37 protein-coding genes and 3 pseudogenes (1 of these 40 only partly in view) are annotated in these 44,858 nt (G+C 40.9%); 9 read left to right on the forward strand and 31 right to left on the reverse strand.

The annotated features are described in order from the left end of the window. A protein-coding gene (locus L5M49_RS17350; protein ID WP_263185311.1) for a hypothetical protein crosses the window boundary here: on the forward strand, positions 1 to 117 show its end. It extends 129 nt beyond the left edge of the window; only the last 117 of its 246 coding nucleotides appear in the window; the start codon falls outside the window, past its left edge; its stop codon occupies positions 115 to 117. A gap of 342 nt (positions 118 to 459) precedes the next feature. Here the strand turns inward: L5M49_RS17350 and tenpIN are convergent, their stop codons facing one another. From tenpIN to mobI, 19 genes are all read right to left on the reverse strand, one after another. Further along, the gene (tenpIN, locus tag L5M49_RS17355) at positions 460 to 942 is read right to left on the reverse strand and encodes a type III toxin-antitoxin system TenpIN family toxin (RefSeq protein ID WP_263185312.1); all 483 of its coding nucleotides are present in this window, start codon (positions 940 to 942) and stop codon (positions 460 to 462) included. 2,343 nt (positions 943 to 3,285) lie between these two features. Continuing rightward, positions 3,286 to 4,371 carry a replication initiation protein gene (locus L5M49_RS17360; protein ID WP_263185313.1) on the reverse strand — a complete coding sequence of 362 codons (1,086 nt, stop codon included), beginning with the start codon at positions 4,369 to 4,371 and terminating at the stop codon, positions 3,286 to 3,288. Positions 4,372 to 5,467: 1,096 nt separating this feature from the next. Next, positions 5,468 to 8,065, reverse strand: a complete 2,598-nt coding sequence (locus L5M49_RS17365; protein ID WP_263185314.1) for a TraC family protein — start codon at positions 8,063 to 8,065, stop codon at positions 5,468 to 5,470. Then, positions 8,065 to 8,835: a TraV family lipoprotein gene (locus L5M49_RS17370; RefSeq protein ID WP_263185315.1), complete on the reverse strand. Its 771-nt coding sequence runs from the start codon at positions 8,833 to 8,835 to the stop codon at positions 8,065 to 8,067. Before L5M49_RS17370 ends, L5M49_RS17365 begins: the two co-directional genes overlap by 1 nt. Then, the gene (locus tag L5M49_RS17375; RefSeq protein ID WP_263185316.1) at positions 8,832 to 9,698 is read right to left on the reverse strand and encodes a hypothetical protein; all 867 of its coding nucleotides are present in this window, start codon (positions 9,696 to 9,698) and stop codon (positions 8,832 to 8,834) included. The genes L5M49_RS17370 and L5M49_RS17375 overlap by 4 nt, the downstream gene beginning before the upstream one ends. Then, positions 9,695 to 10,417 carry a thioredoxin fold domain-containing protein gene (locus tag L5M49_RS17380; RefSeq protein WP_263266535.1) on the reverse strand — a complete coding sequence of 241 codons (723 nt, stop codon included), beginning with the start codon at positions 10,415 to 10,417 and terminating at the stop codon, positions 9,695 to 9,697. The genes L5M49_RS17375 and L5M49_RS17380 overlap by 4 nt, the downstream gene beginning before the upstream one ends. 489 nt (positions 10,418 to 10,906) lie before the next feature. Continuing rightward, positions 10,907 to 11,407: a hypothetical protein gene (locus L5M49_RS17385; RefSeq protein WP_263185318.1), complete on the reverse strand. Its 501-nt coding sequence runs from the start codon at positions 11,405 to 11,407 to the stop codon at positions 10,907 to 10,909. Between the two features lies 1 nt (position 11,408). Further along, positions 11,409 to 12,737, reverse strand: coding sequence for a TrbI/VirB10 family protein (locus L5M49_RS17390; RefSeq protein WP_263185319.1), 1,329 nt, complete (start codon positions 12,735 to 12,737; stop codon positions 11,409 to 11,411). Further along, entirely contained in the window at positions 12,737 to 13,837 is a 1,101-nt protein-coding gene (locus L5M49_RS17395; RefSeq protein ID WP_263185320.1) for a type-F conjugative transfer system secretin TraK, read from the reverse strand. The genes L5M49_RS17390 and L5M49_RS17395 overlap by 1 nt, the downstream gene beginning before the upstream one ends. Then, positions 13,821 to 14,516, reverse strand: a complete 696-nt coding sequence (locus L5M49_RS17400) for a type IV conjugative transfer system protein TraE (RefSeq protein WP_263185321.1) — start codon at positions 14,514 to 14,516, stop codon at positions 13,821 to 13,823. Before L5M49_RS17400 ends, L5M49_RS17395 begins: the two co-directional genes overlap by 17 nt. Continuing rightward, positions 14,513 to 14,812, reverse strand: coding sequence for a type IV conjugative transfer system protein TraL (gene traL, locus L5M49_RS25350; RefSeq protein ID WP_069455537.1), 300 nt, complete (start codon positions 14,810 to 14,812; stop codon positions 14,513 to 14,515). Before traL ends, L5M49_RS17400 begins: the two co-directional genes overlap by 4 nt. Before the next feature lie 153 nt (positions 14,813 to 14,965). Further along, positions 14,966 to 15,304: a hypothetical protein gene (locus L5M49_RS17405; RefSeq protein WP_263185322.1), complete on the reverse strand. Its 339-nt coding sequence runs from the start codon at positions 15,302 to 15,304 to the stop codon at positions 14,966 to 14,968. Between the two features lie 141 nt (positions 15,305 to 15,445). Continuing rightward, positions 15,446 to 16,435, reverse strand: a complete 990-nt coding sequence (locus tag L5M49_RS17410) for a S49 family peptidase (RefSeq protein WP_263185323.1) — start codon at positions 16,433 to 16,435, stop codon at positions 15,446 to 15,448. A 13-nt stretch (positions 16,436 to 16,448) separates the two neighbouring features. After that, entirely contained in the window at positions 16,449 to 17,105 is a 657-nt protein-coding gene (locus L5M49_RS17415; protein ID WP_263266536.1) for a DUF4400 domain-containing protein, read from the reverse strand. Positions 17,106 to 17,126: 21 nt separating this feature from the next. Next, complete coding sequence (locus tag L5M49_RS17420; protein ID WP_263185325.1) at positions 17,127 to 17,672, reverse strand: hypothetical protein; 546 nt, start codon at positions 17,670 to 17,672, stop codon at positions 17,127 to 17,129. Between the two features lie 2 nt (positions 17,673 to 17,674). Beyond that, a complete protein-coding gene (gene traD / locus L5M49_RS17425) occupies positions 17,675 to 19,576 on the reverse strand; it encodes a conjugative transfer system coupling protein TraD (protein WP_263185326.1) in 1,902 nt (633 codons plus the stop codon). Continuing rightward, entirely contained in the window at positions 19,569 to 22,034 is a 2,466-nt protein-coding gene (mobH, locus tag L5M49_RS17430) for a MobH family relaxase (RefSeq protein ID WP_263266537.1), read from the reverse strand. Before mobH ends, traD begins: the two co-directional genes overlap by 8 nt. After that, the gene (locus tag L5M49_RS17435) at positions 22,034 to 22,759 is read right to left on the reverse strand and encodes a hypothetical protein (RefSeq protein ID WP_263185328.1); all 726 of its coding nucleotides are present in this window, start codon (positions 22,757 to 22,759) and stop codon (positions 22,034 to 22,036) included. The genes mobH and L5M49_RS17435 overlap by 1 nt, the downstream gene beginning before the upstream one ends. Positions 22,760 to 22,769: 10 nt before the next feature. Continuing rightward, positions 22,770 to 23,240, reverse strand: a complete 471-nt coding sequence (gene mobI / locus L5M49_RS17440) for a conjugative transfer protein MobI(A/C) (protein ID WP_263185329.1) — start codon at positions 23,238 to 23,240, stop codon at positions 22,770 to 22,772. A gap of 1,148 nt (positions 23,241 to 24,388) precedes the next feature. Between mobI and L5M49_RS17445 the strand changes: the two genes are divergently transcribed. The 5 genes from L5M49_RS17445 to L5M49_RS17465 all read left to right on the forward strand — a co-directional run bounded on the left by L5M49_RS17445 (position 24,389) and on the right by L5M49_RS17465 (position 32,558). Continuing rightward, entirely contained in the window at positions 24,389 to 24,946 is a 558-nt protein-coding gene (locus tag L5M49_RS17445) for a hypothetical protein (RefSeq protein ID WP_263202703.1), read from the forward strand. A gap of 23 nt (positions 24,947 to 24,969) precedes the next feature. After that, positions 24,970 to 25,677, forward strand: coding sequence for a hypothetical protein (locus L5M49_RS17450; protein ID WP_263185331.1), 708 nt, complete (start codon positions 24,970 to 24,972; stop codon positions 25,675 to 25,677). Positions 25,678 to 25,937: 260 nt separating this feature from the next. Continuing rightward, on the forward strand, positions 25,938 to 26,927 hold the full coding sequence (traF, locus tag L5M49_RS17455; RefSeq protein WP_263185332.1) for a conjugal transfer protein TraF: 990 nt from the start codon (positions 25,938 to 25,940) through the stop codon (positions 26,925 to 26,927). After that, a complete protein-coding gene (locus L5M49_RS17460) occupies positions 26,927 to 28,330 on the forward strand; it encodes a conjugal transfer protein TraH (protein WP_263266538.1) in 1,404 nt (467 codons plus the stop codon). Before traF ends, L5M49_RS17460 begins: the two co-directional genes overlap by 1 nt. A 16-nt stretch (positions 28,331 to 28,346) precedes the next feature. After that, a complete protein-coding gene (locus L5M49_RS17465) occupies positions 28,347 to 32,558 on the forward strand; it encodes a conjugal transfer protein TraG N-terminal domain-containing protein (RefSeq protein WP_263266539.1) in 4,212 nt (1,403 codons plus the stop codon). Between the two features lie 42 nt (positions 32,559 to 32,600). Here the strand turns inward: L5M49_RS17465 and L5M49_RS17470 are convergent, their stop codons facing one another. From L5M49_RS17470 to L5M49_RS17480, 3 genes are all read right to left on the reverse strand, one after another. Further along, positions 32,601 to 33,188 carry a hypothetical protein gene (locus L5M49_RS17470; protein WP_263185335.1) on the reverse strand — a complete coding sequence of 196 codons (588 nt, stop codon included), beginning with the start codon at positions 33,186 to 33,188 and terminating at the stop codon, positions 32,601 to 32,603. Positions 33,189 to 33,638: 450 nt separating this feature from the next. Further along, complete coding sequence (locus tag L5M49_RS17475) at positions 33,639 to 34,001, reverse strand: hypothetical protein (RefSeq protein WP_263185336.1); 363 nt, start codon at positions 33,999 to 34,001, stop codon at positions 33,639 to 33,641. After that, entirely contained in the window at positions 33,998 to 34,936 is a 939-nt protein-coding gene (locus L5M49_RS17480; RefSeq protein WP_263266540.1) for a DNA replication terminus site-binding protein, read from the reverse strand. Before L5M49_RS17480 ends, L5M49_RS17475 begins: the two co-directional genes overlap by 4 nt. A 228-nt stretch (positions 34,937 to 35,164) precedes the next feature. On the opposite strand from L5M49_RS17480, the gene L5M49_RS17485 reads away from it, so the two are divergent. Beyond that, on the forward strand, positions 35,165 to 35,386 hold the full coding sequence (locus tag L5M49_RS17485; RefSeq protein WP_263185338.1) for a TIGR02922 family protein: 222 nt from the start codon (positions 35,165 to 35,167) through the stop codon (positions 35,384 to 35,386). Positions 35,387 to 35,398: 12 nt separating this feature from the next. Then, positions 35,399 to 35,971 carry a hypothetical protein gene (locus tag L5M49_RS17490; protein ID WP_263266541.1) on the forward strand — a complete coding sequence of 191 codons (573 nt, stop codon included), beginning with the start codon at positions 35,399 to 35,401 and terminating at the stop codon, positions 35,969 to 35,971. Positions 35,972 to 36,215: 244 nt separating this feature from the next. Here the strand turns inward: L5M49_RS17490 and chrA are convergent, their stop codons facing one another. The 8 genes and pseudogenes from chrA to L5M49_RS17530 all read right to left on the reverse strand — a co-directional run bounded on the left by chrA (position 36,216) and on the right by L5M49_RS17530 (position 43,735). Continuing rightward, complete coding sequence (gene chrA / locus L5M49_RS17495) at positions 36,216 to 37,610, reverse strand: chromate efflux transporter (RefSeq protein WP_263266542.1); 1,395 nt, start codon at positions 37,608 to 37,610, stop codon at positions 36,216 to 36,218. Further along, entirely contained in the window at positions 37,607 to 38,539 is a 933-nt protein-coding gene (locus L5M49_RS17500) for a chromate resistance protein ChrB domain-containing protein (RefSeq protein WP_263266543.1), read from the reverse strand. The genes chrA and L5M49_RS17500 overlap by 4 nt, the downstream gene beginning before the upstream one ends. 220 nt (positions 38,540 to 38,759) lie before the next feature. Then, the gene (locus L5M49_RS17505) at positions 38,760 to 39,092 is read right to left on the reverse strand and encodes a DUF6488 family protein (protein ID WP_263266544.1); all 333 of its coding nucleotides are present in this window, start codon (positions 39,090 to 39,092) and stop codon (positions 38,760 to 38,762) included. A 22-nt stretch (positions 39,093 to 39,114) separates the two neighbouring features. Beyond that, the gene (locus tag L5M49_RS17510; protein ID WP_263266545.1) at positions 39,115 to 39,648 is read right to left on the reverse strand and encodes a hypothetical protein; all 534 of its coding nucleotides are present in this window, start codon (positions 39,646 to 39,648) and stop codon (positions 39,115 to 39,117) included. A gap of 20 nt (positions 39,649 to 39,668) precedes the next feature. Further along, positions 39,669 to 40,364, reverse strand: coding sequence for a HupE/UreJ family protein (locus tag L5M49_RS17515; protein ID WP_263266547.1), 696 nt, complete (start codon positions 40,362 to 40,364; stop codon positions 39,669 to 39,671). After that, a pseudogene (locus L5M49_RS17520) lies at positions 40,354 to 40,629 on the reverse strand (efflux RND transporter permease subunit); the annotation flags it as partial. The gene L5M49_RS17515 and the pseudogene L5M49_RS17520, both read right to left, overlap by 11 nt. Further along, complete coding sequence (locus tag L5M49_RS17525; protein ID WP_411569113.1) at positions 40,619 to 40,906, reverse strand: ISAs1 family transposase; 288 nt, start codon at positions 40,904 to 40,906, stop codon at positions 40,619 to 40,621. The pseudogene L5M49_RS17520 and the gene L5M49_RS17525, both read right to left, overlap by 11 nt. A gap of 675 nt (positions 40,907 to 41,581) precedes the next feature. Next, the gene (locus tag L5M49_RS17530) at positions 41,582 to 43,735 is read right to left on the reverse strand and encodes a TonB-dependent receptor (protein WP_263266548.1); all 2,154 of its coding nucleotides are present in this window, start codon (positions 43,733 to 43,735) and stop codon (positions 41,582 to 41,584) included. 310 nt (positions 43,736 to 44,045) lie between these two features. Here L5M49_RS17530 and L5M49_RS17535 point away from each other — a divergent pair. Further along, positions 44,046 to 44,356 (forward strand): annotated as a pseudogene (locus tag L5M49_RS17535) (M48 family peptidase); the annotation flags it as partial. Between the two features lie 268 nt (positions 44,357 to 44,624). Here L5M49_RS17535 and L5M49_RS17540 read toward each other — a convergent pair. Further along, positions 44,625 to 44,858, reverse strand: a pseudogene (locus tag L5M49_RS17540) (IS4 family transposase); the annotation flags it as partial.

The raw sequence follows: 44,858 nt of genomic DNA on the forward strand, positions 1-44,858 counted from the left end.
CCAGCACCTACGAAATTAACGCGAAGAAATAACCAATTTTATGGCGAAAAAAGTCTTTTCCATGAAGATAAATTTGACCCACTTCATCATTTTGATCCAGACAGTGGTATTTTCTAGGAAGATTGTTATGTACAAAATAAAATCATTTGGTAAAGATTCTATTGCAATTTCCGCGCGTGAAGTCATTGACACTTTGAACGCTCGCTATCAGGGTTAGTCAGTAGCAATACATATTAAAAATCCTTCTGCTATGACCCATGTTTTTTTTGTCGACGTAGCTCCTGACGGGACTGTCACCGATTCTTACACTAAGTTGCCGATTACTGTTGAATTCCTTCTATCAAATGAAGCGTTGAATAATAAAGATTCATACTAGCCACTTAAAATGTGTCAGGATAAGGAAGTATCACAGCATTAAAGTATCCTAGCCGGAAAAGGATAAGTATTAATTACAGTGGGTCACAAGCCCAATTCAATATGATAATTGACCAGCGTGGTAAATCGGTATTCTGCACTATTCAGAATATTTATATCGGACGCTTTCACGGCTGCGATGTACTTCTCAACATAGGCCAGATACATTGAAGTGATATGATTCTCTTTACCAACCAGCTTTTTACCTGACGCTTTCGTTCTCAAAACGAACACATCAGCACTGACATGCTGAGCACTCTTAATCAGCATTGCCTTGGAATAGTCCAGCCCCATCCCTTTAACACCCTTAACCTTTGAGACTTCTAGAATGAAACTCGCCTTGTGCAGAATGTTTGAGCGTACAGGGATAGCGAAGGTTAACCCCTCACTGATCTTGATCTGAACAATGCCGTGACCTCTAATTTTATCACCCGTAAACCACATTTGGGCTTTCATATCGAAATCGAGAGCTTGTGTAAGTACCGGATTATCGGTGTAAAAAGATGTAGCTAGCTTTTTGAGTTCCATTTCTTTCGCCTAAAACAAAAAAACCTCGACAGTAGTCGAGGTTTTTAGGGTAGTTAATACAAGGAATTTAGGTTTTTTACGTGGGGATGTTCCTACCGCCACAAAAATAACAGGAATTTAGGTTTTTTACGTGGGGATGTTCCTACCGCCACTAACTACATGCTTAGTATCAATCAAAGACTTGCAGATGTCAAATACGAGTTAGGTCTTTAGAAGTACCGTTAAGAACAAAATACAGCAGAGGTTATAATTCATTTCGGGGTAAAAACGAGTAAAAACAGGTGGTAACGAAGGACATTACCGCCATTTTAGTATGATTCTTTATACTCAAAACCCTATAACCCGGTCTTTAATGCAGGTGCAGAACCGAGAACACTCGCAACGCTTTACCACATTTCTGCAACAGGCGGTAAAGAAGCCACTTATGTTTACCAGTTTGTTGCAAAAAAAGCGGAAATCCTGCAAAAACTTACCAGCAAGATCCCCGCATGTTTACCATTCTGCCGCAATGCTTTACCCCTGAATTACTGGGCGAGTATGAATCTTTATTACTCAGTATCAAACTTAATACTGAGTATGAGACTGATTCCTCCCCCACAACATCGGAATCGACAAAGAATCAATACTTACGAGTATGCTCATATCATACTGTAATTTCTATTTACCCTCATTTATTCATTTTCGTCTTCGTTGCTCGATTTAAGCCCCATGTTTTACTGGATTTGCTTACGAAATCATTGGGGTTTTGTTAATCTTTGAGTAAATACAATGGATAGATTTCTAGTGCCATATTTCCTAGACACCACGACGGTACATGACATCGAAAAACACATTCGATATGAGATTCGAGTGTCATTGCTTGCAAAGTCAATTCTCAGAAAAATGAAAATGACTTTCAGTAGGCAGACATTGGCTGAACTAGATAAGGCTTTTTTGGTCCGGGGATATAGCCGTGAATTGCAAATCAATGAGATTAGTTCTGTAGTGGTTTACGAACTATTTAATCGAGAATTCGACGTGGTGTTGGATGAGGGTATCGTTTACGACGCCTGGCACCATGCGTATCTTCTTGGTATGTGTCCAATTGAAAATACTGTTGCGCATTAGAAATGCCAGAAAGCACAATGGATTTCATGGTTATCCTTTCTACATTGGATTATTTGGTGATGATTGTGGTGTTGAGAAACCTCGTCGCTCAATCCTCGAACCACTACCTATACGTTGCTTTTAGGTCAATTGGCATTGTTCTTCATGAATCAGCTCGCTTGTTAACAGCAATGCGATTCAGACATTAAATTGTTGATTTTCAGCCTTTCAAACCAAATCAGATGGATCACACGCTAGGCTATGTCATTCACGCGGCCTTTATGGTTTTCACCAATCACCAATTCAGTAATTGGAATTGGAATTGCACCATTGTTTGCAGGAATAGGGGGTTCTATCTTGTGACTTCCCATCTAAGGCCCGATGTAGCGATTTATTTTTAGAAAAATCACTCTAAACGGCGATATAAGCCTCGTTCTTATAAATCTGATGGCAATATGCGAAGTTATCCTTATCTCTCCGTACAATGGTTATTTGACCGCTTTATGGTTATTTTAAGATATTCTATTGGCACATTGCGTGCCAAGTAAGGCCGATTTCTCTCAATTGATTATTGGATTGGTAATGTTAGTGTTCGGAATGGCTGCTATCGTTAGGTTATACTCTGAAGTGTTGAAAGTTACTCAATTACGGTTGTTAGTCGTAAACAATATATTTGGACTCGTGACACTCGCTTTAATCGTAATCCTTACCATTACAAAGATCGCTGAATTTTTCTGCAAGCTTTTTTCGATGTCGTATTCTTCTTTCAATAATAAAATGCCCCTTCTATAAGATCTATATAATTATAAAAAGATATTAAATATATAAAGATATAGGAAGCGTTACAACTGCTATTTAACCCTTAAAAATCAAGTGGTTGCGATGACAAAAAAATGTAAAGATGACAATTATTTGTCTTTGTCGATCAAATAGCTGTCATTGAGGATCGTTTTATTGTTATTCAAGATCGTTTTCTTGGTATTGAGGATCGTTTTATTGTTATTCATGATCTTTTTTTTGTTGTCACTTATCCACAAGCACAAATAATAAGCATTTTTTGAGGGGTAGTCGAAAAAATATACGCTTTCTTATGTTGTATTGCATATTCTTGTCATTAAAGATCGTTTTATTGTCTTCAAAATTACAAAAACTTGTCAACTTCTTAATTATCAGGCAAAAAATACCTATCTCTGCAATTGAATGGATCATTTACTTGGCGACTAAAGATCATTTTCTTGGCGTGACAAAAACTCCAAACTAATACGTTACATCAGCATTTGATGCTTTTAGCTGTTTAATTTTGTCTAAAAAGGCTTTCTTTTCGTTCTCAGCTTGCTCTTCCGGATCTTCGGCCTTGGCAATCTCTTTTTCTTCAATTACCTTGTAGATTTCACTTGCTGACTCGATATCTTCTAACACCATGTATGCTTCAGCTAAGAACTTTAAATCTTCGATTGACAGATATTCTTTCTTGATTAGTCGTCTGGTTTCCATGTCTTTGATGACGTCCTTAGCTGTAACCTCATCCATACTAACTTTGTTGTCTATCCACTTATAATGGAACTTAATCCCTGTTGTAGTTCGTCCTTTCTTAATAAGGCTATAACCGAGATCTCCTTTATCTCCCGGGAACAGCAATAACTCGTGTTTGCAAATTTTTGAAATTTCTTCAAACGAATCGGCGATACACCTTTTTATGAAAACACCTGTACTTTCAAGGCTTTTATAGGTGTTACTAATATTCCCCTTTTCATCGAATAAACCGAAATAGCCTTTTAATTCCATAATCGTAATTGGTCGCTGCTTGTACCCACTACTTTTAAAACGGCTGAGCACTTCATACAGGCGCTTACTGTATGTTTTTCTCAGCTTATACAGAGGTTTACGATTGATTAATGCATATCCATTAATCGAATAATCAATATACTGTTCTTTAAGCTCGTGATTGGGGGTGATTAAAAGTTTTGCGTCCTTGTACCTGATCCGCGACAAAATTGGAATGTAATCCCATTCACCAGTGTCCTTGTTTGCAAACCCTACTGTTCGCGCCGCTAGCCTGTCAGCGACAGGAGCAAGCGTTGTACTTAAATGGTTTGACTCTATATCAAACCATTCCGAAAGCGTTTGTGCTGGAAATTCATAAGTAGGACCTGGCTTTGAAGTATCCCAATGGTCTGCTTTCATGTGAGCAATCATTAAGTTAAAAATGTTTTGTTCATGAGATGTGAGACTCTGACGAGAGAAAATTAATTCATGAGACTTCTTGAACACATCTGGCATTGTTTCTTGCAGTCCCAATTCCACATGCTTAGAGTTGTTTTTTTTGTCAGCGCTTGTAGTCATGCTTAACCTTTGGTGTAAATAAGTTCTTGGACGACAATTAACGATGAATATTACATAATGTTGTCTTCATTGCAAACGTAAACTTGTCTGTTATAAATACATAAACTTGTCTTTTGCTTTACATAAACCTGTCAATCTGGATGAAGCCAACTCCGTAGGACTGCCATTCCAATACATCCGCTTTAGTCACCTATGTCACTGAAAAACATTTAGTTTATGTAAATGCAATCAATGGAGTTTCCAATAGATCACATTCTTGTCATTGAATCGATCATATTCTTGTCATTCATCACAAAATTATGCCAGAAATGTACCTTGGATTAATGGCTATGCCATTAATTTGCAAGGGTATTTTTTAGTTGTGCTTACTAGTTATTGATTATTATGGTAACGCTCACTGTTTCAAACTAAATTACATAAACTTGTCTTTCAATTGATCATATTCTTGTCATTTATCACAGGATTACGTCTGTAAAAAAAAAGCGTTTTACGTGTATATCTATGATTATTAACTATAAATTATTTTTCAAACTATTTTGCATAAACTTGTCATTCAATTGATCATATTCTTGTCATTCATCAAGGTGTTTCGCTGGAAAACTTGAATGCTTACTTGTGTATGTATATGATATTTATGAAAAATATTTTATATGATTTACTGGATTACATAAACTTGTCATATCAGCACGCCAAATTCATGTAATATTCAAATTTTCCAGCGTATAATATTGTTTAATAAGGTTATTTTATTTTTACTATGTTTTAGGTTAACACTCTAACTAAAGGCCGCTTAAGATTGTTCACTCTGATTTAGTTATTATTTATCAGTCTCTTATGATTTTATTGGGAGGTTTTAACTACCAGGATATGCACACTAAAATTAAAGATCATTTTCTTGTCATCGCGAAATTTTGAACTTTTTTATAAATATGTATATAAATCAATTTGGTATAAGTAATTTTAGTTCGAGATGTCATTATTTAAGACAAGAAAATGTAATTAAGCCATGACTAAAGACAATTTAATGTCATTTAGTCTTGGCCATTGACAAGAAAATGATCTTTAACTCCAAATGACAAAAACATGTATTGTTTAGTTACACAGACCTCATTTTTTCAAACACTGACAACCTCGCCGCTTCTTTTACCCCGTTCCCCAAGCTGCGATACTTCTTCATTAACTCGCGGTCATCGGCGTCCGTAGAGAAAATCATTAAGGTTTCAGGTTCGAGTTCTAAGCGGCAAATCTCACTCATCTGTTTGTGAAAGATCATGATTTCTGAATAAGCGCCTTTCTTGGTATGGACTGATTTCATTTGGTTGAACTGTGCGTCCGTCGCTGTGAATGACTTCGTATTCTTGATTTTGTCTACGGATGATGGATCTTGACCCAGGAACAATTTCCAATCCGTGTTCGCCAAAATTGCTTGTCCAACAGCATTATTTGTTGCGTCCAAAAGGTTCTGTGTAATGACCCCACCAGATGCCCTTACTTTACGGAACTTACGGAATGCAGCCTGTAAGAATTCCCCAACGAATTCAATAAGAGCGCCTTTGTCACCGTCCTTATCGCCGGCCATCCATTGCCAAGCTTCCTCAAGCAAGAAGAGACTCTTGCGAGCAGTACCGCCTTGGAATATTTTGTGTTGGATTTGATTAATGATCCCCAAGATTACAACGAGCTGCAGATGCAAATCGTTCTGTAATTCTTCTAGCTCAACAACCACCAGCCGACCGTCAAAGTTAATAGCGGGGCGCTGGTCTGAAAACAGATGTCCATACACGCCACCTTCAGCGAAAATCTTTAACTGTTTACCTATTTGGCGCATGTAATCCTCTGGATGCTGCAAACAGCGCTCAACAAAAATAGTTACTGTGGATTTTTGACCCAACTCTTTCCACATATCCGTGAGCATTGTCATCATCTCGGCACGTTGTACTTCAGACACACCATGCTTCGGTGCAGCCATAGCCTTAAACATGGTTAAGATCATTGGGCCTTGCCCGTCATCACCTGTCCATTCGTGTATTGAGGGAAACGGATTAAGGGAGAATTTGAAATTGCTATCAAACGATATAAATTGGCTATCAACGAACATTTCTGCGAGGTTCTGATATGAGCGTCCACTATCAAGAATGAACACCTGAGCACCGTCATCAAATTCCTCTATCTCATATCCCTTTTGATGCGGTAACCGGCGCAATGACCCGCCTGTTTTGACTCCTGAATTGAGATAGCAGTTTACGATGTAGTTCACCAACACTGATTTACCTGATCCCGTTGCCGCACTCAGTAAGAAATTGTACCCACCGTCGGTTTTAAATAAATCCCAAAAGAATATCTGTCCGTTTCGGGTGGCTAACGGAACAATAGGGAGGTTTGTGTTGCCCTTCCAATTACTCATGTGGGGAGTTAGGAATACCAATGCTTCCGATGAATAAATTGAATGCCGTCTAAAGTTGGCGTATCCCTTGTCCATCATGCAAGGTATGTTTTGCAGAAACAGTGGCCCTGTCAGTACCGATTCTTTCGTAAACGTTATTCGTTTCCCATCAAAGTAGCGCTTCATTTTTGCAACGGAGCGTTCGCTTCTCTCTTCAGAGCACGAAAATACGATGACATGAGTACCTGAGTTAACAACCTTAGCCGCGCGTTGATCAATTTCCGTCCAAAGCTGGTCGTAATCTCGTTTCTGATCCGCAAGGCCATGGAACCATTCAAGGATTTTGCCTTTGGCTTGCCCTAGTAACCATTTTCGCCCCGCTCCTATATCACTCTTGGCTTTGCCTTGTTCTGGATAATGAATGAGAGTAGATATCATAAATGGATCACCGTGAGAAACGGAGCCAGTCTGCCAGTCACCCACCAAGTCAAACATTTGCCCGTAGTAAATTTCATCTGGCAAAGAGGTTAAAGACATAATTTTTATGTGAGTTTGGTTATCTTCTTCAAAGATTATTTTCCCCTCACTATTCACATCCTTTGGCTTACCGGTCACGATCCCATTAGGCGTGAAGTGAATGATGTTGCCGTTTTCAATAATCTGCTCAGACATTGACAGGCTTGCATTAGGCTTTGCATTGATATTTCGCCAAAGAGCATCTTTGGATGAATTGAATAGTGCTTGTAGGCGCCATAACAAGTCTGACGGCTGTAACTTTCTAGGTCCAAAACCAACACCCTTTAAGCTTTCTTCTAAGTCAAGGATCAATGCTCTAAAGCGTTTTTCTTCACGATCGTTTGCGAGTAATTCCGATGTAGGCACTCTAATCGTCACCCAAAACTCAAAATCTCTAAGGCGCCCACCGTTGTGCATGTCTTTGAATACTTTGCTTTCCAAATCTTGAGCCAATGACTCTGCCATCGATGTGGTCAGTTCATTGTCATTACCCATCATTCGATTGCCGCGTGTTAGTTCGTATTGGCTAATGAAATACCCTATGTCCGGCAAAGCAACCAATTGAGTTTGAATAGTGGTGTCTGCAGGGAAGTCCTTTTTATATATGGCATCCCAAGTGTTTTTTAGCTCTTCATTGCAACCCGGAGTAGGCTGGCAGCAAAAGACCACGGCCATTCCGCCGCCTTCCATTATGAAATAATCGGTTTCATAACCTATAAAACCAAACATTTCGTCAATTTTGTCGTAATTTGAAAGTTGGCGGATTTTATTGAAGTAACTAGAAAAAACACTCATCATTTAATTCCTTGTTTCTCTGTTACGCCTAAACTACTTGAGCCCTGTTTTGTGTGGGCCTGACGTCGTTCTTCTTCTTGGGTAAGCTGCTGGATTTGTAGTGGGACTATTCGGCCTGGGCGGTCATTAGCTTGCTCACCTACCAACCATTTCTTTGGCGCAACTTCGACATAAACAAAGCCCGGCATGTGAAGATCACCGTCTGAGTCTGTCCATGCTGCAACTAATATCCGCATTGTTTTAGGTTGTTGGATAACGGCTAATGGCTCTGGTGCTAATGCCATCGGGGATTGTCTGTGTACCATGAGTTGTCCATGTTCATCTTGGACGCCAGTAACCGCGCCGAACGTTCTATTAAGAGGCTCAGGGACTAATTCGGCTTCTGGCATTGTGTCATGGCGAAGATGCGATAAAGGCTCATAGACTTCGTTTGTTGCATGACCTTTATCTATTGAAACAGTTTGATTGGTTTCAGCATTTATATTTGGTTTAACAGGATTATCAGATAGGAAGGAATCATCTCCATCTGTCATAGCTGCGTTTGTTTCAACTTCTTTTTCTTCTACTGGTTTTTGAATTTTACCCATAGAGACATTGAGCCCCTCAAGGTTTGACCTGTCATTGGTTAAGTCATGTATTTGTCGAGCTGATGAACAAGCCGCGCCTTTTGAGTCGTTAGGACATGAAAATTCATCTTCTCCAACCTGTAGTGAACAACCAGAGCTTAGAATGCTTAACGCGAATGGAACTATGATGGCTAAATTTCTCATTGAAAGATTTCCTCAGCATTGGGTGTAGGCTGTGTTGTTGTAGAATCGCTGGTAACTGGGGGTGATTGTTTTTCAGTAACAGCAGGTTCTTTGGGTTTGTTTTCTAGCCATTCCTGTTGTTTTTCTGGAATACCTGCGTAACGACGCCCATCTGTACGGACGAAATAGGGTACTTTATTGATGTCCAAGTACATGGCCATGAGCATTGGAGTCATGACTTTTTTCAAATCTTCTTCTGAACATTCTCGTTGTCCAATACCCTCAACACTCCCAGTAGTGAGCACTTGAATACTGTCCGTTGTAGAGTATCCACACCAAGCTTTCATCGCTGAATTGATAGAAGCTTTGTCGTGCGGCATGATTATTAAATCAAGATTGACTTTAAACGGGTCAAGGTTGCTTAAAAATTCTTGAGATTCTTTTGATGTCGGACTAACGAATACTCTGGCTTGCTTTGCTATGTTTGGGTTACCAAATGGGATGACCGCCATTTGATTCATTAGTGTGCCGTTAGCAAATGAATCTAAGTTAAGTAGCCACGTATCATCTGCTTGTTTAGCCGTTTTTACGGGAGTCATGTTCCATAAGTCTTTAATTTCCCCATCAATAAGGAATCGACCATTGGAAGATATAAACATAGGGGGCTTACCTTTGAGCTGTATAAGCATTACGTTTTTAATTGGCATCATTCGCACAATTTCAACATCGCCCAATTCGCTCATCATTTTTTTTACTTCGTCAGAAAAACTTGTCTCTACCGAGGTTTGAGAGTCTTTCATCTTGGCAGCTTCTTCGAGATCTAATGCCATTGTCATCGGGCTATTGATTGTCAAAGCTAAAGCTATTCCAGTGATCCATCTCATCCTGCATTCTCCAATGTTTGAAGTAATTGTTGGGGAGGTTGGTATCCGGGCAGCATTTCACCATTGGGTAAAATGATGGAAGGGGTGCCACTGATGCCTAAAGACTCCCCTAAGTGATACATCTTATCTACAGGGTCAGTGCAGGCTTTGGCCACAACCGGGATGTCATTTTTTGATTTCGTCAATGCTTCTGCTTGGTTCTCTGAGCACCAGACATTTCTTAGGAGAGTGGCCATTTCTGATTTGACACCACCGCGAGGGAACGCCGCATAAGCGATGGTGATGCCCAGTTCATTGTATTGCTGTATTTCTGAATGGAACTTGCGACAATAGCCGCATGTTGGATCGGTAAAGACTGTCACACGATATTTTTCACTTTTAGCAGGGAATAAGATTAGATCACCTTGGAGTACCGCCATTTGCTCGTTAGCAAGTTCTCGCTGCCTAATCGCCGTGACATTCATTAATCCATCTGAAAATTTGTGAAGTGAGCCCGAGAAAATGTATTTGCCATCGTTAGAAGCATAGAAAATCCCTTTTTCTGACTCAATTTGGTAAAAATCAGCAAGAGGGGAGTCTGTTACTATGCTGACTTTAAATGGCAGCAGGTTTTCGAATTTTGCTTTTACCTCATCTTTGGCTACATTGGCCGCAAATGATGGTGCGGTTATGGCCATGCTTATCACGGTTGCCAGTATCTTAACGTTTGATATTTTCATTTCTGCCCCTCGCTAATTAAGTTGGGGCATTATCACTCATGAAAACTTCACAGTTTTCTGATTCAGGAACGATTTTCGTCGCTGAACCAAATTTATGGGGCTTTAGTGTGTGAGAAAATCTCCTTCCATCGTAATGACCCGATGATTTTTCAGATAGAGAGGTGGTAATGAATAAAGGCGTGGAAATGGATGTTGCAGTGGTAGAAGATCCGGATCTAATATCGTCCAATTCGTACCTAAAAGTGTTGCAGATTTACTTTGTTAATTTATCCGCTTTCAGACGTTTTGTTGGGGCTACGCGGACACAAAAAGAGCTTAAACATAAAATAAAGGCATACTTATCTAGATGTAATAATCTCTACTTACTAAATCGTTCTCCTATCCAGTTGCAAGTCGACAAGTTGGTTTTGCTCCAGTTGGCACTTACATTAAACGATGACTTAGCTGCGTAATAAGAAGGCCGGTGTTCATCTCGGCCTTATCTTCTGATTATTGTCCCGTTAAGCGTTCCAAAAGTTCGCGCTGTTGTTGTTCGCGCTGCTTGTACTGTTCTTCGTTAACAATTCTAGGGTTTTGAATATTCAATTGCTGAAGATGCGCCCTGAGATCGGCTATATCATTAATTTTCATATTATTACTTTGGCTTTTAAATAGAAGAGCATCTTCGTTGACCGCCACGATATTACTTTTCTCAAGTAAAATTTTGAGAATATCCATATACTCTAGCTGCGTCACAGTGTCGTATCCTGACATCGAAAAATGCCCCGCAAGATCTCTTGTGTTGATGACCTTTATCGTGGGCTTTTGCGCTATTTCACTTCTTAACTGAGCGATTTCATCATGCAGTGGTTTGATTTTGTAATCGACGATATTCAAAACAATGAAAATTCCGCCTATCAACATGATGAAAAGTGCAACACTGTAAAAGTCTGATTGTTTTTCTGTTACTTTACGGCGTTCAGTGGTCGTTTCTGGATCTGTGTTATTCATGCTATTTCCCTATTTTAAGTGCAATACCACGTTGAACGATAAAATCCACCTCACGACCACCCAACACTTCAACAACGGGCCATGAAGCATCAACCAGTTCTAAATAATATTTTGCTATCATATCAAATGAAGTGCTGGCACCATTTAGTGCCGCTGATTGGCCCATGCTTGTCCAGTCGGTTTTTTGGAAGATAGATTCATCCCCAGGATTGGTATTCAGCACATTGATCGATTGCGGCGCCGCGGCTTTAGATAACCCTGATAAGAATCCTGCTGCCATTGCATTACCCATTAACCCGCCAGATTTGGTCACTAACTTGCCATCTATTCCGTTCTTACCGTCTCTACCTACAGCATAAGCGGTCAAGGGTACCTCAATAGCTTTGCTGTCCTCAGTGATACAAGACAATGTTTCTGCGCGAATGAAAGCTCTAGCCGTCGCAAGATCGCCAACCGCGGTCCCAATGACGAAACATTCTCGAATATCAAGCGTGTAGTTGTTGGGCATGAGAGCGTCGTGCTTAACTCTGATTAAGATTGGCATAGGCATTTTGCTTTGTTGACCTCCCGATGTCGGGGCATCAACACCATTAAGCAACGTACCTGTGAGTATTGAACCTGCAGACAACCAAGAAGAAATATCTTCCGCTTCTTTTTTACTACCCTTATCTACCACTGCTGCACTTTGGGCATTGTTGTTAACTGTCTGCGAGTTTTCTGTGACTGTGACTAACTTGACCTCTTGCTCTTCGATATGACCAGTTTCCTTTACAGAGCGCACTTTTCCTTGGGTGACGGTACGTAAAATATTACCTTTGATAATTGGCTGTCTCGTTATTATTTGTGTTTGAGGCCGCTCAACTATTTGGGCTACATTCCCATTTTGATCATGACGGATTATGGTCCCATCTCCACCAGCTTGTGTACCAGCAGATTGCACATTCTTGTTGCTGGCCAATTCGCTTTTAAGTTGTTCAATTAATGTTTTTTGCTGGTTAATTTCATTTCGGAACTTGAACATCTCCATTTCTATCTTTTTTTCACGTTCTTTAAGTCTATTTTCCTGCGCGAATGCCGCCAATTCACGGTTTTGTGAGTCGGCAGCTAATTGATCAAACATCTCCTTTGTTTTTTTCTCTTCCATTTGAGAAACTTCTGCAACAGAGAATAGCTCGGTGCCGTTGTCTTTTTCATTGTTCACCACAGGCTTTTTGGTTTGGGTGAAAAACAATGGCACTAAAAAATACAGAGCGCAAAGAACCACTGCCCATATCACTATTTGTCGCTTTTTGGGGTCTTGCCAAAACTCTTTAACAATTATCTTGGACATTATTCACCTCCCGTTAAACCAAGTTCTTCTGCGCTTATCTGTCTACGACGGTTATTTTTCTCATGTTTTTCTATGTAAAGCTTGTCTCTTACGATATACACCTCAGTTGACTCTCCAGGCTGTAATATCGATTGGTCAATAAACGCCACGGCTAACGTATCTCGTGTTAGACATTGTTCTTCTTTGATTTGATAGGCGTATGAAGTATGGTTATACATAACAACGACATCGATATACTCTCTTGAGCCGGCATAACGCTGTGCTGTCTTTTGCCTTATGGCCACAGAACATGGTTTTACTAATGTTGAAGGTACTTCTGTTGATTCGGTGAACCCTGGTGGAATGCCGTTTTGAGCGATAGGCAACAACATCGACTTTAATCTTGTGATGTGAGAAGCTGTGTTTAGATGTTCTTCCGTAACACTGGATAATTCATCAATCTTCTTTAGACGCTCTCTTTCACGCTCTCTTTCTGCGATTTTATATTGCTGATCTGCGGTTAAATCAACATCCACATTGACCATGGCTGGCGGGTTATTGTCTGGCTGTAGCACCAACGATATAGCGGTTTCTGGCAAACCTTCTTCATACACCATAATCCCCACAGGAACCATTGAATTGGTTGTAATATAAATATAACCATTCGATGCCTCAATGATGGATTCTTCATCGGAAGTGCGAATTGCTACCATGGAGAAATTGGTCTTAATGCGGTTCATTAGTCCAGCTGCAACCGCCACAGCAATATTTTCTCCGGGTTTCAGATGGTAGTTTTGAACGGGCTTGTATTGTGCTTGCAATTGGTTAGCAAAACCGCCTTCTGTGCCAGATTGTATCGGGCGCCCATACAAGTCTGTTTTGGCCGCTGCCTGCGACGATGGACTGTCTTCTGGTACTGCCGATTTAAGAGAGTCAAAAATGAATGATACAGGGCTAGAACTCTTATTTTCGATGCGTTCTGGCGGTAAGCGTTCATTCGATGTGTTGACGGGAAGTACAAACTCATTTACGGGGTCACTTTCAGGCACAGCTAAAACCGTGTGGCTCATCATTGCACAGAACAGTAAAGACAAATTTAAGCACTTATTTATTTGTTTCATTTGGAACTTCCTTAACTTGTGAACCTGATTCTATAAGCCCTTCACGCATATCTGAGGTCAGCTCTGGTATCGTGTCTTCAGATGGTACGGTGCGTTGACGGGTGTTCGGTTTGCCCGGATATTGTTTGAAGTAAGATATTTTTGGCATACCACTTGCGACCCCAATTCTGAATTCATACGTCCATGTTTGAGTCATCGGGGCTTGCCCTGGCAGTGTGATTTCTCTTGAACCCCAAATCCAAACAACATCTTGATGTTCGTCGAAATAGATGTCTTCTATAACAAATCGTTGCTTCAGTTTTCTGGCATTAATAATCGAGACTTGACGATCTATCTCATCTTGGAATTGTTCGCGTAAATAAGGTGTCGAACTGGCAAGGAACCGCTCTTTGACAAAATTGATGTTTGTCTTACTGATATTTCCGATTAATTCCGCAAATGCCGTCGCGTGTCCTTTTTTGAATGATGCGTTGGCCCAATCCCCTTTAACTTCTATAACTTCGGTGATCGGTACATTAGGTAATACCACAGCCCCAGGCTCAAAGGTGGCGAACCGAATAGCAATAATTAGCAACGCTATGCTCAAAATCAGGTTACTAAGCAAGCTAACATTTCTTGTCGAAATTGCGTCGCCAATAGACTTTCGGATTTCTTCTGCATTACCCATCATTGATTTCATTTTATAAACTCTCTTTTAAGTGGATCAGGTACGGTGAAGCCTAGTTTCAGTGGCATGACTCCCCAATACCAAAGAACGTGTTCTACATAACCTCTCGGGTGATTTTCACTAAAGTAACTCGTGATTTTGAAATACATGATCGCGAAGATGGATGCCTCAAAAACGGCTCTGAATGTGTAACCCAGTGCGAGCGCAATCGCGATAGGTATGAATTGATCAAGAGTAAAGAACAAAACCAATAATGGTTTGTTTACTCGGAACGGAATTCGATAAGTGCTCATTTCAAGTTGGCCCATGTGTTAGTAGGGGATTTGAAATGTATTTTGACATCCAATAAGAGGTAGGTTGTTTGATTCAGCGTTAATATTCGTCGCTGAAACAAAAAAGGCCGTTAGATATTGAATTATCTAACGGCCTTGCATCAGTTTGTGAACTTGATAGTCTCGATTTTAGATTGTCGCTGTCAGGAAGATGTTGATGATTGCAACGGACTGACTCAATAACATACCGCCGATAAAAGCGCCTACGGCTAAATAATAATTCTGCTTTAAAACATTGAAAAGACTAGCGAAAAACGCTAATAGCGTAATGATTTTTCCTGGGACACCATCAGCCCAACCAGAAATTTCCGTCCAAATAGAAGTAAAGGCCGCACCACCAGAACCAGCTTGAGATTCAAATGATAGAAGCATAACAAGCGCAAAGGCAATTATGAGGCCCAATAGCATCATTTGCTTGTCGCCAGCACTTACTTTTTCAAACTTGGGTAACGCAATTGTGTTTTCCATGAATCAATCCTCAATGGTTTGTTTAAATAAATCCATAACTAATTTACTCTCTATTAAATGCAGTCAACTTCGTTTCAGATGCAATATTCGTTGTTCAAATAAATTTTTAAGGTTTTCGATGTTTTTTTAGCTCATTAATGCTTAAAACTGGGACGAAAATGGATTTGATATGAAAGCCCCAAGGTTGAACGTGCTCTTTGAGTAGGTTTGGTATTTGCGTCCAAACACTGACTCTAAGGCCGCTTGGGTTTCAATGGGGTTACTGGTTATATCGACTAAACCAAATGCAACTGCGTCGCTGCCTGTCCATGCCAAACCTGACCACAAGATTTCAGTATCAACTTTCAGCTTATCTCCGCGCCCAAGCAGTACGTCATTCTTAAACTGTTCAAAGATTGGTTGTAGAATTTTGTCTTTGATGATCTGTTGTTGATTTGAATCGATGGCTTTCCAAGGGTTAAGCGCGTCTTTTAGCTCACCACTCGTGATAACGGTGTTTGTTATGCCTAATTTCCCCGCTAACTCAGACCAGTTAAGTGCATCCATCCTCACACCAATGGAGCCAACCAACGATGCTCGCTGTGCTATGATGACATCGGCGTTAATCACAGCCTGAATGCAGGCTGAAGCACATTGTTTAGTAATAACAGCGATAATCGGCTTTCTTTCTAGATCACCAAATAACTTCCCGGTCTTTATCTCTTCAAACATCACTGAAGGATTTTTTATCGACTCAAGAATTGTCGCCCTAACGTCTTGCGATAACGGCGCTTTCCATTGTTTATATTTAACGATGACTTCATTAATTGTCTGTGAGTCGGTCGGTGCCCCCCCCGGACTGTTCGCCTCGATTACGATAACCTTGGCCTTTTCATTTTTCATGGCTGCTAAAATGTGGTCTGTTATCTTTTTCCCGTTACCGGTATCTTCTTCGCTACCTATTTCCCCGCTTATTTGTACTACAGCAATGTGCTCTTCTTCATGCTCTATAAGGCTGACCAAATTGCTCACAATTCCTATCAAAATCACCCCGCCAAGAAGCATTAGCTTCCCATAATTAGTGCGCTTATAGATGGTTAAATGTTGGTTTAACAGATTGACTAGCTCTGGCTGGTTATTTTGAGAAAGCATGATTTCTAACTTCCTATGCTACTTTCATATAGTTTTGGATAATATTCTTGAACGCTACACCCGTCAGAATGAGCATCAACACCGGAAACCAAGGCGCTTTTTGTCCTAGAATATTGGGGATTAACATATAGCAAAAAGTGAAAACGATAATGTACACAATCGAACGTGTCCATATACGTGAGCTCTTAATGGATATTTGCTTGGGCTCATACATGCGGATTTTTCTGATCATGTATCCGTCATAGATTAAGGCGAAAAAAAGCGGCACCATGACCCAAATCCAGTATTTCATCATCGTCATCCGATATACCATTTGGTAGCTCATAATGTGGATGTTGTTGACTACTCTCTGCAGAACAAAGTCACCCTTGTACTTCTCTACTAACTCCTTAATTTTGAAGTTACCCTTCGGCAAAAGATTATCCTCAACCATTTTTTGCAGACCACTATCGATGTACGATTGTCTGTATGACCTTTCTACTTGCAACGTGACTTCTAACCATCTGGATTCAGTCATTAATGAAGACAATGATTTTACTTCAACCTCCATTTCTCGTTGAAAAATGCTGCTTGGGACCATAGTTAAAATAATAAATAGACTCACAGTAAAAATAAGTAGCATGAGTGTTAGTAGCTTTGTTACACCATGGTCTTTAATGAGTTCTGACATCGTGTTTACCTCAATGCATCACTAAGTTAATGATTGGCTCAGTGAATAAACGGTCTGTTGATTAGGAAGGGGTAAACCAAGAAGGTTAAGATGCCTCCGGTTGAATACGTGTCTTGCTAAAAGCATTGAAATCGCTTCATTTGAAATTTTTGATTGTTTTTCTATGAATTCAACTTTTAAGCAATTGCAAGATTTAGTGCTCGTACCGTCAGAAAAACAATCACATTTCTTGGGTTTTTTAGCTTTGTTTACAGAGGTTTTGAAATCATTAAATGTCTGTGATACACAGTCCCAAAACATAGTTTCATCATTGCCAATATCCACCGACACTTTGTAATTAGCGACTTTATAAAGATCATGTAACACCGATTTTGCAAATTGGGTGCATTGTTCCTCATATCCATCTTCTTCGGCTCGATCCCACGCTAACATCGCTTTAAGCAAAATAACGTCGATGATGGGAGTGCTATGATTGATCAAGTATTTATTACCTCCCACCAAATCTTCTAGTCGGTTAACAATCTCGCTGATCCCTTCATTCGTTTGAGTTATCCGAGTGATATCCATTACTAACCTCTAATGATTTGCAGTTTGCATTTCAGCTTTTGGCCATTTGATAGTCGCGCTACATATTGCAACTTGGGTAAGTCACCGATTAACGATGTCGGAAACATATCCTCTCTGGTTTTGGTTATGTTCTCCTTATACCCGCCGCTGAATTCTGTTAAACCTTGCCCTGTGGCTGATTGAATTGAGTATTGAATCCCAACGTCACTGATGTTTGTTTGACTAAATTGTTTAGCGACATACTCTTGCGTTATCGTATCGGTAACTTTCATGCTGAAAAAATTATTACATAACCCTAAGTAACGGTTAGCCGTTGCCTCGTCAGTCATATCGATAAGGTCAGGGATAGTTTGAGTAGATAGTACAAATTGGCATTTCGCGGCCCGACCTTGAGCAAGGTTGTTTATCAAACTATCGTTCCCAGCAACTGCAGCATGTACTTCATCAACCAGAATAGATATTCGACGTTCTTGTCCAGAACCATAGTTATATCTGTCGCCTAAACATGACGAAATATCAGCTAGAAGTAACTTGGCTAGATGTCCTGCCGTTCGTGGGTCGTTCATCGAGTTAAGTGCACAATAGATAATGCCCCCATCCATGATCACTCGTTTTATATCGATGACTTCAATATCATCCTCTCGATTTGGGGATAACAGCTTGTCCAGAGGGTTACTGCATAATACTTTGAATAGGGGAAATACACTCGCAAGCATTTTTTGAGCATGTTCATGGTTGTGTGTCACAAACTGAATAACGTCATCCACGGCTGCAACCGTTTCTTTACTCGGTATTTTTTGGTTGTAGTAGTTCAACATCCCTTGCAATGGTGAATCGCCCATCCCCAACATCTGATCTAATTTTTCCGCTTTCCAGTGCATCCCATATTTTTTTTCATAAAATTTGCATAATACTTTTTCGAGCAATTCTGATTTACCCGTTCGCATGTAACGATAGATCTCAGTCAATTTTGGGCTTTCTGTGCAATAAATCATTCCGTCAGTGACCTGTGAAATTGTTTGCCAGCCGAACTCGATGAATGAGTCTGTTGCGCCACTGCCAGACTTTAATAAGCTTGCGATACGAGTAGGGATTTCTGAAGGTGTTGCAAAGTTTTTGAGAATGTCAATTGCACAAGATTCACTTGGTCGAGCTGGGCAGAACTCATAAAATTTATGCTCAATTCCTAATTTCTTTGCTTCGGCACGTAAACCTTCTTTTAGATTTTTATCGTCTTTGGGATCAATCACTACGATAGAATTTCCCATGTGCATAAAGCCAGTGCCTAGCATTCTCAATAATGTAGTTTTGCCTGAACCTACTACCCCGGATATAAAACTATGGCCAAAGAACGTTTCTTCATTAACGATTATGGGCTTATCTTCGCCGATGGCGTGTATCCAAGTTTTGCCACCCATGCTTCTAGTGTGTTTCTGGTATTTGTAAACCAAAGGCTTCAAAGCAAACGGCAACTCCAATTCCCGTAAATCTACCGACATATCGAGAATTTGATATGCGCGTTGTGCGTGTTGTGGCCCCCATTCAAAGCCGGTACCAATATACATTTCTCGTTTATCTTCATATTTGAAGTTTTCAACTTTGGAATTGAAATCCCACTTGTTGATGTAGCGCAACAATTCAATGTCAATGAACTCTAATTTGTTTATAAATAATTTTAGTTGCTGACGCATTTTCGGGTAAACGCTGATCAATTTATACAGACCAACACCCATTAACCCACCAGATATAATCGTTGGAATGTCTATGGCACTTGTGCTGAAATCACCTACTTTACTGACGATACCTGTCACCACGCCGGCCCCGACATACACATACGCAGCATTCAACTCATAAAGCGGTCTAAACAGGCTTTCGATGTAAGTAATATTGTTTCTGTTATTCATTGTTTTCCCTTAGTTTCCACTTCAATTCGTCAAGTTGAACCTCCGTCATTTTGGCGGTAATTTCCCCTTCGTTAGAAATATTTGCTTTAACACCTTGAGCCCGGCAAAATTTGGTTAACTGGGATGTAGACATTTCAGGACATCCTTTTTGAAGTTCTGCGAGTAATTCAGGGTATGGCATGTCCCACTCATCTCCTGCCTGCCGAACATTGTGAGGGTCTCCGTAATCATCATCTGGCGCGGTCGGTTCGTCTGTTTTCACCACTCCGGTAGGTTTATCAGTCTTGGCGCTTTTATCTTCGATTATCTCTATTTGTGAATTTGGTTTTTCTTGACCACTCGCAACATCTTCTTCATTGTTCGATACTCCCGAGTTACTTTGATTTCCATTTTCAATATCTACCGTTGGTACTACAGTGCAAAAATGAATTCCCACCTCATCGCTGAGTAATATGTAAGTCACCTTTTTACCGTCCTTCATTAAAACGGAAGCGTCCTTTTTTTGTTCGTTTTTCTTGATTAGCTTCAGGTAATTCAGTGCGTTTAGCAGTTGGGGCAGGCTTTGATTGGTGTGTTGAATTAAAAAATCAGTGTCGACGCAAACGGATTCCCCTTCCATCCATAAATAATGCTGATTGGCCGATTGCATTAAGGCTAAAAGCGCAGCGTCCACAGGCTTTAACATGCGATTCTTTATGACCCAAGGATATTCAGGGTTCAAAGCAGAAGGTGCGGAGTCCATTTCACTTGTTGCAGTCTCGTTCTGAACTAATGACTTTGTGGTTGTATCAGGTACGGGACTCAATATCTCCGCAACGGGCGCTGTAGTGTCAGGTTTGGGATTTGAATTCTCCACTGCAGGAATTACCCCCTCAGGTTTTGGGCTCGCTTTGGCCTTAGGTTTGGCTTTTGGTTTGGCCTTTTGCTTTGGTTGCACCGATTCTGGTTGTGACTCGTCAGCTGAGTTAGCCTTGTCATTTGCTTGCGGTAACTCATCATTGTTATTCGTCGGATGCTGTTCTAACGGTTTTTCGCTAGATGGCTTGACCATGCCATGCGTCGCTGGCTGAAGCTGTTCTGAATTAGCCGTATTCGATTGCGATTCAGACGGCATAACGAGTTTGTGACCTTCACGGTTATAAATCTGGTACACGTTGGATGATTTGGCAGTGTTAAATCTAAGGGCGCCAAGCACGTTACTTGGTATAGGATTATCACCAATAACAAAGTTAGGCCACTCGACCATAATCACTGAAACGGGTGAAACTTTGCTTAATGGTCCGTTTTTTAATTCGGTAAACTGTTTAACATCTTCCTCAGTAAACTCGCCTAAATACAAGCTAGCATAAGTGCTTTTATCACTGACCATTGAAAGGATGCGTTTATCGAGCAAAATCGAAATGAGTGCCTTGGATGATGTCGGGAGCTTAATACCGTAATCGATACACTTCTTGATGACTTCATTTATCGGTCTATCACCTGCAATGAAAACTAATCCGTTAAATACAAATAAGTCGGCGCCTGGCTTGTTTACCACCCAGTTCAAGTACAAAGACCTCATAGCATTGACTACGCCCATTGTGATGGATTTTTGGCGTGATGAGTCGTGCAGCCACACTCGCGCATAGTCTTCATACGTCGAGTCCGAGTCTGCTTTTCTGACAGCGTTAAACAGATAGCCTTTGTATGAGTGATAATGTACTAACGTCTGTGTAATCATTGAATACAGGTCATCATGCGAGCCTAACAAGTAATTTTTTGCAGATTCGTTTAGTACCAGAGGAAGGAAGTGGACGGAATTAGTTTCATGATCTCTATTCAGTCGCTCTTTCTGATGAACAACAGTGTACTCACTAATGTCGCAACGTTTTGCCCAATCAAATATTGATTCGTTAAGCGGCCTCCAAATGTCACCATTTGAACCGATTACTTGCACATTAGAAATAATTTTTCCTGAATCATGCAATAAGCCACACACCCACGCTGCAAATTCATACCGTGGGCGTCTTGCTTGGTCTTCATCAATTAATCCCATTTCGTCAAGCATATAACTCATTGCATTCTGTAATGCCTTTATTGAGACATCTAAAGAGTGCTCTAGTAATCCACCTATATACTGGTGATGATCCATTTCGGAAGCGGGTATTAAGTGACAGTACCCGATGTAAGAACGTATTGTGCTTTCCACTAAATCAACAAAATTAAACTCGCAACCTTGGTGAATTAAACCAACGTCCCTTTCTATTTGGCGAATTTTTGATAATTGTCTTTCAAGCAATAATTCTATATCTACAATAGGGATTGATGCCGCTTTAAGTGGATAATGCAGAACGGCATCTAATCTCTGTTCATCTTTGTGTGGACGTGTTGATTGACTAGCCCACACATTATCAATACGTGATAATAACGAACTCAACATCATTTTAAATTTGTATGCACGTATTGATAAAGTTGCCATCACACTTCCTCTGTTAAACCATTATCATCATTACTTTCGGTTATGGATGTTTCATTATCAATTTTAGATTTTTTAATGTTTACCACATTATTTTTCTTTTCAATTAAATCAGGGTACAAAGTAAATACACCTTTGTTTAACCCTTCAATAAAGAATATTGGAGAGAATTGTCCTCCGTCTCGTTTACCCGGCTTTGTTACTTTAAAGATTTTCGACGCAATATTATTAAGGACCAACAATGCTTGTGTGCGAGAGGTCTGCTCTATTTCTTCATCCCACGGGCATGAAAGAGATATAGTTTCAATTTCATCCATTATAAAATCGATTTGAGAAACCAAATTGATAATTTCTAAATGACTTTTATGAATAATATTAACAGGAATAGTCATGTCAGGGTTTTTTATGTCTATAAAGCTAATGCCTGGAATAATTTGTTCTTGAAGCGCTTCGAGTGAAGCCATTAGGCTTTCAGTTTCCAACTTAGCCGCCGAAACAATATCGTTTTCAAACCACTCTTTAATCATGTTGTGAGTGGTTTTATTTGCAGAACGACTTGTCATTTTGAATAGTTCGCCTAAACGATACATGGCATTATTAAGCGTGCCTCCTGATTGGCCGCGCATATAGAGGTATATTGATTCTGATTTAAGTTGCATTTCAGCAACACCTGTTTTTCTTCTTACTGATTCAACAACGTCTTCCTTGCTTTTTTTGATACTAGGCATCTTCTATTCCTCACATTAGTGTTGGGATAATTTTGTTTAGGTTGGTAATTTGGTCGGCCAGCATTGCTAGTGCCTTACGAATTTTCTTAAATAATGGTTCGTATTTATCGAATAATACTTTTTCCCATGTGTTAGCGTGTTTGGACATGACAGACCAAGTAAAACCTGTTCTGACATTGGGTTTAATTTGTATTCCAGAACGGGGATTCTGGAATTTCCTGTAAGGCGTTTGCTTCCAATCCCACCATTCAAGATATACTCGGTGCGTGTTCTTGAGCTTCTTCAGCCTTGGCGCAATTCTTCCCGCTCTCTGATAACCTTCCTGGCTTGGTTGCAAACCAGATGTCACAATCTTTTTATTCTGCTCTTTCCACTCGCTCCAGTAACCATCCACAAGTAGCTGCGCTCTATCTACGAGCTCGTCATAGAGACTCGATATCTCAACCAACGTTTTTTTTACATTCTCTGACTCAATGGACATTTACATCATTCCCCCCTTCAAAGCTGTCGGATGAGAATGCCACAGAAAAAGGAAGGTCAACTTCATTTCAGATGCAATTTACGTCGCTGAAACAGATATTGAGGGGTTCTCATCGCACAATAGATCCGGAGGTATCTTTCTAAAAAGAAGGGTCTGATATGTTGTTTTATCCAAGATAACTACCTGTTGGAAAAGCATTGCATTTTCCAACTAGACATACTTTCTTAATCTCATGATTGAACGCCGACGGCTGAGCTTGCCGTTTTAAATGGTGGTCATTGGAAAGGACTACCTTCGAAAATGTGCTTACAGCGTTTCCCTACACCTTCTATTAAATCGTTTCTGAACGTTTCCATAACTGTCTTTCAGCCATTCATTTAATCACCGATGCTGCACATCGTGTACGGAAGTTGTGGGTGTAGGGATGGGTCTTCTAACCTTAATCTTGAGTGACTGGAAGTGTTCTTTGCAATATTGGAATGTTCTATGAATTTTGCAGCTTTTTTCCACATTGGAAATGCTTTGCGTGAAAATGAGTGTTTTTCGTATTTTATCAAGATGTTGTGAGTATTGCTGTTCGTTTAAATTCGCACCTGTACCATTTCGGGAGAATGTTGAATGCCATTCTTAATGTCCGTATATCTTCTATATTTTTGAGATAAGAAAAAATTGTTCAAATACGTATGTTTCTATTTACAGATGCAAGTTTAATTGGTAGGAATTTAAGGTTTATTTATGGCTTCTGCCTACGTCTTTAATATTTATGAAAGTCTTCTTTTATCAGTTTATCGTCCTGTATGCTATTGACTTCATTGCCTCCAACGTAGCTATGTTCCTTTGTTGTTTCTTTGTTGGAAAAATAAAGACTATTTATCGAGAGTTTTCCAACTGTAAATCTCTCTCCGCCATCACGATTTAAAGTATTGTAAATCAGTACCATAGCTGTGATACCGCTTTCGATTTATAATGTATCTTTACTTTTTAGTGTGATCGATTCCTATTTTTTTAACAAGTATTTCGTAATAGCATTGATTACACAAACAGGTGTATGTAAACTTGGCGAAATCAGTCAATGGCAACCACATAATTAATCTATGACTAACAGGTCAGGCTTTTATAAATCATTGTTCTTTTCACAGCAGATATATTTGATTGCACTGCACGAGTTTGCGAGTCTTCATCCAAATATCTGTTGTGATTTATTTGATATGAAAAGTTCTCACGTTTCAGTGATGGTTAGCCATAGCGAGGATGAATGGGCGGGTTTTGTTGCTGGATTGAAAAGCTGGATATTGACGCCAAGAAAGGACATTACAAACACTTGTCTTTTCGATTATTGGTTGAACAATATTCATGCCGAAAAATCTATAGCCAATCAAATAAACTCAAGAATTGCATTGGGCAAAAGAATAACTCATAGCATTAATGGATTAGAAACAATGTCGAGGTGTCAGTCATCGATAATGATGAATATTTGCATGTGTGCTGAGTTTGACCCGTTATTCGCCAAAGGGCTTTTGTTTTTGAGTGATTCAACGATAAACACTATACAAAAAAAATTCCCTATTTCGAATAAATTGCACTTTAATGACCCGCTATTGCCGTTGTTTGTTCTAAATAGAAATCTAGATTTTACTAAACTGTTGAACCTCGGTGCGATAGGGTATGCGAATGTTGAGCAATCTCTATTTACGATGGCTTCATAAACTTTAACTTTTGAGGGATTATCATGAGGCAACCAACGGATGTGTCGCTTGTTCAAAACTATTCATTAGCAAGGCGTCTACATGAATTAGGTCTAATGCCAACCATTATATCTAAATACGTACCTGGCACAGCTTCATTAGTTAGAACATTTAATGATGCAAATCCTGATGTATCATTCTCAAGAGGATATTCTAAGACATGGGCAAGGTCTAATCGTGGTTTCAAACTCTCGAATATTCTTTTTAGAATGTATGGTTTGGTTTCAGGTGATCCAACCTTAAAAAAAGGTATCAATATTTGTTATTTAGCGTCTGCATGGGAAGTTGCTGTTTATCAATATCCTGAATTATTGGAAGATAAGATTTGCGACATTTCTAGATTTGCCTATATGCTTCAAAAAGTAGCTTCTAACGAATATTTAGTTTATTCGTGCTGCTCTAGTAATTGTAATAATAAATTTGTTATCCACGAAAATTGTGAACGAACACATTGTTGGGCTTGTGAAGAAAACAAATTATTGAAAAGTAAAAAAGCAAGCGATTCATTAGAACTAGCGGATGCAAATGCTTCAAGACGACTCCATCACTTCTCACAACAAAATCATCAAGACGTTTACTCTGATACGGAAATGGTGTCTAACTTATTCCTTTTATTGTGTAAGCCTAAGCAAGAAGAATATATTCCCGCAGATAGTTTAAGTGAACCATTAAGGTTAGTGTCTTCGAGATAAACAAAACAAGCTACTTCGGTAGCTTGTTTTGTTTCCATTATATTAATTTTAATACTAAATTTTTCTGTTGTTACCTTTGATGTGTAGAAATCTCCAAACCCTTTCGTTTAGTGCTGCCTCTGTCATCTATCCTGAGTTCTTCGTTTAGTCAGTTTGTACAAAATAGTTAAGATTTTTATTTCAGCGACGTAAATCGAGCCTGAAACGAAGCTGCATTCTACTTTCGATTGGTAATATGGTCAGAATTGAGGGGGGGGTGTATGTTTAGCAAATCAGCATTAAAAACAACTTTACTTATATTTATGTTTGGCTGTCAGACGGTAGTTTTGGCGGGTGACGACTTTTATAACCAATCTCAAAAAGGATGGTTCTGGCATGAGCCGACTCCCGTTCCTGAAATTGAACCGAAGGTTGAACCCGATGAAAGTAAGGCCACAACTTCAACGCCAACGGAAGAACGGATGGTTAACATCGATGCAGAATGGTTGAAGAAAAATTTACCACAACTTCAAGCGAATGCTATCAACAATCCTACTACCGAAAATCTTGGTGCATTTTATGCGGCTCAACGCTTAATGCTCGATATCAGTTCAAAATTTGCCACCAATACCAGCGATTTCTTTCGCAAAGAGGCCAGTTGGTTGTCTGAAGATCATCGCCGTCCGACTGAAGCGTTTATGTTGTCCAGATTTAAAAATGATGTTCAGAAAGCACAGGAACCCGTGATTGAAAAAATATCCACTCAAGCAGGTATTTGGTTTTTTTATTCGAGTGCCTGCCCGTACTGTGTCAAACAACTTCCACTCATTAACTTCCTTGCTACTCGATATCAATTGAACGTTCTTTACGTGTCTTTAGATGGAGGCACTATTCCTGGCATTCCAGAAGATAAGATCGTGATTGATGTTGACGGACGTGCTTCGAGCCAATTTAACGTCACGGTTACCCCTACAACATTTCTTGTGTCGAATGATGCGACGAAATTTGAGTTGTTGAGTAATGGGGTTTCATCATTGCCAAAATTACAAAATGCATTGGTTGATGTTGCACATAAATATAATTGGATCACTGATGCTGATTTTCAATCAGTTCAAGCAGTTCGTGGGACAAATGTGTTGGCTAATGGACAGCTGCAGGTCAAAGAAAGCGAATTATCTAATCCAGCATTTCTCTATGATGTGCTTCAGAGTCGAGTGGATTTAACGAACTCCCCCATTGGGACACCTTTAAGAATTGGAGCTCCAAACTAATGAAATTAAGTAAAATATGTTTGTTTCTATCATTAACGGTGTTCAGTGTTGTCGCAGATCCAATGCAGGACATATTTAATGATATGTATTCGACTACAGCCCCGAGTGCTTCCCAACATGGAAACGGGCGTTATGGTGTAAACCTCGGGGGATTTACTTATCGCCCGAAGCTAAGTGATGGTGCTCCAATTGTCAGTGCGCGATTACCGAACGCTAGCCTTGGCCCTTGTGGTGAAATTGATATATTTGCAGGAAGCTTTAGTCTTATTTCCGGCGACGAACTTGCTCAATTAAGTCGAGGGATTATGCAGGGGGCGGCAACTTACGCCTTTAATCTTGCATTACAGTCAATCTCACCTATGGCAGCTGGAGTTGTCGATGAGTTAAGAACCCTCATAAATGGCGCCAATCAGTTCAATATTGATGGTTGTAAAAAAGGTGCTGAATGGGCGGCTAATGCTCTAGCGTCTGACACTCCATCAGCTCCGTCAACAGAAATAGGGTTTGTCGCAAAAAAATTGCAATCTATCAATATGTCACTGGGTTTTGCGGCAGACATGAACGATGCAACGTATGGGGCAGAGTCTCAAAAATCGGCATCGGCCTTGGCTTCTCAAGTTGGCAAAAAAATTAATAATAACTCTCTAATAAAGCCGTTATCTGAAAATCAACCCAATGGGGATCTATTCAAATCCTTTAGCAGTGTGAAGGATAACGAATTGATATTGACCATACTTGGCGCTGTATTGACCTCAACTGACCTTTCTAATTGCACCACACCTATCACTGATGAAGGTACTTGTATTAGCCGTGTACCGGGAAAGGGATCGCCATTTTTCATTGATCTGTTTTACGATGCTGACGACATTGATTCCGATGTTGATGATGTAGAGCTTAAATATTACAAATGTGCCGATGTGGACTGTATCAATGTTGTTAATGCCACTATTACAACGAAACGCATATTGCCTATGATCAGAAAAACCATATTCGATATCTGGCAAAAAACGTATAAAACCCCCACGGTTAAATATACCGATACAGAAGCAAAGATCATGTACTGGTTCGGAAACGATATGTATCTAATGATGCAAGTGTTTGGACCACACGATGAGTTTGGTAGGAGTTATGCTCGTTATAAAGCGCTAGAAGCCACATTGATCATTATGGATTACATGGCCAATGATCTTGTCTCTCAAGTTAGAACATCTCTCGTTACCTCAAAGAATCAGCAAACAGGTGAGCAATTGTATCCGGTTGGCTTAAACCAAGCGCAAGACGATTTACTGTGGTTTAAGGAGGCTTATACCGTAAGCCGAAATACTGACATACAAAAAAGAGTGTTTGAAGACCGTGCAAGGTTAGACGCGGCATTGACGGTCACACTAAGTACCAAGAAATAATTAGGAGTCGATCAGCATGTGGGAAATTTATTCTGTTGGTAATCCGACGTTCCTTATTGAAGTCTTTAACGGATTAGCTCGCCTATGGTCAACTGGCGATATCTACGTATTACTATCCATCGCATTAGTGATTGGTTTACTGTGGAATTCTCTTCAATGGGCTACCAACCAAGAGAAAATGCCTTTCCCAGCTAAAGGTTTTATTCTATCTATTATTTTTGTAGTCGGCTTATTAGGTCCTCAGTCGCTTGTCGATGTACGAGTTACATCAAAACGCGATTATTCGTTTCAAGAAATCAATAACGTACCACTTTTACCCGCCGTGGGCGGTTGGTTTATCACAAATACAGGTACAGCAATTGCTGATATTATGGCTCAGGCTTTTTCCATTGTTGGGATTGATTCTTGGGAGGCTTTGAGCCCTATTCAGCATTTTGTCGGCCTTTCTGCAGTTAATTTTGCTGACGTGTGCACGCCCAATCCTTTGGATAACAATATAAATGTTTGTAAATCATTTAATGTCTATCTTGATGAGTGTTATGTCGTCGCGAACATGGTTTCCCCCGGAGCAACTAACCCTATAGAACCGGTACTAAGTGCAAAACCAGCTGATATTATGGGGTTACTGAAAGTTACCAACCCAAACCTTAATACCACGAGTTATCTTGTGCCAGGGAACTCGCAGGGGGAGAAGATTAGTTGTGAGTTGGCTTGGAGTAAACTGGATAGCCAAATGAAGTCAGGGCAGTATAGGGATAACTTGGAGAAGTCCTTATCAGCTCAAGGTTCAAGTCTGGCGAAAGTCAGCCAATTTTTAAATCAATATAGTATGCAAGGGGTTATCCCTTCTGCAGAGTCATCTTTTGATCTCGCGAATGCCGCGTTCATCGGTAGTGTTTTTAATAACTATTTCCCAAGCACCCCGTATGGCCAACAAGTGTCACACGCCATGTTTGATACGATAAGACAACGCCAATTAGCTAATGCATCCAAAAAGGAGTATTGGATGGAAAATGCGGAAGTGATGCAGTCGTTTTTTGAAGCATTAACGGTCTTTTTAACGCCTTTCCTTGGATTGGTTTTGGCTATTTCTGGTCAGGGACTTCTAGCCGTAGGGCAATATTTTGCTGCATGGATGTTTGTCCAAATGTGGTCAATCATGATTGTCTTGGTCAACTTGTTCACCGCTTTGGCTATGACGAATCGTTTCAATGACGCTGTTGCTGCAGGCAAAAGCCAATTTAGTTTAACGGCGATCGACAGCCAATTTGCTACAGCTAACAGTTATATCGGTATCTCCGGTATGCTTTACACTTTCATTCCCGCTATTTGTGTCTTTGTGCTCTATCGAGGTGTTCATGCAATGCAGGGCATGGCTAAACAGGCTATGGCCGATCCTTCTATCGATTCTAAACGCCTGTCCCCTGATACCGGCACGTCAATACAAAACGGTAATGCTCAATTCGGTAATCAAACATCTCAGTATGAAACTAACACTGGGCGCCATTTAAACGGTGATTCGCTCGTTTCTAGTTCCGCGGGGAAATTCTCAGTGGGTGAATCAATAGGTTCGAGCGTTTCATCTGGGGCGAGCAGCCTCCGAAGTCAGGCGGCAACTTTAGCTCAAAATGCACAACAATCTTTGGACTCTATTTTCAACGAATCAAAAGGGGGAAATTTTTCTAAAAACACGGGTGAAAGCCAGTCGTTTCAAGCATCATCTGTTTCTGAGTGGGCATCGTCTGCTGCTAATGCCATAAGCAAGGCTACAGGGATGTCATTTTCTGAAGCACAGCAACTTGTAGCGTCAGGTGCCGTAAGTGCCGATGCAAAAGGGGGATTGTCTTTAAGCGCAGGTTTCGGCGGGAAAGGACAAGGCCCAAGTATGGCTGCGAAAGTGGGTGCAAGCTTTAGTGCTGACTTGAAAGCAACAGCCCAAGCGAATGCTAATTCGTCGGAAGAAGCTAAAGAATCGTACAATAAAAACCTCCAAGAGTTAGTATCGAACAAAGATGCCATTAACCAAAATTTATCCAAGATTACAACAGCCTCGGATGTCGCATCTTTCTCGGATACCGCAGCAGTCCAAGAAGCAGCAAAACAAAGTGCTGCCTATACTCGTCAATCACAGGCGCTTGAGCAACAAGGCCTCATGTTGACTCAGATGGCTACGAATTCTGGTCAAGTCTCCACATCCAGAGATATTGATTTTGCAGGGCTTAGTGCCTCATTAAGTAAACAAGATATAGGTTCATTTCTTTCTAAAAAGAACCCTGAACTGTGGGAGAAAATTAAGGATTTGCAAGTGGATGGCATGTCTGGCGATAAGTGGTTGGATGAAAAAACAGTGTCCTTTGCTCAGGAACGAGAGTCAAAGAGTGCGAATGCCATTGGTGAAGGTCGCGCACTTGCTCTTCAAGAACTGATGAAAGAGAACGACAAGATTAACATGCAGGAAGGCGGCAGAGGAATTGACATTGGCAAGGAAAAGGCCGATGCCGAGATGAACCGTGATATTTTTCAATCTATGGCTGCTAATGGAGTAGTGAATACTACTGCCGCAGGCGATCTCTATCAAAATAAAGTCAACACACTCGATGCTATGGGCAACACATCATCTTACTTAGATCAAAGTAAGGCACCTTTAGAACAAGTGGCGCCAAAAATGCCAACGGCCGATGAATTTACGAATGCGTATGGGGCTCGTGAACAGGGCTCTCAAGCTATGGTTAACAGTGCTCTTCATGAAACGTTAAATGGACATGCTAATGTTGCTAATGCGGCCGAAGATAACAAGGCGCAATTCAAGAAACAAGGTGAACAGTTAACCGGCGGAGTTGATGGTGTTGGTTCTGCGCCAGAAAATTTTGAGAAGAAAATAGACAAACTGGATAGAACTCATAGCGCGACAGCACAACTCTTCAATACCATCGGTGATATTCCTGCAAAGTTAGGAGAAATGACTAAGCCTGAAGGCGACAGAGCGATGAATAATTTAATCACTCAGCTCGCTTCAAGTGAGGAAGGTGCTAAGTGGGTCGGGGAGAATGTTAAGGGAGATACTGCTAATGGCATGAATCTATTATCTGACTTCAAAGGCGATCCCACTGAAAAATTCAATAGAGGGGTTCAGGTTCCCGGCGATGAAGGGCGTCAGTACCAATCTTTACTGCAATCGTTAGATAATCCCCAGTTAATGCGAGGACTTTTAGGGGAAGATGGACAAGGTACTCCTTTGGCGAAACAAAATTTCAAAGAGGAAGAATTAGCTAAGTTGAACGAACTGAATAGTTGGTATCAAAGCTATACGCAAGGCAATATTGGCGGCGAAAAAGCTATTAATGAAGTGATTAAGCAGAATGCTAATGGGATGGCCGATACGTCTTCCGGCAATCCAATTTTGAATGCTTTATCTAATGATGGAGTTGTTAATTCGTTCAATTCTGACAATGCTACTAACTCTCTAAATGATAAAAACAAAACTGCTGACGTGCTAAATAAGGTACTTAACGGGGAGAATGTTAGCGATATTATCAAAGACGATAAGGTATTTACGTTGCAATATGCTGAAGGTCGGTCGATGAATCTGACTAAGGGAGACCACGATAGTAACGCAAATAATTTAGCAGATATTAAAGAATTGGCAGCGATAATTAAACCGTCATTAAGCGAGGATAAGCAACAAGTGCTAGAAAATGCACTCTCTCAATTCGAGCAGGAAATCCCTTCTATTGATGACAAGTTACAGAATAACGCGTCTCAGGATAAAGATAACATCCAGTCTGCAAGGCTTGCAGGCACTAGAGTTGCCTCTGATGAGTCGTTTACGAGTAATGCTAAAAATGCATATAACGCCCTTATTGACGCTAATATGACCCCTGAGCATGTTCGATATGATGCACGCCCTACCAAAAGTTTTGATGATGTTGCTTCCCATGTTGAATCGGCTAAAGATGTAACGCAGTTAGCCACAATGTATGAAAATTCTAAGCCTTTCATAAGTCATGATAGCCAAGGTAAAATTGAAGCTGATTTGAACAAACTCAGCGAACAGTTCGGTGGTTCAAGCATCTATCCCGCTTCTGCAAGCCCCGGTGGATCTGCAGCCAATATAGACACTACACAGCCACCAGCGACGAGCACAATCTCTGTGAGTAGTAATGTAAGTAGTAACGACCACGCCCCAGTTGCCATGGGCTTTACAAATGCGAGCGTTGGAGGGAGATAGCAGGCTAAAATGTAACAAGTGAATAAGGCGATAATTAAACTCTTATTCGCTTGTTTCTTCGACAAACAAGTAATGCCAAAAGCTTTTGGTTACCATAGGCGTAATACTTTGAAAATCCGTCTTGTAATGTCCATGTAAATCAAAAGGCACATTATCAGGGCGTTCATTATCTCTACACCATTGACGCCAATCAGTTTGAGTTCTCAATCCGAGTTTTCGAGTGAAAGATAACAAATCTTTAAAATTTAGATATTTATCACAAGCTAAGAATTGCGCCCAATTACTAAAACCTTCCACTTTAGAAATGTGCAAAGGACCATTGATTAAATTAGTGGAAACAGCAAGCCGCCACTCTTCTTTTGTTCGAATGTTTAACGAAACAGCAATCTGTTGGATTTCCTCAATGTCGATTTCTACCTCTGGACTATTATCCATTCCAGTAAAATTGCACCACCCTTTCCATTCAGTTTTATAGTAAATGCTTGGCTGGTATGGAAGGATGTTTTGGAAGTCAGTCGAAGATGCACGAAAGCGCAAATATTCTTTTGCTGTAAATATCTTAAAATCCCGAACAAGCTCTTTAGCTTGTTCAAATGATAGTTTTTCTTGATTCTTTCTATGAGGAACCATAGGGATAGACCTTTATGATTAATGCTCCTGGCCTTTATGCTAAATGTAAAATTACCCATCTAAGCAATTTTTATTGTAACAGACTTCACCTATCGATAGTCAAACCCAAATCTATTGCACCAGCCATCAATTTAAAGGTACCTTTATTGAACTGTGATGGTAGCCACTGAACTACAGTATTAACATCCATTTTGTATATTCGTTTAAAGATAGGAATAGTGAATAAGCTGCGAGTTATAAAAACAGTATCATCTTTACACTCGATGTCTATCTTGTACCAAAAAAACAAAATTGGGATGCTTGAAATGAAAATCCAGCTCAGTGGTATGCCGTAGTCATATAAAGATGTATTCGTTAAATTTACTAAACATATAAAAAGAAAAGGAAAAGATAGGGCCAGAACACTAACCCTGAACAAGCTAAATTTTACAAATGCGTAATAACTTTCTCTCATTCCTTACCTTCGTTGAACCGATAATAATGATCCAGACCAACATAAGCTGTTTTTATTCCTTCACCATTGGAATTTTTGAAGGTGACGAGTATTTTACCAATGGTATCATTTTTTGGTATTTGAAATCTTGAATTAAAAACGAGCGTATTAGCAGGCATAGCCTCCATCTGTTTGCGGTACAGGTTGTCAATGTACACCTGTTGTTCTGTCAGCTTGGGTTTTGGGTATGTTTTTTCAAAATAGCTTTTCATTTGATGAGAAAGCTGAAGTGAACTGTCATTTACCTTTAGGCCAGCAGGTAACCCTACCGGTGATTGGAAAACCAATAACGCTGCACTCGCGATGATCAAATTAATCATGATGAACTCCTAGGTTGTTTGCAAGGTACGGCGTACCAGTATTTTCTAGCGTTAATCAAAGGGTATGGTATTTCTTTAAAATTAACATTACCGCGGTTATAGTCCGATAAAGCGTTTACCTTGCTCGGCGGTTCACCAAAAAGAATCATGGGCAAAGAGGCGTTGGTCGATGATATTTTTTTGTTCGCAGTGGCACCAACATACCTGGTCCATAGGTCGATAAATGGTTGAACTCGGGTTTGTCTTATTTCGACAATGTTATGACCTACTGGTACATGAGAAAGCTGCTCTATTTCTTTATCGATGAAAGCCTGCTTGTCATCACGGTTGCTGAGTGTGTATTCAAAAACATGATTATTTTTCGCGTTTTCAAGACTTAACTTAGCCTCATCAAGAGGCACAATTCGTTGAATTGTTTTGTGCTGCCAATAAAAATTGACTGTGTTCACAGCAACACTTGTGCAACGAATATGTCTTGTTGCAGACAATAAAACCACGTTCTCAATGTTTTTATGCAAGTTTTCGTGAGCGTTTTGGCGCTTTTTAAAATCCTGCTTTACGGAATCGTGAAACTCGTCTTTTCGCTTATTTATCTCATTAATATAGCTGACAACCTCAGCCTGACTTGCTGTTGGCAACACAACAAAGCCTGGGAATCGATGTGCAAGATAAGTACTGTATTTTAACGCGTCTATTTTGAGTGTAGAGAAGGCTTTGCGTAAGAATTCCTTCCCTTGGTCATCGAGCGTATGCCTTTGAAGGATAGAAATAATCTCGGGCTCTGCATGGCTTTCATCTAATAGTATCCTTGGCAGTTTGAAAAGCTGTAAATCAATGGCGCAATCACTTAACAACGCCGAAAATTCATCGAGCATTGATTGTAACTGTAAAAAGTTACTCTTCATGATTGAATTATTGTGAGCGCGATTTTTCATTCATGCTACCGCATACTGACCCTTTTATACTTAAATTATAGTACACCTTGCTGATTTATTCGTCAACTTTTTACTCTTTTCAATTTTTATCCTGATTCACAGCTATACAGTAGCTTTCGAATCATTTTTCTCTCATTTTTTCTTTATCTGTCGTATTTCGTCGCTGAGATCGACTTAAACTCAACAAAAACTCTTTATGATCACAGTTTCAACTTAGGGGGGAGGAACATGTCAAAATCTTTGGATATTACAATTTTGTTCTACGACGATGAATTTTCACTCGTCTTAAAATCTGAGTGCCTCTCGGGTTGTAAAATTTCTGATAGTGGCAGAGTAATCATTCCGGCAAATGCTAGGGAAGGTAAGCTCATCGTGGCTGTATTAGAAGGAAGCGTTCGTGTACTCAATGCTCTGGGCGACAGAGCGTTGCCGGCTCAACAAGTAGCATAAGTGAATCGAGATATGCTGCGTTCTTCATTGATATCCAGCGTTTTAAAGCAGTTTAAAACCTCTTATAGAATTAAACTGGTTCTAAAGCCTAAGAACCATATACCTAATAAGCACAAAAAAACATGCAAGCATGGTTATGAGGCGAATTGCCCGTTTTTAACTTCTGATTGCCTGTTCGATTTAGTGGCCGCGCAAGGTGTATCTCTTCATAAATCAGATCTAGAGTCAGTTCAAAGCCCCGTAGGAAACAACATGCCAATCGTATATTGCGTAGTTAATAGTGAAGATCAAAGTCTAATGGAAATCTTGGATATTGTCGAAAAGCTTGCGCGTGAATTGGCCTTTAATCTTGAAGTTGTGAATTTTTCGGAGGCGTTAATTCACCTTAATATTTGTGCCAATGATGTGCTTCATTATTATGAAATCTTATCATTTTATTTTGACAGGGCTTTCAATCTGAATTTGTCTTCAGAATTGATTATTAGAATTAATGGTGCACATAAGTTCTTGAGTGATTTTTATTCTGCGAGCAGTAGAAACTTGATCATTGATAATTGTGATGTTTGGTTGGATCAGCATCCTTAAAAATTGTGTAAGTACTTTTCAAAATGTTTATGGGACGTAGCAAACTATTTGAGGCTCTTAGAGGGTCCGCCGGGATTCTGGAAATTTCCGCCAAAATCAGATTAAGCAATTGTTATTAATAGAAAAGCCTTGATTTTTTAATATTGCTACTCTTTAGTCCAAGGAACGATCTATGCATCATGTCTTTTTGCACATTGGGACGAGATTTCAGTGACTGTAGTTCTGTTCTATGCAGTATTTTTATCTATCCGCAGTGTAGTGCTGTCTCTAGCGACGTATGTGAGATGCAGCTATAGATATTAATTTTCCGCGCCGATATACCAATCACTTTCATCACATTCATTTTGTAACGAAACAATGCAATGCCCGCAATAATAGCAATGATGGCTGATATCCGTTCAAACGGCCCCTCAAAGCCTGTTGGCCATAAAATGTGATAACCAAAAAACAGAGCGAGATTTAAAATCACCCCCACGACAGCCGCAGTGATCGCCGTCAGTGGCGCAGTGAATTTCAAATCGTTATGCGTCGTTTCAATAAAAGGTGCACCCGCAAAAATAAAAATAAAGGAAGGTAAAAAGGTAAACCAGGTAACAATCGTGGCGGCAACTGCGCCCGCCAGAAATACCATATCGGGTCCAAATACGGCTTGCACATATCCACCCACAAAACCGACAAAAGCCACTACCATAATGAGCGGTCCAGGTGTGGTTTCACCGAGTGCGAGCCCATCGATCATTTGCGTAGGCGTAAGCCAACCGTAATGGCCGACCGCGCCCTGATAAACATAAGGTAATACCGCATAGGCACCACCAAAGGTGAGTAATGCCGCTTTGGTAAAGAACCAAGCCATTTGGGTGAGCGCGTGATCCCAACCCCAGTAAGCCCAGAGCGCAAACAGTGGAATTGCCCAGAGTAATGCACCAGTGATCAAGATTAGGCTGAAACGCGACCAGCGGAAAATCGCGTGGGAGGGGGTTGGAGTGTGATCATCAATCAAAGCAGTGCCGAAGGATTTATCGGTTTTGCCGTGACCACCGCTGCTGTTGAAATAATCAGGCAAAAATCGCCCACCTAAATAACCCATCAGCGCCGCTGCAATCACGATGTAAGGGAATGGCACATTGAGTGCAAATATCGCCACAAACGCTGCGGCGGCAATCATCCACATGACATTATTTTTTAATGCACGCGAACCAATCCGATGAGCTGCATGTACTACGATAGCAGTTACCGCCGGTTTAATTCCATAAAACAAACCAGCGACCCAACTCATCTCACCGTAAGCGATATACACCCACGACAGTGCAATCAAAATAAACAGTGATGGCAACACAAACAACCCTCCGGCCACGACACCACCCCAGGTGCGATGCATTAACCAGCCGATATAAGTCGCGAGTTGTTGCGCCTCAGGGCCGGGCAACACCATACAGTAATTTAGGGCATGCAAAAAACGCTTTTCACTGATCCAGCGTTTACGCTCGACCAGTTCCTGATGCATGATAGCGATTTGCCCCGCAGGACCACCAAAACTGATAAGCCCAAGCTTTAACCAGAAACGAAAGGCTTCCCAAAAACCGACTGGCGCTGGTGCTTCTACTTGTTTAACAGATGATAATTTGGTGGTGTTACTCATACCGTTTCCTTATCAGTAAAAGCGGCCAATAACGCATCGAAGACACCATTCGTAGTGATGATGAGTTGATCGTCGTCGTGAATGCTGTTGCGCAATCCCCACAGGATTTGCTCCAGACCACTGGCCTCGCTAGGCTGGATCCCACCTGCATCTAGAAAATGTACCAAAGCCCCCATGCGCGCTAAACTGGAGTGCTCGAGCCCAAAACTTTCCAACAGGACTTCAAAGGTCACCTTGCCATTAAGGTGAGTAAAACTGGCGCCATCAAAATCAAATCCCAGTGCGTCATCGGGACAATCCTGAGGGGCTTGCAACCACACAAAGCGTGCTTCAGGGTCGATAAAACGGCTAATCAACCAAGCACTCGCAAGACGATCTACCCAGGGGCGGCTTCGGGTTGCCCATAACCGTCCGCGATAGAGGTCGACATCCAATCTCGGAATTTCACCGGCATGTTCGTGGGGTTCATTGGGTGATAATTGACGGTTGAGTTTACGTTCAAGACGTTGCAGCGCCTGCTGGGTTTGCACCTGCGCTTCGCCAGGGAAAAAATCCGTCACGGTAATGGCAGTGAAGTTCTTACGCAGTTTGCGCAACTGTCGTATTGCCTCTTGCAGGGAGTTAACTGCCAATTCTTGAATCTGGGGAAGTTCTTGTAAAAGCTTGGCATACTCATCGCGACGGTCAAACAAATCGCTAAATTGGCTAGCGTCTTCGCTATCCACGAAGAGCACATAAGCCGAGCCTTTACTTGCTTCCACTTCTTGTGCAAAGCCATCAAACAACTGCTGATGTTCTGGTCGTTGGGGAAGTAGATAAACGCCGTCACGTAATACGGCGGTACCGGCGGATTTAAGAGATCGCCACAACCTCATGCGAACAGTCGCATTTTGGGTAGGCAGGGATAAAATTAATAGTATCCACTTCATAATAATGTAGAGCAATATTCAAATGTGTAAACTACTCTACATTAACGTGTTTGATGTGTACAGGAAAGCGATCCAGATTCCGTACATCTAGGGTTTACCGAAACTTTAGAGTAAACAGGTTAAATTATGATGATTAAAAGTAGAGTAAAACGACTATTAACAAACGACAACCGATATGAGATGGCACTGTCAGTTAGACTAACAGCGCCACACTGAAAAATTAGAACTTGTTTGTATCTTTAACTTCCAATAATTCACCGTTACTGGCGATTTTCAGAAAGACCTGTTTTTTAGTGGTGGGGTTAACAGCACTTACCACATAAAAATTACCTTCAAAAGTCACAATGGATAATTGTGATTCAGGTACATCTTTCCATGAGCCATCTAATTTACCGACCTCAAAACCAAAGTCTTTAAATGTCATTTGATTGAGTGACTTAGCGGCAACCTTCATTGCACCTTGTCCACTAATCACACCATGATCAGCATGGGCTAAAGCACTACCGTTCATTAATAGGCCACATAGGGCGACAACTGTTATCAATTTTTTCATAGCATTCTCCAAATTATATCAATTATTGCTTAAGACCAATGACGTCATACTGTCCTTTAACCAGTAGCTGTACGGCAATAGGCTTATCCGATTTATTTTTCCAGTACCAACCATGGGAACCTGCAAAGGGAGCGGTAAAACTGCCCTTCATTTCGTTTGATGTTGCAATGGTATAACTCTCAAAGTATCCAGTGGTATTTCCCTCAGGTTCACCATGGAGGTCAAAATACAAAGCGTCGCCATCAGTTAACCATTCATAGGTCATTTTGGCATACTGTGGCATAGCAAACTTGTATTCGACGCCTCGACCAGCGGGAACAACCACTTCAATCGTTTGAAATTCTTGGCTGTTTTTCTCTCCTAAGCCCTGCGTTGAAACCACACCTTCGGCTTCAGCGGCTTGTGCAAGTGTCGTTAATCCCAATTTTTGGCCTACGCCTGTCGGGTCAATGTTGTACTCGGCAGGAAGGATAAAAGTCACCAGAGCAACGGCCGCAATGACAGTTGCGGAAATACTGGCTTTGACTAAAGTGGTTGTACTGACAGTGTGTTGCATAATCTACTCTTTTTATTAGTTTAATTTACAAAATAGCCAGTAAGCTGATAGCCCATCAGCATGATCCCGGCACTCATAAGGGCCGTGTTTGTGAGCGTTGAAAATCGCTGAAATGAAGGAAAGTGACGCCAAGCGTTAATCACTATCAAAATAAAGGCCAACGCAGCAAATTGCCCGATCTCCACCCCGATGTTAAATGCCAATAAATTGGTAAACAGGCCTTCCTTTGACAGTTCAAATTCCTGTAATTTGGTTGCCAGTCCAAAGCCATGAAAAAGACCAAAGATTAACACGGCTATTTTCGTATTGGGTTGCCAGTTAAAACAGCGCTTGAAACCACCTAAGTTATCAAAACCTTTATAGATCACTGATACGCCGATAATGGCATCGATCAAATACGCATTAACTTGAACATCAGTCATCACGCCAAGTAATAACGTCGTGCTGTGACCAATAGTAAACATAGTGACATACAGCAACACATCTTTGCTGCGGTACAAAAAGAAGATCACCCCCACTAAGAATAGTAAGTGGTCGTATCCGGTGATCATATGCTTAGCCCCGATGTACAAAAACGGAATAAATTGCACCCCTTGGTTTTGTTCTAAAAAGGCTCGGGTATTGTCATCGACCCCATGGGCCAATACATCGACACTGATAAAACCTAACAGTCCGATTAAGAGGAATAGACTGATTTTTAATAGCTTATTTGGCATCAGCTAACTCCATTGCTTCTACTTCAGTCAAAATAGACTCCTTTTCTTTGTGTAAAATTCGATATAGCGCGGGGATAACAAATAGCGTTAATAGCGTAGAGGAGATAATGCCGCCAATTACTACGGTAGCCAGTGGCCGTTGCACTTCTGAGCCTATACCAGTATTGAACGCCATCGGAATAAAGCCAAGCGAGGCGACTAATGCGGTGGTTATGACCGGACGCAGCCTTGTAAGTGCCCCTTCAAAAATGGCGCTATCGAGTCGGTTGTAAGAACCCCGTAGGTTTTTTTTTACCATCAATGGCGACGACTTCTCCCTGAGTTAGGCGGTGCAACGCCTGCATCCAATCGAGAAAACATTGCCGAAAGGCCTGTGGTTCAATGATGGCGATAAGGCGTGCGAAGGTGTCATGGACCGGGACACCTTTTTCGAATAACTGGTGACGGCGAAACCATTCATGATGACCTAGAACGTATTCACGAATGTCCGTCCAACCACGAGCCCCCTGCAATGACGGCACAGAGTGCACCAAACAGAACATCAAATAATGGATAGTCGATCTTGGCACTCTGCCGATTGACTTGGATGATACCGAAATGTGCTTTGATACTGTCAATAACCATGCTGGTTCTCCCAAAAAGAGAGCATAAGATCACAGTCCGAGCTACAGGTCAATCAGATGGAGCAACCAACATGTTATACACAAAAGTCTGGTCTATTCATCTCTGCGTCAAAACACAAGCCGGAAATTGATATTCGCGTTCGAGGATGTTGATCAAGTCAGAAAACCGTTTTACATCTGTTTGAGAGTTATCGCAGTGAATTGACATATCACGCAGCTCAAGTAATTGTTGTTCAAGATTGCTTGATAAGTATCTACCAGTGGAAATCTGTCTTTTTATGTGTGTTTTAGCAACCTGATAATGTTTTAGTTTCGCCAATTGTTTTAGCAGTATCTAATATTATACCAGATACTGCTAAAAAGTGACCAATACCGCGATGAAATTGGAAGCCTGCTATAGAAGCAGTTTATGATTATAAGCGGACTGTATTTCGTTCTGATAAAGCCACTTACGCAGACGATTTTATAGTCTCAACTTTTGCATGAGCCATTTACCTGCAGGTTTCGAAGTGGGTGTAGAGTATGAAGCCAAATAGAATGCTCAATCCCATTTGGCTTCATTTACTTTTTGATTAACTCTTTTTCGAGCACACCTTAAAACTGGTAGCTCACTCCGACATTCATTGTCGTCCCTAAGCCTTTAGTGTTGTAGCCTTTAAAGGTAAAAGATTGCGAGCGGGCAGAGTAATAATCTTCGTTGAACAGGTTTTCTACACCCAGGGATAAAGTCCAATCATTTATTTGGTAGCTACTGCTCAAATTGACAATGTTGTAATGTTCAACGGGGCCTTGGCTACCAACATATGCACCATTAATGGGCTCGAATCGGTCGCGATCGCCGATATACAAATAGGCAAGACTAATATTGCTGTTGTCTGTTGGTTGCCAATCTAAAGTGGCGGTAAATTTAGGTGGAGAGATGATTTGCCCGTCTAAATACTCATCTTTTTCGGTATCTTTACCTTCGACAAAACTATAGCTCATGCCGGTGCTGAGATTGTCTAACCAAGCGTAACTGACTTGTGCTTCGTAACCCCAAATTTCTTGCGGGGCACGAATAGGAACATAGGCACCTGATACAGCGTCGTATTTGCTGCTGGTGCCGAGTTCTGATTCGCTGAAAAAGGCTGCTAGTTCATAGGAAAAGGCACCAACATAGCCTGAAATGCCTATCTCATAGTTATCAATAATGGCTGCCTGTGATTTGATTAAGGCGATATCATTGACTGCCGCAGCGCGTAACAACAAACCAAGATCAGAAATATCTGCGCCTTGGGAATAACTGATAAATGGGCTAGCAAAGCTGCTGCCTGTATAACGTAACCCTAAGTTATAGGTAGTGGCGTTAAAGCCGAGGTCGCCTCCTTTAACATCAATCGATTCGGTACATTGAGTCGCACTCGCACACAGTTTTAACGTACTGTAATCTTTAACACTTAAATCCACACTATCCTGACGAACTCCCGCCTTAATGACCCAATCATCGAATATCACCCATTTAGTTTGCAGATAGAAAGCAAGATTGGTCATGTCCATTTCAGGCACCCAAATACGCCCATCCTCAAGGGGCTGACTGCTGATATCCTGCAAAGCATCGACCCCATAAACAAAATTGGCGACTATGTTGTCCCAATCGACCTCGGTATTAAAGTTGGCGCGTAAGCCAATTTTTTCAGACAGAATAATCGATTGCCCACCGCTGTATCCTTCTGATGGATTAGCGAGTGAGGAAGAGAAGAAAAACATGTTATCAATTTTTTGGCCGTAGGCGTCTAACACCATTTGTGTGTTATCTAATAATGCATCGTCAACATACTTCAAGGTAACGTTATGGTTGCCCTTAGGTCCCTGTGGTTCGCCGAGTTTAGGTTTGCCTGAGGTATCTTTAATGGCGTAGGTTTTAACGCCAGAATTAATACTGCCACTGACATCAACTAAGTCTGCATCCTGTTGTGCTTCGTAGTAGTTGTAGGTGAATTGCAATGACTTTGCGTCAGTAAACTGGTATTGCAATTTGGTAAATAGGTTTTGTGTTTTCGTTTCGGATAATCCATAAACTAGGCCTGGTACGTCACCTTCTGCATCACGCTGTAGGCCCGTTTCTTCGGTCACAGCATTTAATACATAACTGAACTTTTCAAGTGAGCCATCCACACCTGCATTAAAGCGATAGCCAGCGCTGTCTTCAAATTTGACTGTGCTGAATTTACTCGAGGCACCAAGATTCACTTGTGCTTTACTATCGCCAGGTTTCTTGGTGATGTAGTTGATAATACCGCCTGCTGCACCATTACCGTAAATCGAGGTTGCACCTTTAATGACTTCGATACGCTCTATGGCGTTCGCATCCACTGAGCGCATATCAAGCGAGCCATTACGCAATGGTGTCGATTGCGGTACACCATCAATCAGTATGAGTGCCTTACGGCCACGTAACGTTTGTCCTGCATTACTTGAGGTTCCTGAAGATGGCGCTAAACCTGGGACTCGCATTGCTAGAATATTCTGTAGCTCGGAACTGACCTTGAGATCTTGGTTAAGCGTGGCGTTATCAATTAAGGTGACAGATGAGGGGACTTCATCAATACGCTCCACGACGCGACTTCCTGAGATAATCAGGCGTTCAATATTTGCAGGTGGCGTGGTAGAGGTCACTAGTGTGGTGGCAAAGGCCATACCAGAAAATAACACTGAACCAACTAAGGCAAAACGTATTGAGGTTGCACAGGGTGTGAGCGCGAGTCGCATAGTAAATCCTATATAAGTGAAAGCGGAGTAAAACGTACCATTGAGCCCAACTAAAGACTGATACACCAAGCATTATGCGTGTGAATGATAATTATTATCGAATGATTTTGCAGATTATTTACATTTGTTAAGTTTTATGGGGTGATCTTTTCTGTCATGATGATGCTAAAAAAGGTGTTGAGTCACTCTAATTGTGTTGCATCGACTTACATTTAGCTTATCGGCCCTAGCTCAGTAAAATCTTTCTATTAGTTAAGTTATTGTTGGATAAATTATTTTCATGCCATCCATGGGATTTAAGGAGTACCACATTAAATCAATGAGCTTGGGCTTAGTGGGTTTGGCTGTCGTACTCGGATTATCGGCCTGTGCGACCACGCAATCGCCAACAGGTTGGGGGTAGACTTGCATTTTTCTGCGACGCAGATGGGTGATGCTTCCTTCGAGAAAATGAAAAAGCAGCAAAAAGTGAGTAGCAATAAAAAGCTAACGCAATACGTTAATTGCGTTGCTAAACGTATTACAGCAGCGCAGCCAGATCAAACCCAGCGCTTAGATGTGGTGTTGTTTGACTCAGAACAAGTCAACGCCTTTACTCGGTCAGGTTGCCATATTGATGTTTTACATCGGTTTGAATCTGTTCTGAAGAGAATTTTATTCATATTCAGTGAAAAACTGTCCCAGAATAGCAGGAAACGAGCTGTTGGGAGGACTTTAAGCAGCGTGCTGAATCAGTTACTGAAAATATCAACCATGGCACAGAAAGACGGTTTGAACTCAATATGAAGACTCGGAATGCCTTTGCCCAGCTGAAGCGTTTTATTAGGTGTTAATGTGAGCCCAGTTGAGCGTATATCGTTCCATAGGGATTATGTGCTGAAGGATCCCCTCATAAATCAGCCATAGCATAGCCATATTTGAGCAACTGATTGGCGAATAATACCCAGGCCGCCAGCAATTCTTTCTCCGTGATTTGATAATCAGGCCGCCTGAGTACCTCCAATCCCAAGCGAATCGTTGAGAGTACCGTTCGATGCCCAATGGTATTGGCCTGAAAATGCTTATCCCAGCCCTGTTGCTGTGCGTGTAAACCAACTAGCCACAACAGGCATTGAACCATCAA

Origin of the sequence: Shewanella sp. SM74 (assembly GCF_025653725.1) — a bacterium.
GTDB classification, from domain to species: domain Bacteria; phylum Pseudomonadota; class Gammaproteobacteria; order Enterobacterales; family Shewanellaceae; genus Shewanella; species Shewanella oncorhynchi.

Coding starts and splice junctions, on each gene's coding strand:
- tenpIN (WP_263185312.1), bottom strand. CDS start 942: ATGGAACTCAAAAAGCTAGCTACATCTTTTTACACCGATAATCCGGTA.
- L5M49_RS17360 (WP_263185313.1), bottom strand. CDS start 4,371: ATGACTACAAGCGCTGACAAAAAAAACAACTCTAAGCATGTGGAATTG.
- L5M49_RS17365 (WP_263185314.1), bottom strand. CDS start 8,065: ATGAGTGTTTTTTCTAGTTACTTCAATAAAATCCGCCAACTTTCAAAT.
- L5M49_RS17370 (WP_263185315.1), bottom strand. CDS start 8,835: ATGAGAAATTTAGCCATCATAGTTCCATTCGCGTTAAGCATTCTAAGC.
- L5M49_RS17375 (WP_263185316.1), bottom strand. CDS start 9,698: ATGAGATGGATCACTGGAATAGCTTTAGCTTTGACAATCAATAGCCCG.
- L5M49_RS17380 (WP_263266535.1), bottom strand. CDS start 10,417: ATGAAAATATCAAACGTTAAGATACTGGCAACCGTGATAAGCATGGCC.
- L5M49_RS17385 (WP_263185318.1), bottom strand. CDS start 11,407: ATGAATAACACAGATCCAGAAACGACCACTGAACGCCGTAAAGTAACA.
- L5M49_RS17390 (WP_263185319.1), bottom strand. CDS start 12,737: ATGTCCAAGATAATTGTTAAAGAGTTTTGGCAAGACCCCAAAAAGCGA.
- L5M49_RS17395 (WP_263185320.1), bottom strand. CDS start 13,837: ATGAAACAAATAAATAAGTGCTTAAATTTGTCTTTACTGTTCTGTGCA.
- L5M49_RS17400 (WP_263185321.1), bottom strand. CDS start 14,516: ATGAAATCAATGATGGGTAATGCAGAAGAAATCCGAAAGTCTATTGGC.
- traL (WP_069455537.1), bottom strand. CDS start 14,812: ATGGGCCAACTTGAAATGAGCACTTATCGAATTCCGTTCCGAGTAAAC.
- L5M49_RS17405 (WP_263185322.1), bottom strand. CDS start 15,304: ATGGAAAACACAATTGCGTTACCCAAGTTTGAAAAAGTAAGTGCTGGC.
- L5M49_RS17410 (WP_263185323.1), bottom strand. CDS start 16,435: ATGCTTTCTCAAAATAACCAGCCAGAGCTAGTCAATCTGTTAAACCAA.
- L5M49_RS17415 (WP_263266536.1), bottom strand. CDS start 17,105: ATGTCAGAACTCATTAAAGACCATGGTGTAACAAAGCTACTAACACTC.
- L5M49_RS17420 (WP_263185325.1), bottom strand. CDS start 17,672: ATGGATATCACTCGGATAACTCAAACGAATGAAGGGATCAGCGAGATT.
- traD (WP_263185326.1), bottom strand. CDS start 19,576: ATGAATAACAGAAACAATATTACTTACATCGAAAGCCTGTTTAGACCG.
- mobH (WP_263266537.1), bottom strand. CDS start 22,034: ATGGCAACTTTATCAATACGTGCATACAAATTTAAAATGATGTTGAGT.
- L5M49_RS17435 (WP_263185328.1), bottom strand. CDS start 22,759: ATGCCTAGTATCAAAAAAAGCAAGGAAGACGTTGTTGAATCAGTAAGA.
- mobI (WP_263185329.1), bottom strand. CDS start 23,240: ATGTCCATTGAGTCAGAGAATGTAAAAAAAACGTTGGTTGAGATATCG.
- L5M49_RS17450 (WP_263185331.1), top strand. CDS start 24,970: ATGAGGCAACCAACGGATGTGTCGCTTGTTCAAAACTATTCATTAGCA.
- traF (WP_263185332.1), top strand. CDS start 25,938: ATGTTTAGCAAATCAGCATTAAAAACAACTTTACTTATATTTATGTTT.
- L5M49_RS17460 (WP_263266538.1), top strand. CDS start 26,927: ATGAAATTAAGTAAAATATGTTTGTTTCTATCATTAACGGTGTTCAGT.
- L5M49_RS17465 (WP_263266539.1), top strand. CDS start 28,347: ATGTGGGAAATTTATTCTGTTGGTAATCCGACGTTCCTTATTGAAGTC.
- L5M49_RS17470 (WP_263185335.1), bottom strand. CDS start 33,188: ATGGTTCCTCATAGAAAGAATCAAGAAAAACTATCATTTGAACAAGCT.
- L5M49_RS17475 (WP_263185336.1), bottom strand. CDS start 34,001: ATGATTAATTTGATCATCGCGAGTGCAGCGTTATTGGTTTTCCAATCA.
- L5M49_RS17480 (WP_263266540.1), bottom strand. CDS start 34,936: ATGAAAAATCGCGCTCACAATAATTCAATCATGAAGAGTAACTTTTTA.
- L5M49_RS17485 (WP_263185338.1), top strand. CDS start 35,165: ATGTCAAAATCTTTGGATATTACAATTTTGTTCTACGACGATGAATTT.
- L5M49_RS17490 (WP_263266541.1), top strand. CDS start 35,399: ATGCTGCGTTCTTCATTGATATCCAGCGTTTTAAAGCAGTTTAAAACC.
- chrA (WP_263266542.1), bottom strand. CDS start 37,610: ATGAGTAACACCACCAAATTATCATCTGTTAAACAAGTAGAAGCACCA.
- L5M49_RS17500 (WP_263266543.1), bottom strand. CDS start 38,539: ATGAAGTGGATACTATTAATTTTATCCCTGCCTACCCAAAATGCGACT.
- L5M49_RS17505 (WP_263266544.1), bottom strand. CDS start 39,092: ATGAAAAAATTGATAACAGTTGTCGCCCTATGTGGCCTATTAATGAAC.
- L5M49_RS17510 (WP_263266545.1), bottom strand. CDS start 39,648: ATGCAACACACTGTCAGTACAACCACTTTAGTCAAAGCCAGTATTTCC.
- L5M49_RS17515 (WP_263266547.1), bottom strand. CDS start 40,364: ATGCCAAATAAGCTATTAAAAATCAGTCTATTCCTCTTAATCGGACTG.
- L5M49_RS17525 (WP_411569113.1), bottom strand. CDS start 40,906: ATGTTCTGTTTGGTGCACTCTGTGCCGTCATTGCAGGGGGCTCGTGGT.
- L5M49_RS17530 (WP_263266548.1), bottom strand. CDS start 43,735: ATGCGACTCGCGCTCACACCCTGTGCAACCTCAATACGTTTTGCCTTA.